Source organism: Achromobacter sp. 46006 (assembly GCF_059761975.1).
Map to the genome: position 1 here is coordinate 56,683 of NZ_JCBANN010000009.1, position 54,773 is coordinate 111,455.

The following is a 54,773-nucleotide window of genomic DNA, read 5'->3' on the forward strand; positions in this document are numbered from 1 at the left end:
TTCTTGACCTTGTCCGGCAGCGGCGTGCTGCGATCCAGGTACAGCGCCAGCCAGGGGCTGGGGTCGGCGGGATCATGCCCCTGGGCAAGGAATTCCGGTTCCTTGTTCATGCGGCGTCGTCCTCCATCACGTGATGAAACTGCATCAGGTACAGCGCGGCCGTGCGGCGCGCGGTGTCGACGATGCGCTGCTCGGCGCGGCCATCCTCGTCGCAGTCCAGCGCCAGTTCCACCGCCGTCAACCAGCGCGCCAGGTGGTTCTCGTCGTTGTGGCCATGGTATTCCAGGAAGCGGAAGGCGTCCGGCGGCAGCTTCAGGCTGGCCTTGAGCAGCGGCAGCAGGGCCGGCACGATGCGCTGGCCGGTGCCCTCGATAATGTAGATGGCGCCCAGGAGGCCGATCGGGTCGCGCGTGGCGGCCAGGCTGTGCAGATAGGCGTTGAGCGCTTCGCCGCCGGGGTTGCGGCGCAGCGCGTCGATGTTGTCGATAGCGCCGCCGGCCGTGCGGTAATCCTGGAACAGGATCTGGAAATCGTTCTGCTCTTCGCCGGCATGCATGTCGATCAGCGCGGCCAGCGGTTGGTACTGCTCGGTCAGCGAGGCCGCGCCTTCGCGCATCCACTTGCTGCCCTCGCGCACCTGCGGAATCCAGTTCTCCATCCAGTTCAGGTAGTCGGCGGTCTCGAAGCGGCGGTTGCGCAGGCGCCGCACCACCGGCGTGCGCCAGACGCGCGAGCGATAGTCGTGCCAGATCGCCGCCAGTTCGGTCAGCAACTGGCCCAGGCCCTGCGGCGCCATGTCCGGATCGTGCGGCGGCGCGATGGCGTCGGCATCGGCGCTATGGGCGTCCCCGCGCCCGGCCGCGGCCGGCGTGGCGCCCGCGGTCACCGACGGCGCGGCGTCATGCGCGGCCTCGGCCTCCAGCAGCATGTAGGCCGCCATGAAGCGGCCCGACTCGGGGATGTAGCAGAAGATCTGTTCGCCCGGCTTGATCTCGCGCGTTTCCAGGAACTCGGCCAGCATGATCAGGATCGACGCCGCGCCGGTGTTGCCGCGCCAGGCCAGGTTGCTGAACCAGCGCTCTCGCGGGATCACCAGGCCGGCCTTCTCCATCAGGTCCTCGACCACCGGAATGAATTTCTCGGACGAGTAATGGCACAGGAAATGGTCGACCTGGTCCGGATCCAGCCAACCGTCGCGCACCAGCTTGGCGTACTCATGGATACCGATGTCGAACAGGTGCGGCAGCAGGCGGATGTCCTGGCGCAGCGACAGCGCGCCATCGGCCTCGGCCTCGTTCCACGACGGGTAGTCCAGGTGGCCCTTCTGGCGGTCGGCCGACAGGCCCAGTTGCATGCACACCGGATAGTCGCCCGAGAACGAGCGCTGGTGCACCCACTTCAGGCGCAGCCGCACGCCCTGGGACGCGCCCGGCAGCGGCCGGCCGCCGCGTCCCAGCAGCAGCGCGCCGGCGCCATCGGACAGCATCCAGCGCAGGAAATGCGCGTCGAAGTCGGCGTCGTAGCCGCGCGCGGCAAAGCGCGAACGCTTGAACAGGCGTGACGGCAGCTCGGCCGCCACCGCCAGCGCGCTGGCATGGCCGCCCATCTCGACGCCCTGCGCCGCCACCTGGATCGCCGACACGCCCGCCGCGCAGATGCCGTGCACCGACAGCGTCTCCATCGGATGCGCGGCCAGCTCGCCCTGGATCATGTTGGCAAAGCCCGGCATCAGCGCATCGCCGCCGGACGAGCCGCTGGTCAACAGCGACACATCCGCCAGGTCGCCGTCGTTGCGCCGCAGACAGTCGCGGATGGCGTTGGCGGCCAGTTGCGCGTTGGTGAAGACGGTGCCGCCCTCGGCATCGATCGCGTAGTAGCGCTGCTTGATGCCGTTCTCGGCCAGGATGCGGCTCTTGATACGGCTGGACATGCGGTTCAGCGGGGCGATGTAGCTGTCCATGGCCTCGTTGGACACGGGTTCGCCCGGCATGAAATAGCCGGCGCTTTCCAGGTAGACACGATTGAACGCGATAGGCATGGCGGGTCTCCAGTGGCAGGTATGGGGTGGCGGCGCTAGCGCACGTGCTCGGGCGCCATGCACGAGCGGCTGCGAAAGCGCGGCAGGAAGGTGCCCAGCACGAACACGCGGAACATGTAGGGCGTCAGGCCGCCCTCGTTCAGCGCGGGCGTCACGCGGGCCCGGTAATGGTCGCGATGCAAGCGGGTCAACTCGGCCCAGTGCGCGCGCGGATTCTCGTGGTGCGCGGTGTGCAGGCCGATGTTGAACAGCAGCGGATTGACCAGTCCTTCGAAGTTGCGGGCGTAGTTCAGGCCGGCGACGGCGCGCGGTCCGCCGTCGGCGTGCGCGTGCTGCAGGTAGTTGGTGGCCAGCAGCCAGTGCAGGCCGTGCAGTTGCGGAATGATGACGAACACCAGCGCCTTGACCGGATTGATGGCCAGCAGACCGCCCCACAGCCCCAGCCAGGCGCCGTACTGGCACATGCAGTAGCGCCACGCGCCCGGCCAGTGCCGGCGCAGCCGTCCCAGCCAGGCGAAAAACAGCGGATACAGCACCCACACGGCCTGCAGCGGATGGATCAGGTAGCCCCAAAGATGATTGGTGTCGCCGCCGAAGCGATAGGTGCGCGCCGCATCGCGCACGCCATGCCTGTAGCGATGATGGTTGGCCACGTGCGCCGGGTAGAACACGAAGGTCGGATGCCCCTGCAGCAGCGTGACCCAGAAATCGGTGGCGCGATTGGCCCAGCGGCCATGCCACATGCGGATGTGCGTGTGGTTGTGGTGGATCACGCCGATGCCCAGCGTCAGGAACAGCATCAGCGCGTACAGCGGCCACCAGAAGCCGTGCAGCCACTGCCACGCCGCCAGGACAGGCAACGCGGCCAGGTAGGCCAGGCTCTGCCAATCGCGCCGGTTGCGCAGCGCGGGCAGCCGGCGCGTCTTGCTAAGCCCGTCCGCCAAGCGATTCTCGCTGCCGGAAAGCTTCCAGCTGGGGCGCGGCCGCCTCGGCCTTCAGCCGGGTGCGGAACAGGCGGTCCATGAACGTGAACTGGAAACCAAAATTGCCGTTGTAGCAGGCGTGGTGCAGGTGATGCCGGCGGCTGGCGGCGAACCAGTGCGCATACGACACGTTGGGAAAGAAGTCGTAGTTGGCGTGGCCGATGCAGTTGAAGAACAGGCTGAACAGCGGCACCGACGCCAGCGACCAGAAGCTGAAATCATGCAGCACCATCGGCAGCATGATTACGTTGCCCAGCATCAGCGCCTCGATCGGATGGAAGCTGTAGGTCGAGAACGGCGTGGTCACCACCGAGCGGTGGTGCGGCAAGTGGAAGCGGCGCAGCAGCTTGGTGTGCAGCAGCCGGTGGTTGATCCAGAAATGCACGTCGTTCCAGGCCACCAGCGCCAGGATCTCCAGCGTGATCTGTTGCCAGCCAGCATCCGGATCCAGGTGGGCCCAGCCCAATTGCAGCAGGCCCCAGGGAAAGATCATGCCGGTGCCGAACAGCAGGATCGACACGCCCGACTGGGTGAATTCACGGCGCAACTGGCCCGGCGCCAGCGGCCGTGGATCGAGCGGCCGGCCGATGCCCAGCGCCGGCAGGATGTGGTGGGTCAGCAGCCAGGTGACCACGCCGAAGAGCAGGTAGATGCCACCGAAGAACAGCAGGCCCGCCAGCATGACCTGCCAGGCGGACAACGCGACAAAAGCTTGGGCCATGAACGTTTTGTTTCACCCCGGAGAATGGCCGCATCATAAGCAATCCGTCAGCCGCGCGGGGAGACATTTATTACCAAATGAATCCGGGCGCCACAAAGCTGCGGACCACGCGGGCAATTTCCCGCTATTGGCAGGGAAACTGCCGGTTCAGACCCGCTACCGCCGCGTCCATGCGCTGCGCCAGGGCCGCGCTGGCCGCCGGCATGGGCTCGCGCAGCTCGTCGCTCAGCAGCCCCTGGCGTCCCAGTTGCGCCTTCACCGGCCCCGGGTTGGGTTCGGCGAATGCCAGTTGGATCACCGGTGCCAGCGCCTGGAACAGCTTGCGCGCCAGGTCGAGCTGCTGCGCCCGCACCGCCTGGTACATGGCCACGAACAGATCGGGGCGAATGTGCGCGGCCGCCGCGATCAGGCCGCTGCCCCCCAGGCACAGCAGCGACAGCGATTGCAGGTCTTCGCCCGCCAGCACGTTCATGTTGCCGTCGGCGATCAGCGCCAGGGTCTTGTCGAGCGAACCGCCGCAGTCCTTGATCGCGGCGATGTTCGGATGCGCGGCCAGCGATAAGAGGGTCGAGGTTTCCAGCGTCGTCCCTGTACGGTACGGAATGTCGTACAGCACCAGGGGAAAGCGCGAGGCATCGGCCAGGCTGCGGAAGTAAGCGGCGGCGCCGTCCTGGCCAGGGCGAACGTAATAGGGTGCCGGCGCCAGGATGCCGGCCAACGGACGGGTGCCGAACGCGGCAAGGCGCTGCAGCACGTGACCTTGGTGGTTGCCCGCCAGGCCCATCACCACCGGCAGGGCGCCCGCCTCATTCAGCACGGCGTCCAGCACCGCCAGTTGCTCGGCGTCATCGAGCGCCGCGGCTTCGCCGGTGCTGCCGCACACGACCAGCCCGTCGACACCCGCCGCCGCGAAATGGCGCACGAGGCGGCGCAAGGCCCCGCCATCGACGGCGCCGCCGGAAAACGGCGTCACCAGGGGGATCCAGACGCCTTGGAACGGGGATTGATGAGTTTGCATGAACACTCCTTCGGTGTAAGCGGACCGCGGTTGGACCGTACAGAAGTGCTCGGGATACTGGGGGTGCGCGCGAAGGCGCCATGGCGCCGCCGTGAGGCCGCTGTTCCGTCGCCCATCTGACGGAACAGCATGCTCCGGTCAGATGAGCGGCTGTTTTTTGGATTTCAGGCCGGCGCGAACCGTCGCCACGCCAAGGGCGCGGAACAGGAAAGCGGACGAGATGGCCTGAGCAATCATGAATGGAATAAAGGGTTGAAACCGGCCGCAAACGACCGACGCGCAAATCTACCGGGCCGCCGCCGCCCTGTCAACGCAGGCTGGCCAGGAAGACCGCGCACAGCGCTTCCATGCCCTGGCGATCGTCTTCGTCGAAACGGTCCGGCACCGGGCTGTCCACGTCCCACACGCCGATCAACTCGCCCTGGTGCACCAGCGGCACCACGATCTCGGAACGCGAAGCCGCGTCGCAGGCGATGTGGCCCGGGAACGCATGCACGTCCGGCACCAACTGCGTCTGGCGCTGGCTGGCGGCCGCGCCGCACACGCCGCGATTGAGCGGAATGCGCACGCAGGCCGGCTTGCCCTGGAACGGTCCCAGTACCAGTTCCGTGCCGTCGAAGAAATAAAACCCGGCCCAATTGAGGTCGGGCAGCGCCTGATAGGCCAGCGCGCTCAGGTTGGCGGCATTGGCGATGCGGTCGTGCTCGCCATCCAACAGGGCGCGGGCCTGCTTGGCCAGTTCGGCGTACAGCGCGGCCTTGGAGTCGGCGGTGATCGGGGCGGCTTCAAACATATATCTAAATGTAACTGTACAGGCGATTATCGATGCAAGTGATTTTAGGGGCGGGCCACGATAAAGGGGCCGCCTTGCTACGCTGTGGGACAATAGTTTACGCAGTAACGTCTTTACCGCCCCCGTTGCATCCCCCCGTCACCCCCCTTCTTGATTAAGAAGCAAGCCATGGACAAGCCTCTCGAACCGACGTTCGCCTTTTCCGAACGCGCCCAGCAACTCACCAGCTCCGCCATCCGCGAGATCCTCAAGGTCACCGAGCGCCCCGAAGTCATTTCGTTCGCAGGCGGCCTGCCGGCGCCCGGCGGCTTCCCGGTGGAAGTAGTGCGTGCGGCATTCGACAAGGTACTGTCCACCAACGGCCGCGCGGCCCTGCAATATGGCCCTACCGAAGGCTACGCGCCGCTGCGCCAATGGGTCGCCGACGACCTGAACCGCGCTGGCGCCAACATCGCCGCCGACCAGGTCCTGATCGTGTCCGGCTCGCAGCAGGCGCTGGACCTGCTGGGCAAGGTGCTGATCGACAAGGACAGCAAGGTGCTGGTCGAAGACCCCAGCTACCTCGGCGCGCTGCAATCGTTCAGCCTGTACCAGCCCAAGTTCGTGCCGGTGCCCACCGACGACGGCGGCCTGATCCCCGAGTCCATCACCCCCGAACTGGCCGCCGGCGCCCGCTTCCTGTACGCGCTGCCCAATTTCCAGAATCCCACCGGCCGCACCCTCAGCCTGGAACGCCGCATCGCGCTGGTCAAGCGCGCCGCCGAGCTGGGCCTGACCATCATCGAGGACGATCCCTACGGTGAGCTGCGCTACGCCGGCGAACCACAACCGGGCCTGATCGCGCTGGCCGCCGAATACGGCGCCAACGTCGTGCGCCTGGGCACGTTCTCCAAGGTGCTGGCCCCCGGCCTGCGCCTGGGATACATCGCCGCCGCCCGCCCGCTGATCAACAAGCTGGTGCAGGCCAAGCAGGCCACCGACCTGCACACGCCCACGCTGACGCAGATGGCCGTGTACGAGATCGTCAAGGACGGCTTCCTCGAAGAGCATCTGCCCAAAGTGCGCGAAATCTATCGCGCCCAGGGCAGCTGCATGCTGGAAGCCATCACCCGCGAATTCCCGTCCACCGTCAGCTGGACCAAGCCCGAAGGCGGCATGTTCATCTGGCTCACGCTGCCCGAGCACATCGACAGCACCAAGCTGCTGGAAAAGGCCATCGCCCAGAACGTCGCGTTCGTGCCGGGCGCGCCGTTCTACTGCGGCGCCGGTCGCGCCAACACGCTGCGCCTGAGCTTCGCCACCGTGCCGGAAGACAAGATCCGCACCGGCATCGCCATCCTGGGCAAGCTGCTCAAGGAATACACGGCCTGAAAACCGGGTCCTGACCACGCTTGACGGTCCCACGGCCGGGCGCGATGCCCGGCCGTTGTTTTATGCTGTCGGCTTTCCTCCCTTTTCTTTCGCCGTGACAGTGAGCGCTCCGCAATCCTCTCCCGTCGACCTCAGCGACATTGTTTTCACCGACTGGGTCGAACGTTGGCTGCCCAAATCCTGGCGGCCCTACGCCCGGCTGTGCCGGCTCGACCGCCCCATCGGCACCTGGCTGACACTGCTGCCCTGTATCGCCGCGCTGGTCCAGGCTGCCGGCGGCCTGCCCGACCTGCAACGCCTGGTGGTGTTCTCGCTGGGCGCGCTGCTGATGCGCGGCATCGGCTGCACCGTCAACGACATGTGCGATCGCAACTTCGACAAACACGTCGAACGCACCCGCTTCCGTCCGCTGACCAGCGGGCAGCTCAGCATGCGTAATGCGGTCTGGTTTTTGATCGGCCAATTAGTGGTTTGCGGGTCCCTTTTGTTCTTCCTGAATGGCATGAGTCGCTGGCTCGCCGTGGCCGTCCTGCCGTTCGTTTTCATCTATCCGCTGTGCAAGCGCGTCACCTACTGGCCGCAGGTGGTGCTGGGCATCTGCTTCAATTGGGGCATGCTGATGGCCTGGTCGGATACGCAGAACCATGTGCCCCTGGCGGCCATCGCGATGTGGTTCGGCGCGGTGCTGTGGCAGGTGGGTTACGACAGCATCTATGCCTACGTCGATGTGCGCGATGACCGCAGCCTGGGCCTGCATTCCACGGCCATGCGCTTCGGCGACCAGGGCAAATTATGGATCGGCGGCTTCTATCTCGGCACCGTGATTTTGTGGGCCTGGGGCGGCTTTGCCATCGGTATGTCATGGGCTTATTACGTCGGCATGGCGGCGATCGCCGTGCACCTGGCGTGGCAGTTGAAAGTGTTCGACATCCAGCGTCCGGATCGCAATTTCATGCTGTTCCGAGCCAACCTTTGGCTGGGTGCGATCCTGGTCGCGGCGGCGCTTGCCGGCACCCTGATCGGCTGATCCGGCGCATTGCGGACGCGCCATGCTTGAGGGATGATGCCCGCTCCGAGACGTGTTTTACGGAGACCCGCATGTCCGCTTTGACCAAAACCCTGCTGGCCGCCACCGTGGCCAGCGCGTTGTCCGGCCTGCTGCCGGCATACGCCAACGACCACGCCGAATGCTCGGTGCAACGCGGTTGCGCCGCCAAGATCTGCCACCTCGAACGTGAGCTCATCTACGCGCGCGCTCACAACAACTCGCATCGCGTGGCGGGCTTGCAAAGAGCGCTGGCCGAGACCAGGGCGCATTGCACCGATAGTCGCCTGGAGGCCGAGCGCGAAGCCCATGTGCGCGACAAGCAGAACAAGGTGTTCAAACGCGAAGACGAACTCAAAGCAGCCCGAGCCAAGGGCAAGCAAGAAAAGATCGACAAGGCCCAGCGCAAGCTGGACGAAGCCCGCGCCGAATATAACGCCGCGCTGGCCGATCTGAATCGCTGACCCCCTACCGCCATTCGCGCCCCCCGGGGCCCAGCCCCGTGGGCGGCGCGTCCCGCCAGTCCCTCCCCCCTCCTCCGAGCCCCCGGATCATCGACTGAGCCGCGCGATGCGCGCCAACCACTACCTATTGCGTCATCAAATGGAAATATCGCCACCTATGGTGCCATTTGGTAAAGATCGAACCTATTAGTGGCGATTTTGGAAAGATGTTTTCAGAAAATAAGGGTTTATCCCAGGGTCATTTGAGCCCAGAATGCATCTCATCGGGACACAGCAAGCGATCCCCCGGCAATCAGGCCAGAGGTTCGGATCCCAAGCTCAAGACATATGGAGGTCTGCTATGAAAACCCTTGCTACCGCTTTGATGCTGTCCATGTCCGTTTTCGCCGCCGCTGGCGCCCAGGCCGCTGAAGCCAACCAAGGCCCGACGCGCGCCCAGGTCCAGGCCGAACTGCAACAGGCCAAGATTTCCGGCCAATACACCTTCGGCGAAGAAGGCTACCCCGCGGCCATCGCCTCGAAGTCGAGCCTGACTTCGCAGCAAGTGCAGGAACAACTGGCTCAAGCCAAGAACGCCGGTGAAGTCACCTTCGGCAACCTGGATTACCCGCCCGTTGCCCGCGCCGCCGAGACCACGTCGCTGAGCCGCAATCAGGTCAAGGCCGAACTGGCCCAGGCCAAGGCGGAAGGCCTGGTCACCTTCGGCAACATGGACTACCCCCCCATGGGTAGCTGATTGCGTGGCCTGGCGACAGGCCGGACAATCGCCCGCAAAGCCCTCCGGCCCGTCCGGAGGGTTTTCTTTTTGACGTTTCGACAATCAATTAAGTCATATCAACGATAGATATAGCCGTTACGACTATTTGGTATCTACAAATCGACAGCGCCCACGCATAGGATGAGGCCAACCCATCCCCCTCTATGCAGGAGCCGCAACATGTCCACCTCAACCAAGCCCGTCCTTCTCCTGGGCGCCGGAAAAATCGGTTTCGCCATCGCCCTGATGCTCGAACGCAGCGGCGACTATTCGGTTCTGGTTGCCGATCAGGATGCCGAACGGTTGCGCGCAGTCGCCGAATTGGGTTGCGATACCCGCCAGATTTCAGACGATGCGGCATTGGCCCGCTGCATCGAGGGCCGCTACGCGGTCGTCAATGCCCTGCCGTTCCATCGCGCCATCGCGGTCGCGCAGTTGTGCGCCCGCGCTGGCGTGCACTATTTTGATCTGACCGAAGACGTCGCCAGCACCCACGCGATCCAGGCGCTGGCCGACGATGCAGGTGCCGTGCTGATGCCGCAATGCGGCCTGGCCCCAGGCTTTATCGGCATCGTCGGCAATGCGCTGGCGCGGCGCTTCGATACGCTGCTGGACCTGCGCATGCGGGTGGGCGCGCTGCCGCGCTACCCATCCAACAGCCTGCGCTACAACCTGACCTGGAGCACGGAAGGGCTGATCAACGAATACTGCAATCCGTGCGAAGCCATCGTCGATGGCCAGTTGACCAGCGTGCCGGCGCTCGAGGGCTACGAAACCTTCGCACTGGATGGCGTCGAATACGAAGCCTTCAACACATCGGGCGGCCTGGGCACGCTGCCCGCCACCCTGCTGGGCCGCGCGCGCAATGTCGACTACAAGTCGGTGCGCTATCCAGGCCACTGCAACCTGATGAAGCTGCTGCTCAACGATCTGCGGCTGCGCGATCGCCGCGACCTGCTCAAGGACATTTTCGAGACCGCCATTCCCACTACCGAGCAGGACGTGATCGTCATCCAGGCCCAGGCCTCAGGCCACCGCCACGGCCGCCTGGAAGAAGAGTCGTATCCCATCCGCGTATTCGGCGCCGAGGTGGATGGCCACCGGCTCAGCGCCATCCAGTTGTCCACCGCTGCCGGCATCTGCGCAGCGCTGGATCTGGTCGCGCAGGGAATACTGCCGCAACGCGGCTTCCTCGGTCAGGAACAAATCGCCCTGGAAGCCCTGCTGGGCAACCGCTTCGGCCGCGTCTACGCCGGCAAGCCGCTCGCGCTGGCCAACGCCATGAGCGAAGACCGCTAAAACGGGGCAGCACGCTAGGTCCAGCCCTCCAGGCGCAGCGTCGCCCTCACCAGGCGCTGCTCTTCCTGCTCGATCTCGGCCAGGTTCTGCCGCACGCTGTCGACGTGGTCGGCCGCGGCGCGGCGGGCCTGCTCAGGCTGGCGGCCGATCACGGCATTGAACAGCCGCGCATGCTGCTTGTCGATCTGCCGCTTCTCGGGTTCGCGGTGGTACAGATTATTGACACAGGCGAACACCGAACCGAGCATCAGATCGTTGAGCGATTGCAGCGTGTGCACCAGCACCGGGTTGTGCGAGGCCTCGCAGATGGCAAGGTGAAAGGCATGATCCAGGTGCGCGTGGGTGGCGGTGTCGGCGGCCTGCGCATTTACCATGTCGTCGTAGCGGCGGCGGATCATGATGAAATCGGCCTCGGTGCCGCGCAGGGCCGCCAGCCGCGCCGAATCCGCTTCCAGCAACGAGCGCACTTCCAACAGGTCGTACAGCGTGCGAGGCTGCGAATTGAACAGGTGCATCAACGGTCCCGCGTCCACCTGCGAGATGCGCGCCACGAACGAACCCTTGCCCTGCGCGGTATGAATGATTGCGCGCGCGCGCAACAGTTTCAGGCCCTCGCGCAGCGCGGTACGCGACACGCCCAGCTTCTCGGTCAAGCGCCGTTCGGACGGCAGCGCCTGGCCGGCCTTCAGGACGCCGTCCAGGATCAGACGCTCGATGCGCTCTGCCACCTCGTCCGCCACCTGGCGGGGTTTCGCTTCAGTTTCCGCGTGCATGCATTCTCCGGAACAGTGGTATGACCAAGCGCGCGCCACATACCGACCGCCGCCAACCACTCTCGTAAGTTGCTGATATAAAAACATAAAAAAACGATGTTTGCCCAGCAAGCTGCGAACAAACTGGTATGACCAGCGGGTTTTGATATGGACTTTGCGGCGCACGCGAACGATGATGTATGGACAGATTCGCCCGGCGCGCGCGCCGCCCAGACCTCCAATCGTCAGAGACCCGCATGACTCAACGCATTCAGCACCACGGCCTGCAAGTGGCGGCCAATCTCAGCCAGTTCATCGAACAAGAGGCGCTGCCCGGCTGCGGCCTGGACGCCGACGCGTTCTGGAAGGGGTTCGCGGCCCTGGTGCACGACCTGGCGCCCAAGAACCGAGCGCTGCTGGCCGAGCGTGATCGACTGCAGGCCGAACTCGATGCCTGGCACCGCGCCCATCCCGGCCCCATTGCCGATCCCGCCGCCTACCGCCAGTTCCTGGAAGGCATTGGCTACCTGCTGCCGCAGCCGGCCAGCGTGCGCGCCACCACCGACAACGTCGACACCGAGATCTCGCAACAGGCCGGCCCGCAGTTGGTGGTGCCGGTTTCGAATTCCCGCTACGCCCTGAACGCCGCCAACGCACGCTGGGGCAGCCTGTACGACGCGCTCTACGGCACCGACGCGATTCCCGCCACGCCAGGCGACAGTGGCAGCGGCTACAACCCCGAGCGCGGCCGCGCGGTCATCGCCCGCGCCCGTGCCTTCCTGGACAGCGCCGCGCCACTGGCCCAGGGCTCGCACACCGACGCGCGCGCTTACTCGGTCGAGAACGGCCAGCTCAAGGTGGCCCTGGCCAACGGAGCGACCACGCTCAAGGCGCCGGCCCGGTTCGAGGGCTACCAAGGCGATGCCGCGGCGCCCAGCGCCATCCTGCTCAAGAACAACGGCCTGCATTTCGAGATCCAGATTGACCGCGCCCACGCCATCGGCGCGACCGACGCCGCCGGCGTCAAGGATGTACTGGTCGAAGCCGCGCTGACCACCATCATGGATTGCGAGGACTCCGTCGCCGCCGTCGATGCCGAGGACAAAGTCCATATCTACCGTAACTGGCTCGGCCTCATGAAGGGCGATCTCACCGAAGCGGTCACCAAGGGCGGCAAGACCTTCACCCGCAAGCTCAATCCCGACCGCCAGTACACCCGTCCTGACGGCACGGCCCTGACGCTGCACGGGCGTTCGCTGATGTTCGTGCGCAACGTCGGCCACCTGATGACCAATCCGGCCGTGCTCGATCGCGACGGCCAGGAGATCCCCGAGGGCATTCTCGATGCCGTCGTCACGAGCCTGGCCGCGCTGCAGGACCGCGAACGCAAGCTCAACTCGCGCACCGGGTCGGTCTACATCGTCAAACCCAAGATGCACGGCCCGGCGGAGGCCGCGTTCGCCAGCGAGCTGTTCGATCGCGTCGAAGATCTGCTGGGCCTGCCGCGCAATACCCTGAAAATGGGCATCATGGACGAAGAGCGCCGTACCAGCATCAACCTCAAGGCCTGCATCCAGGCCGCGGCGGCGCGGGTGGCATTCATCAACACGGGCTTTCTCGACCGCACCGGCGACGAAATGCATTCCAGCATGGAAGCCGGCCCCATGCTGCGCAAGGGCGATATGAAGTCCACTGCCTGGATCACCGCCTACGAGCGCAACAACGTGCTGGTCGGCCTGGATGCCGGGCTGCGCGGCCGCGCCCAGATCGGCAAGGGCATGTGGGCCATGCCCGACCTGATGGCTGCCATGCTGGAGCAAAAAATCGCGCACCCCAAGGCCGGCGCCAATACCGCCTGGGTGCCCTCGCCCACCGCTGCCACCCTGCATGCGCTGCACTACCATCAAGTGGATGTGCAGGCGGTCCAGCAGGAACTCGAACGCACCAAGCTCGACAGCGTGCGCGATGAACTGCTGGCCGGCCTGCTGACGGTGCCGGTGGGTGATCGCTCGAAGTGGTCCGCCGCCGACATCCAACAGGAACTGGACAACAATGTGCAGGGTATCCTGGGCTACGTGGTGCGCTGGATCGACCAGGGCGTGGGCTGCTCCAAGGTGCCTGACATCCACAACGTCGGCCTCATGGAAGACCGCGCCACGCTGCGGATCTCCAGCCAGCACATCGCCAACTGGCTGCGGCACGGCGTCACCAACCGCGAACAGGTCATGGAAACGTTCCAGCGCATGGCCAAGGTGGTCGATGGCCAGAATGCCGGCGATCCCCATTACCTGCCGATGGCCGGCAACTTCGACCGCTCGCTGGCGTTCAAGGCCGCCTGCGCGCTGGTGTTCGAAGGACTGACCCAGCCGAACGGCTACACCGAACCCCTGCTGCACAAGTTCCGCCTGGAATTCAAGGCCGCACGCGCCTGATTGCACGGCGGCCACCAGGGCGCGGCGCACCTTGGACCGGGCAGCCCCAGGGGCTGCCCGGTTTTCTTTTGGCGGCGGCGCCGCCGGAACACGCTCATTCCCTGAGATTCAATGCTATTTTCGCACGGTCGTGCTAAATTTTCGGTATGACTGCCAAGACCGAAAAAAGCGAACTGACTTTCGCGGCCATTGTCGACGCGGCCCTGGACATGGCCGCCGCCCAGGGGCTCGAGAGCCTGTCGCTCGGCCAGGTGGCCAAACGCCTGGACATCAGCAAAAGCGGGGTATTCTCGCGGGTCGGGTCGCGCGAAGCCTTGCAGCAGGCCGTGCTGGACGAGTACGAACGCCGCTTCACCGCCGCCGTCTTCACGCCTGCCATGGCACAGCCGCGCGGCCTGCCGCGATTGAATGCCCTGGTAAACCTCTGGATCGAGCGTGCCTGCAACGTCGAGCTGCTGACCGGCTGCATCTACATCGCGGGCGCCTTTGAATTCGACGATGTCGAATCCCCTTTGCGCGAAATCCTGGAGAACAACCTGCGCCGCTGGCGCGGCGTGATGGTGCGGACCGTGCGGCAAGCGCTGGAAGAGGGCCACCTGCGTTCGGACACCGATCCGGAGCAACTGGTATTCGAGGTGTACAGCCTCATGATCGGGCTGATGCACGATGCCCGCTTCCTGCGCGATCCCAAGGCCCGGGAACGGGTGCGCGCCGCCTATGAGCGTTTGATTTCCACGTATCGCAGTTTCAAATACATCGAGTAGTCATTTTGCCGGCGCGAGCTGGCATTGTTGCAAATCAATTTCGCACGATCGTGCTATTTTGAATCCGGAGCGGATCATGGCTTTCTACTATGTCGGCGCAGCAGTCATCGTGGCGGGGTTGGCCCGCATGTGGTTCCTGTGGCGCGCCCTGCTGCGCCAATTGCCCAGCCTGTCGCGGCATCTGGTGCTGTTCTGAGCCATGCCGCCAACCTGATCGCGGCCACCGACGGATCAGGCCCTGACCCTCGCGCGCGGTGTCTATCCCGGTCTATATTCCGTATTCACTCCCCGCCTGTGCCGCCATGTCGCGTTCCGCCCATCTCCTGATCATCGATCCGCAGAATGATTTCTGCGACCTTCCCGCCAGCCACCTGCCAGTCGATCCCTTGACCGGCGAGACGGTCGCGCCCGCGCTGCCGGTTCCCGGCGCGCATGCGGACATGCAGCGGCTGGCACGCTTCATCGACGCCACTGCGCCCGCGCTGTCAGCCATCACGGTCACGCTGGATTCGCATCACCGGCTGGACATCGCGCACCCAACCTTCTGGCGCACCGGCGACGGTCGGCCGGTAGCTCCCTTCACGCCCATTACCGCCAGCCAGGTGCGTTCAGGCGCCTTCCAGCCACGCCATGTCGACGACCTGCCGCGCACACTGGCCTACCTGGATGAACTGGAAGCCCGCGGCCGCTACACGCTGATGGTTTGGCCGGTGCATTGCGAGATCGGTACCTGGGGTCACAACATCCACGCCGACGTGCGCGCGGCTTATGCCCGTTGGGAAGACGAACGCCAATTCATCGTGCGCAAGGTGCCCAAAGGCGCCAACCCCTGGACAGAACACTACAGCGCACTCATGGCCGAAGTGCCAGACGCCGATGATCCGCGCAGCCAGCTCAATCGCAGATTGCTCGAATCGCTGGACCGCGCCGATCTCATCATCGTGGCTGGCGAAGCCGGCAGTCATTGCGTCAAGGCCACGGTCGAGCACATCGCCGAATACCTGCCCAGCGGCAATCTGTCGCGCGTCGTGCTATTGAACGATTGCATCAGTCCGGTCACGGGATTCGCGGATGCGCAGGCCGCCTTTCTGCAACGCATGCGCGATCTGGGCGTGCAGGCGCGCGGCAGCGCCGACATGGCGCGCGCGCTGGCGGCATGATCGAGGTGGTTCCTTAATGCCCGCGATGAGCGGCGCCGCCAACACAACGGGCCGCAAGGTCGCGCGTTGCGGCCGTGGCGACAAGAGGCAAAAGCGATGTCAGGCGGCGGGCTGGTCCCGGCACTCGACATACAGGGCGCTGATCGCTTCGCACAGGGCGGGCGGCGCCTGGAACAGCCGCGATACCAGCAGGCACCCTTGCACCGTGGCGAAGACCGCTCGCCCCGCCGCCTCGGCGCTGCCCGAGAATTTCAAGGTGCCCTCCTGGACGCCTTGCGCCAGGACGCGCGCCAGCCAGGCTTCGTGCGCCCGAAAGAATCCCTGCAGCGCGCCGCGGACACGGTCCGGCAGGCTCATCATTTCGGCGGCCAGCATGCCACCCAGGCACAGCTCGCCGTCACCACAGGCTTTCGACTCCATCATCGAAAGATAGGCTTCGAGCTGGGCACGGGCCGGCTGGGCCGTGTCGATGCCACGCACGGATGCCAAGGCACGGGCGCTGTAGGCTTCGACGGCTTCGTAGAGCAGGTCGTCTTTGCAGGGAAAATAATAGTGGATGCTGGACGTCTTCACGCCCACGTGCTCAGCCAGATCCCGATAGCTGAAGCCGTTGCAGCCGCGCGTGCGGATCAGCTTCTCGGCATGAGTCAGCAACTGGTCGCGGGTGGTGTTGGGGGTCGGAGTGTCCATGGCTGAATATTACCTACTAATAGGTCGGTACGTCATCGGCGGTAATCCCTAGGGCCCTTCGCGACGTGCCGGTACAACCGCGAACCCCGGCCGGGAAAGTTCCCGCCCCCCGGGGTTCGCCGTGGCCGACATCGGACTCAGCCTTGCACGGGCGGGTAGTCCAGTTCGCCACTGTCGGTTAGGCCCTGGGCGCGAGCGGCGGCCAGTTCCTGCTTCACTTGCGCGCGGCTCTTGTCGCCAACGCTGGCAAAGGTTGTCGCGGCATAACCTTCTTCATCGCTGACCAGCTCACCGTTGGCGCGGGCGGCGGCCAGCTCTTGTTGCACCTGGGCGCGGGTCACCGTGCTGTGGGTATCGAGCGCGGGCGGGTAGTCCAGCTCGCCGGCATGCGCGGCGCCGAGGAACGAGGCGGTGAGGATCAGGGCGGATACGAGGGTCTTCATGAGGCTTCTCCAGTAAGGATTGGTACGTAAGGTGAAATTGAGCTATCTACTTATAGATAGATTAAAGAGGAAACATTCAACCCTGGGCAGGCGGGTAGTCCAGTTCGCCGCTATCGGTCAGGCCCAAGGCCCGGGCGGCGGCCAGCTCCTGCTTGACTTGCGCGCGGCTCTTGTCGCCAGCGCTGACGAAGGAGGCTGCGGCATAGCCTTCTTCGGTACTCACCAATTCGCCATTGGCGCGGGCTGCGGCCAGCTCTTGCTGCACTTGGGCGCGGGTCACCGTGCTATGGGTATCGAGCGCGGGCGGGTAGTCCAGCTCGCCGGCTTGGGCGACGCCGATGACGGAAGCAGACAGGATCAGGGCGGATACGAGGGTCTTCATGGTTGATCTCCAGATAACAATGACTTGGAAGGTTTCGATTAAACTATCTACTTATAGATAGACACCGAGATAAATAAAAACGGGAACTACTGTATTTCTGGTCTGGGGCGACGCTGCGATATTGCCTGAGTGCTGCGTCGATGGATGAATCTTACCTACTACTAGATAGATAGAGCAAGTGGTTATTGTGAAACCAAGTGTTTCAACCACACTCGTTGCCCCCGCCGGGCGATTTTTTCAGCGTCTCGCCGCCAACAGCAACATCATGGGCCGGTCCAGTTCCTCCTCCAGCGCCGGTTGTGCCGCCAGCTGGGCGGGGCCGGGCGACCATTCGTCCATGTGCGCCAGGACAAAGCCGGCGCCGATTAGCAGATTCACGTAGTCCGCCACCGTGCGATGCTGCTTGATCACTCCGTTGGCCAGCCAATCGGTACGGCGCTCGCCACGCAAGGCGTAGTGATTCAGAGGCCAGATCCGCCGCCCATCGCCGTCCGACATGAATCCCGGCCGCGCCGGTGCTGTGTAGATGGGATGCTCACACGAAAACACGAAACGGCCACCGGGTCTGAGCGCCTGATGCACGGTGGCGAACACCGCGGGCAAGCGCTCAAGATAATGCAGCGTCAGCGAACTGTAGGCCAGATCGGCGCTTTGCGGCGGCAACTGCAAGCGTTCCAGGTCCGCGCGTTCATACCGAATGGCGGCATTGACGGTCGTGGCGTGTGCCCGCGCCAGCATGTTTTCGGACACATCCAGTCCCAGGACGCTGGCCGCACCCTGCTCGGCGGCCCAGCGGCAGAACCAGCCGAAACCGCAGCCCAGATCCACCACGTCACACCCCTTCACATCCGCCACCAGGGTCCGTAGCGCGGGCCATTCTGGTGCACCCTCCAGGCCATGTACCGAACGGGCCAGACGGCTGTAGCCCTCGAAAAAATCGGGCGTGTCGTAGATGTTCTGGGTCATGGTTGCTCCTGGGACGGTCACGGCATGAACATGGGCTCATCCTAGCGCGAAGCGGCCCCAGCCCCGCCCCCTTGTTGAAAAGCTGTGGAAAAGCCCCCGGATAACGGTGAACAAGCTGTGTAGATGCTGTGTACAGCCTGTGGATGGATAACCCGCGGCCCGGGCGTGGAGCGAGTCTGCATGCGGGTTTGCCGCCGGTGCGGATCGGGCGGAATGAGACTGGGCGATGAAATGCGGCTGGCAGGCCTGGGGATGGCTGAATCCATGTCGGCGCAGGCCTTGTGCACAAGCTGTGGAAAAGATGCAAAAACCAGTGGGCAAGCTGTTGAAATGCTGTGCACAGGCTGTGGACAGCAGTACCCCAGGGAGGGGGTGCGATGCCGGGCTGCGATGCAAGGCATCCCCGCCAAAAGTCACAACGCCCGGCAAGCGCAAGGCTGGCCGGGCGTTGATCGGTACCACCGCGGGCAATATCAGAACGGGATATCGTCGTCCATGTCGGCCAGGTTGGCGCCACCGCCGGCGGGCGCCGCCTGAGGTGCCGGGCGCTGCTGGGGCGCGGGCCGCTGGGCCGGGGCGCGCTGCTGCGGCTGGCGCGCGGGCGCGTCGTCGTAGCCGCCGCCACCGCCGTAGCTGCCGCCACCGCCGCCGCCGTCTTCGCGGCCGCCCAGCATCTGCATCTGGTCGGCCACGATTTCGGTGCTGTAGCGGTCAGCGCCAGTGTCCTTGTCCTGCCACTTGCGAGTCTTCAGGCGGCCCTCGATGTAGACCGAGCGGCCCTTCTTCAGATATTCGCCAGCGATCTCGGCCAGGCGGTTGTACATGACCACGCGATGCCATTCGGTTTCTTCACGGCGTTCGCCCGATGCCTTGTCCTTCCAGGTGGAGGTAGTGGCGATGGACATGTTGCAGATTGCGGCCCCGTCGGGGCTGTAGCGGACTTCCGGGTCGCGACCCAGGTTGCCCACGAGAATGACTTTGTTAACCGATGCCATGCCGTTGTCCCTCTGTTGTTGACCTGTGCCACGCGTTGCCGCGATCGCGCCGGCAACAACATAAAAGCGATGTTGAAGACCGGCTTCATGAAACTCGCCGGTCACCGCAACGATGACCGGCGACGCCGGTGAAGCCCTAATTTGCCTTCTATTATCGACGAAAAGCGCTCGCCACGCCAAACCCGATTGGTGACAAAGCCATCCACCACAGGAAACGATTTCACCGCTGTTGGGCACCGTTGGCGGCGCGATCCGCGACTTTCGCCGACGGGGCGTATCACGCCAATGGCTTGAGCGCCCAACTCACGACCAGCCAGACCGCGGCCAGCACGGCCGCGCCGATGAATACGGCGCTGGCGCCCGAATGCGAGGCCACCCAGCCGCCCAGCGCGCCGCCTGTGAACAGGCCAGCGGCCTGGGCCGTGTTGTAGAACCCCAGTGCCAGGCCCTTATAGGCCTGCGGCGCCACGCGCGACACCAGCGACGGCTGGAGCGCTTCGAGTACGTTGAAAGCCACGAAGAAACCGGTCAGGGCCGCCGCCAGGGTGAAGAAGCCATGGCTGGCGGCCGGCAGCAACGCGCATACCAGCGCCAACCCAGCCACGGCCGCGCGCAACGCGCCCCGATGCGCACGCCGCTTTTCCGCCACGAACACCACCGGCACCATCAGCACGAACGACACCAGGATCACCGGCAGATAGACTTTCCATAGCTCGCGCGCGTCCAGGCCGCCGACCTTGGCCAACAGCGCCGGCACCACCACGAACAGTGACACCTGGATCAGGTGCAACACGAACACACCGAAATTCAACCGCAGCAGGTCACCCTGGGTAAGCACCTCGCGTGGCCGGGCGGCCTGCATGCTGCGCGCCCGTGTGCGTGGCACCACCGGCACCACCCAGCCGGCCACCGCCAGGCAGACCACGCCCAGACAGGCAATGGTCCAGAACAGGCCCGGCAACCCCCACCAACCCACCAGCACGGGCGACAACACCAGCGCCGCCGCAAACGACAGGCCGATCGAACCGCCCACCATGGCCATGGCCCGGGTACGCACCTCGTCGCGGGTGGCGTCGGCCAGCCAGGCCGTCACGGCGGCGGATATGGCGCCCGCGCCCTGGATGGCGCGGCCGATGGTGATCCAGTACACGTCGGTGGCCTGCGCACAGACCACACTGCCCGCCACGAACAACAGCAGGCCGAACAACACCACGGGACGACGCCCCCAACGATCGGAAGCCAGCCCGAAGGGAATCTGCATGACCGCCTGGGTCAGGCCATAAATGCCCAGCGCCAGACCGACCCGGGCCGGGTCGTCGCCCCCGGGCAGGCCGCGGGCGGCAACCGCGAACACCGGCAATAACAGGAACAGCCCCAGCATCCGCGCGGCGAACAAACCGGCCAGCGCCACGCTGGCGCGGCGCTCGGATGAGGTCAATTTCAGTTTCGTGTCTGCCGGCATGCGGAAATTTCGAGAATGACTGGGACCGGTCCGCGCAATTGTCATGCGCTTGCGGTCTGATCTATGGCCTGGGGACTCGGCGCGCTATAGTACCAAGTTGGCCTTTGCAACTGCTTAAAAGAGCCCGATAGACGTGACCATACGCATTCGGGGTGCCCGCACCCACAATCTCAAGAACGTCTCGCTGGACCTGCCGCGCCACAAGCTGGTGGTGGTGACCGGCCTGTCCGGCTCGGGCAAGTCCTCGCTGGCGTTCGATACGCTTTACGCGGAGGGACAGCGGCGTTACGTCGAGAGCCTGTCCGCCTATGCTCGCCAGTTCCTGCAACTGATGGACAAGCCCGACGTCGACCTGATCGAGGGTCTGTCGCCGGCCATTTCTATCGAACAGAAGGCGGCCGGCCACAACCCCCGCTCCACCGTCGGCACCATCACCGAAATCCACGATTACCTGCGCCTGCTGTACGCGCGGGTCGGCACGCCCTATTGCCCGGAGCACGGCCTGCCGTTGCAGGCGCAGAGCGTCAGCCAGATGGTGGACGCGGTGCTGTCCTGGCCGGCCGACACCCGCCTGGCGGTGCTGGCCCCGATTGCGCGCGGCAAGAAGGGCAGCTTCGAGGACGAATGCGCCAGCCTGCAGGCGCAGGGCTACGTGCGCCTGCGCGTGGACGGCCAGATAGCGGAAATCGACGGCATGGCGCCGCTGAAGAAAACCGAGAAGCACGACATCGACGTGGTCATCGACCGCCTGCGCATCAAGCCCGAAAGCAAGCAGCGCCTGGCCGAGAGCTTCGAAACCGCGCTGCAGTTGGCCGACGGCCGCGCCCTGGCTCTGGACATGGATGGCGGCCGCGAACAGGTATTCTCCAGCCGCTACGCCTGCCCGGTCTGCAGCCACAGCCTGCCGGAACTGGAACCGCGCCTGTTCAGCTTCAACAACCCCATGGGCGCCTGCCCCAGTTGCGACGGCATCGGCCAGGTGGGCTTCTTCGACCCCAAGCGCGTGGTCGCCTTCCCGGAGCTGAGCCTGGCAGCCGGCGCCATCCGTGGCTGGGACCGCCGCAACGCGTTCACCCATTCGCTGCTGACCAGCCTGGCGGCGCACTACGAATTCGATATCGAGGCGCCCTTCGAGGACTTGCCCGAGGCGCTGCGCGACAAGGTCCTGTACGGCTCGGGCGACGAGGAAATCTCGTTCCTGTACCTGAACGAAAAGGGCCGCAGCACGGTCAAGCGCCACACCTTCGAAGGCGTGATCCCGAACCTGGAGCGCCGTTGGCGCGAAACCGATTCGGCCACGGTGCGTGAAGAACTCGGCAAGTACCGCAACATCAAGACCTGCCCCGACTGCGGCGGCTCGCGCCTGCGGCCGGAAGCGCGCAACGTGCTGATCGGCCAGGACCCGCGCGGGGGCGAACGCCACGGCCAGGCCATCTATGAAGTCGAAGCGATGCCGCTTTCGACCTGCCTGGCGTGGTTCCGCGACCTGACTCTGACCGGATCCAAACAGGAGATCGCCCAGCGCATCGTGCGTGAGATCGAAGCGCGCCTGAGCTTTCTGAACAACGTCGGGTTGAACTACCTGTCGCTGGACCGCAGCGCCGACACCATCTCCGGCGGCGAGGCCCAGCGCATCCGCCTGGCCAGCCAGATCGGCTCGGGCCTGACCGGGGTGATGTACGTGCTGGACGAACCCTCCATCGGCCTGCACCAGCGCGACAACGACCGCCTCATCGGCACGCTGCAGCACCTGCGCGACCTGGGCAACAGCGTCATCGTGGTCGAGCACGACGAAGACATGATCCGCATGGCCGACTGGGTCGTGGACATGGGGCCGGGCGCGGGCGAGCACGGCGGCGAAGTGGTGGCGCAGGGCGATCCAGAGACCGTGCAGCGCGACCCGAACTCGCTCACCGGCCAGTACCTGAGCGGCCAGCGCGCCATCGCCATCCCGCAGCGCCGTCCCGTCACGGACGACCTGCCCTGGCTGACGCTCACGGGCGCCAGCGGCAACAACCTTAAGAACGTCGACCTGCGCCTGCCCGCCGGCCGCCTGATCTGCGTCACCGGCGTATCCGGATCGGGCAAATCGACCCTGGTCAACGACACCCTGGCGGTGGCGGTATCGCGCCAGCTGCACCATGCCCAGAGCGAACCCGCCCCCTACACCGCGATGCAGGGCCTGGAGAACTTCGACAAGATCATCAGCGTCGACCAGAGCCCGATCGGCCGCACGCCGCGCAGCAACCCGGCCACCTACACCGGCCTGTTCACCCCGATCCGCGAACTGTTCGCGGGCGTGCCCGAGGCCCGCACCCGCGGCTACGATCCCGGCCGCTTCAGCTTCAACGTCAAGGGCGGGCGCTGCGAAGCCTGCCAGGGCGACGGCGTGGTCAAGGTGGAAATGCACTTCCTGCCAGACATGTACGTGCCCTGCGACGTCTGCCACGGCAAGCGCTACAACCGCGAAACGCTGGAGATCCGCTACCGCGGCCGCAACATCAGCGAAGTGCTGGACCTGACGGTCGAGCAGGCGCTGGAGTATTTCGAATCAGTGCCGGCGATCGCGCGCAAGCTGCACACGCTGATCGACGTCGGCCTGTCGTACATCCGGCTGGGCCAGAGCGCCACCACGCTCTCGGGCGGCGAGGCGCAGCGCGTGAAGCTGTCGCAGGAACTGTCGCGCCGCAGCACCGGCCGCACGCTGTACATCCTGGACGAACCCACCACCGGCCTGCATTTCCGCGACATCGAACTGCTGCTGCAGGTGCTCAACCAACTGGTGGACAGCGGCAACACCGTGCTCATCATCGAGCACAACCTGGACGTCATCAAGACCGCCGACTGGCTCGTCGACATGGGCCCGGAAGGCGGCGACGGCGGCGGCCGGGTGGTGGCGCAAGGCACGCCGGAAGACGTGGCGGCGACGCCCGAAAGCCACACCGGACACTATCTCGGCAAACTGCTGCGCCGCACGCCCGGCGGCTGAACGGCGCGGCGCAATCAGGGCCTGTCACGAGAGGAATCGGCATGTACACCTTGATCATCGGCAACAAGAACTACTCATCGTGGTCGCTGCGGCCCTGGCTCGCGCTGCGCGCCACCGGCGTCGCCTTCATCGAACAGAAGCTTGGCCTGTTCACCGAGGCATTCGCCCGCCACCTGGAAACGCTCACGCCGGCCGGACTGGTGCCGGTGCTGCTGGATGGCGACCTGGCGGTCTGGGACTCGCTGGCGATCTGCGAATACGTGGCCGAACAACATCCCGAGGCCCGCCTGTGGCCGCAGGACGCTCGCGCCCGTGCCCGCGCCCGCTCGCTGACCGCGCAGATGCACAGCGGTTTCGGCGCGCTGCGCCAGGCGCTGCCGATGAACATCGAGGCGCACCTGCCCGGCATCGACATCCCCGAGGCCGCGCGCCAGGAGATTTCGCGCATGCACGCCATCTGGCAGGACACGCGCGCGGAATTCGGTCAGGGCGGCCCGTTCCTGTTCGGCGCCTTCTCGATCGCCGATGCGTTCTTCGCCCCCGTGGTGTCTCGCTTCGTCACCTACGGCATCGCCGCCGCCGGCCCGGTGCGCGACTACATGGACGCGGTGCTGGCGCTGCCGGCGATGCAGGAATGGATGCGCGACGCGCGCGCCGAAGCCACCTTCGTCGAAGCCGACGAACCCTACCGCAAGCATCGCTGATACCGGTGGGTCCGTGCGCCGCGGCATGACCACAGCGCACCCCGCCTAGCTCATGTCGAACAGGCGCCGGTGCTCGCGGATGGCATAGCGGTCGGTCATGCCGGCGATGTAGTCGGCGATGGCGCGGGCCTGGTCGTTGAAGGCCGCGCGCCGATAGTCCGGCGGCAGCAGCCGCGGATCGTCCAGGAACGCCGCAAACAATTCGCGCACGATGCGGCGCGCCTTGGTTGTCATACGCAGCACACGGTAGTGCCGGTAGAGGTTGTCGAACAGGAACTTCTTCAGTTCGTCGGCCTCGCACCGGATGCCCTCCGAAAACCCCGCCAACGGCGGCGCGCGGCGCACGTCGTCGGCGCAGGCCGGCGCTGCGTCGCGGATGCGCGCCAGAGAAGTCTGCGTCAGGTCGCCGATCAGGGTGTTGATCATGCGGCGGATGGTTTCGGCCACCGCGCGGCGCGGCGCCAGGCCGGGGTAGCGCGCCAGCACCTCGGCGTGATGGCGCTGGAAGATGGACACGCCCTGCAACTGTTCCAGCGTAATGAGTCCTGAACGCAGGCCGTCATCGATGTCGTGGTTGTTGTAGGCCACTTCGTCGGCCAGATTGGCAATCTGCGCCTCCAGCGACGGCTGGGTGCGCGCCAGAAAGCGCTCGCCCACCGCGCCCAGTTGCCGCGCGTGGGCCGCCGAGCAATGCTTCAGGATGCCCTCGCGAGTCTCGAAGCACAGGTTCAACCCGTTGAAATCGGCATAGCGCTCTTCCAGCTCGTCGACCACCCGCAGGCTCTGCAGGTTGTGCTCGAAGCCGCCGGCCTCGGGCGCCAGCTCGCGCATGCAGGCATTGAGCTCGTCCTGGCCTGCGTGGCCGAACGGCGTGTGGCCCAGATCATGCGCCAGCGAAATGGCCTCGGTCAGGTCTTCCGACAGCCCCAGGCTGCGTGCCAGGGTGCGCGCGATCTGCGCCACTTCCAGGCTGTGCGTCAGCCGGGTGCGGAAGAGGTCGCCTTCATGGTTCACGAAGACCTGGGTCTTGTATTCCAGCCGCCGGAATGCGCTGGAATGGATGATGCGGTCGCGGTCGCGCTGGAATTCCGTGCGGTTTTCCGGCGCGGGTTCGGCATACGACCGGCCACGCGATCGGGACGGGTCGGATGCATAGGAAGCCAGTTCTTTCATCTGCGACACCGTCTCTCCTGTGGTCGTTACTGAGTGGTTCGGGCCAGCACGGCGCGCACGGCATCGGCCGGCGCCGCCCGCATCATCGCTGCGCCGATGCGGGACATGAGCACGTAGCGGATCTCGCCGCCCTCGGTCTTCTTGTCGACCTGCATCAGGTCGAGCCAGCGTTCGGCCCCCAGGTCGGGCGCGACCACCGGACAGCCGATGGCCGCCACCAGATCGCGCACCCGGGCCACGTCGGCGCGCGGAAAATCCGCCACGTCGGCCGACAGTTCCGCCGCCTGCACCATGCCGCAGCCCACCGCCTCGCCATGCAGCCAGGCGCCGTAGCCCAGGCCGGCCTCGATGGCATGGCCAAAGGTATGGCCCAGGTTCAGGATGGCGCGCAAGCCGGACTCACGTTCGTCCTTGCCCACCACCTGCGCCTTCAGTTCGCACGAGCGGCGGATGGCGTAGGCGATGGCCTGCGGGTCCAGGCTGCGCAATTTCTGCGCATTCTGTTCGCACCAGGTCCAGAATTCCGGATCCAGGATCAGGCCGTACTTGATGACTTCGGCCAGGCCGGCCGACACTTCGCGCGCCGGCAGCGTGGCCAGCACCGCGGTATCGATCTCGACCGCCAGCGGCTGGTAGAACGCGCCGATCATGTTCTTGCCCAGCGGATGGTTCACGGCCGTCTTGCCGCCAACCGACGAATCGACCTGGGCCAGCAGGGTTGTGGGCACCTGCACGAAGCGCACGCCGCGCATGTACACCGCGGCGGCGAAGCCGGTCATGTCGCCGATCACGCCGCCGCCCAGCGCCACCAGCACGCAGCGGCGATCGAGGCGATGGGTCAACAGGGCATCGAAGATCAGGTTCAGCGACTGCCAGTCCTTGTACGACTCGCCGTCGGGCAACTCGATGCGCAGCATCCGCTTGCCGGTGCGCGCCAGGGCGGCTTCGGCGCGCTCGCCGTACAGCGCCGCCACGGTCGGGTTGGTCACCACCGCGATGGCGGTGGCGTCGGCGGGGATGCTCTCATCCAGGGCATCCAGGCGCCCCGGCGCGATGCGGATCGGGTACTGTCCGCCCGGGGTATCGACCTCAACAACGTTCATATGTGCTTCTCGAAGGCTTGTAATTGCGGCAGCAGCGCCTTGACCAGGGTGTGGATCGGCATCGAGCCGGTTTCCACCACCAGGTCGGCGACTTCCTTATAGAGGGGTTCGCGCAGCGTCATCAGGTCCCGCAGGGTGCCGCGCGGGTCGGCGGTGGCCAGCAGCGGCCGGTTGCGGTCGCGGCAGGTACGGCGGAACAATTCGTCCACGCTGGCCTTCAGGTAGACCACGATGCCCCGCTCGCGCAGGCGCGCCCGGTTCTCGGCGGCCAGGATGGCGCCGCCGCCCGTCGCGAGAATTATGTTGCGCCGTTGGGTACACTCTTCCAGGGCGGCGGATTCCCGGCGACGAAAACCGGCCTCGCCCTCGATTTCGAAGATTACCGGCACCCGTACGCCGCAACGCGCCTCGAGCTCATGGTCCAGATCGACAAACTCGCGCCCCAGGGCACGCGCCAGGCCACGGCCGATGGTCGTCTTGCCCGCCCCCATCATGCCCACCAGGAAGACGGGCAGGTCGTGCGGCAGCGACACGGCCTTGCCTGCGCATTCCGAGGCGCAAGGCAGGTTTTCGGGCGCCTCGCCGGTGGGCGCCAGGTCCGGGTCAGCTTCCGGACATGAGTGAGCGGAAAAGTTCATGACGGCATTATCACATCTGCCGCCAAGTTGCCCGCGCGCCACATTGAACTATCTTGTTACAGAAACCGGTCCCCCACGCTGAGGTAGGATCGGAGATACCCGTAAAATCGCCGCGATGAGCAAGCCGCAGAATTCCTCCAAAAAAGACAAGTCCGCCAATAACGGTTCCCCGATATTGCGTTTTTTCGTCAAGACCGGCATTTTGTTTGCCGGCCTGTTCCTGTGCGGCGTGCTGCTGGCCGGCATGGCGCTGGCACTGGCCTGGCCCAACCTGCCCGACCTGCACGCCATGACGGACTACCGCCCGCGGGTGCCGCTGCGCGTCTACACGGCCGACAAGGTGCTGATCGGCGAGTTCGGCGAAGAACGCCGCAATGTGCTGCGCTTCAATGAAATCCCGGACGTGATGAAGTCCGCGGTATTGGCGGCCGAAGACGACCGCTTCTACCAGCACGGCGGCATCGACTGGACCGGCGTGGTGCGCGCCGGCCTGACCAACCTGATCAACATGTCCAAGACACAGGGCGCCAGCACCATCACCATGCAGGTGGCGCGCAACTTCTACCTGTCGTCCGAAAAGACCTACTCGCGCAAGTTCTACGAGCTGCTGCTGACATTCAAGATCGAATCCGAGCTTTCCAAGGACCAGATCCTTGAGCTCTACATGAACCAGATCTATCTGGGCCACCGCGCCTACGGTTTCGCCGCCGCGTCGCGCACCTATTTTGGCAAGCCGCTGGCGGAGGTCACGCCGGCCGAGGCCGCCATGCTGGCCGGCATCCCCAAGGCGCCCTCGCGCTTCAATCCGATCTCCAACCGCCCCCGTGCCGAACTGCGCCAGCGCTATGTGCTGGGCCGCATGCTGTCGCTGGGCTACCTGACCGAGCCCGAGTACAAGCAGGCGATGGCGCAGCAGATCGTCATGAAGTCGGCCGAAGGCACGCCGGCCGGCGGCTACAGCATCCATGGTGAATATGTGGCCGAACTGGCGCGCCAGTTGCTGTTCAATGTGTACCAGGACAACGTCTACTCGCGCGGCATCAATATCTACACCACCGTGCATTCCAAAGATCAGGAAGCGGCCTACCGCGCGGTGCGCGAAGGCGTGCTGGAATACACCCGCCGCGCGCCCTACCCCGGCCCCGAGGAACAGCTCGACCTGCCGCCCGGCACCGAGAACAACCCGCAGGCCCTGGATGAGTTCCTGGACGGCGTGTTCGACAAATTCAGCGACAGCGGCGACCTGCTGACCGCGGTGGTACTGTCGGCCAGCCCCACCGAAGTGAAGCTGGCGCGCAGCTCGCGCGAGATCATCACCGTCACCGACAAAAAGGTGTTGAGCGTGGTGGCACGCGCGCTCAATGACAAGGCCAAGCCCGAGCAGCGCATCAAGCGCGGCTCGGTGGTCTACATCCACAAGTTTGGCGACAACTGGGAAATCATCAACATGCCGTCGGTGCAGGCGGCGTTCGTGGCGCTGTCGCCGCAGGACGGGGCGATCCGCGCCATGGTCGGCGGCTTCGACTTCTACCGCGGCAATTTCAACCGCGTGACGCAGGCCTGGCGCCAGCCCGGTTCGAACATCAAGCCGTTCATCTACGCCGCCTCGCTCGAGCGCGGCCTGACTCCGGCCACGCAGATCTCCGACCAGCCCTTCGAACTGACGGCCGCGCAGACCGGCTCCAAGGCCTGGAATCCGAAGAACTACGGCAACCAGTACGAACCCATGCTGACGCTGCGCCAGGGCCTGTACAAGTCCAAGAACATGGTCTCGATCCGCATCCTGCAAGCCATCGGCCCGCAGTACGCGCAGGACTACCTGACCCGCTTCGGTTTCGACAAGGCGCGCCAGCCCGCGGTGCTGCCGCTGGCGCTGGGCGCCGGCTCGGTGACCCCACTGCAACTGGCCGGCGCGTTCTCGGTATTCGCCAATGGCGGCTACCGCGTCACTCCCTACCTGATCGACCGCGTCACCGACAGCAGCGGCAAGATCGTGATGCAGGCCAAACCCGTCGTGGCCGGCGACGCCGCGGCCCGCGCCATCGACCCGCGCACCGCCTGGATCATGGACGACGTGCTGCGCGGCGTGGCCACCTACGGCACCGCGGCCCGCGCCCGGGTGCTGCTCAAGCGCAACGACATCGCCGGCAAGACCGGCACCACCAATGAATCGGTGGACGCCTGGTTCTCGGGCTACACCCCTTCGCTGGTGGCTACCGCCTGGCTGGGCTTCGACCAGCCCAAGTCGCTGGGCTCGCGCGAAACCGGCGGCGGCGTGGCCATGCCGATCTGGGTCGACTACATGCAGGACGTGCTAAAGGGCGTGCCGGAAGAAAAGCCGCGCCCCCGCCCCGACGGCATCATCGTCGAGAACGGCGAGTACTACTTCTCGGAATTCCCGCCCGGCCAGGCCGTTGCGCGCCTGGGCCTGCCACAAGCCGACACGCTGGGCGAGTTCCTGAATGGCCTGAACAGCGACAGCGGCGAAGACAACCGCATCAAGGTGGCGCCAGGCGTGGGCACGCAAAGCGCCCAGCCCTGGTCGCAGAAGATCCCGTTCTGAACGGAATGAAGAAGGCCGGCGAATTGAACCGACCCCCAGAAGTTGGATGTCAGAAGCCAAAGCCCGAAGGCCTGATGACCTTCTCGTCGGAGCCTACAGGCGCACCGTGACGGGCACGCCGGCCGCGGCCGAACAGATCTGCGAGAGCGCGTCGGGCAGATTCGGGCCGCCTCGGGTATCGGTCCAGTGCTGGCCGTCGTAGCGGTAGTGGAAACCGCCACTGCGCGCGGCCACCCACAGTTCCTGCATGGCGGCCTGGCTGTTCACCACCACGTGGGTATTGTCTTCGAACACCATGGTCAGCACATTGCCGCTGCGGCTGGTTTCGACGTCGACGTCGAGCGAAGCCGCCCAGTCATCGGCCTGGCTTTCGATGCTGTCCAGCACCTGGTCGATCAACGCAAGAAATTCGGATTCGGTCATAATCGAGCCTGCAAGAATTACGGAGTTCCCAGTGTTCCAATTGGCATTCAGCCGCATGTCCCTACGCATTGTAGCCACGCTCGCGCTGGCAGGCATGGTTGCGGCCTGCGGCTACAAGGGTCCTTTGTACATGCCCACCCCTGATGGCAAGCCGCCCCCGCCGGGGCAGCGCCAGACCACGCCGCAGGTGCCGCAAATACCGTCCGCGCCCTCCCTGCCATGAGCGCCGAGTTCCCGGTTCCGCCCGAACTGGCCGGGCATCCGTTCTTCCAGTACCGCAACAACGTGCTGTACGCCGAAGACGTGCCGCTGGGCCATCTGGCCGGGAAACTGGGAACGCCGCTCTACGTCTATTCCCGCGCGGCGCTGCGCGCCGCCTGGAACACCTACCACAGCGCCATCGGCCAGCGTCCCGTGCAGGTCTGCTATGGCATGAAGGCCAACTCCAACCTGGCGATCCTGAAGGAATTCGCCCGTCTCGGCGCCGGCTTCGACATTGTCTCGGGCGGCGAACTCAAGCGCGCCCTCGCCGTTGGCGCCGATCCCTCCGGCATCGTCTTCTCGGGGGTCGGCAAGCAGGCCTGGGAGATGCGCGCGGCGCTGGACGCCGGCGTCATGTGCTTCAACGCCGAATCCGAAGCCGAGCTACAGCGCCTGTCGGACGTGGCCCAGGAAACCGGCCGGCGCGCCAGGGTGGCGCTACGGGTCAACCCGGACGTCGACGCGCAGACCCACCCGTACATTTCCACCGGTCTCAAGGAAAACAAGTTCGGCATCCCCATCGGGGCGGCGCTGGACGCCTATCGCAGTGCCCGCCTGCTGCCCGGCCTGGAAATCACCGGTCTGGACTGCCACATCGGGTCGCAATTGACCGACATCGGTCCCTATTTCGATGCGCTGGAGAAGCTGCTGGACCTGGTCGCCGACCTGGAAAGCATCGGCATCCGCCTGTCGCACCTGGATCTGGGCGGCGGCCTCGGCATCCGCTACAGCGATGAGACGCCGCCCTCGCCCAAGGCCCTGCTGGACGGCGTGTTCCAGCGCCTGCAGGCGCGCGGTCACGGCCACTTGCGCCTGGTGCTGGAACCCGGTCGCTCGCTGGTGGGCAACGCCGGCCTGCTGCTGACCACCGTCCAATACCTCAAGCACGGCGAGGCGCGCAATTTCGCCATCGTCGACGCCGCCATGAACGATCTGCTGCGGCCGGCGCTGTACGGCGCCTGGCACGGCTTGCTGCCGTTGCGGCCACGCGCTGGCGATGCGATCACCTACGACGTCGTCGGTCCGGTCTGCGAAAGTGCCGACTGGCTAGCGCGGCAGCGTGCGCTGGTCATCGAACAGGGCGACGTGCTGGCGCTGGAATCGGCTGGCGCCTATGGCATGACGATGTCCGGCAACTACAACACCCGCCCCCGCGCCGCCGAAGTCATGGTCGACGGCGACCGCTACCACGTGGTGCGCCAGCGCGAGACGCTGGACGACCTGCTGCGCGGCGAATCGACCCTGCCCTGAGTCCATCAGAAAAAGAAGCCGCCGCGCCTCGGCGTCGGCGGCTTCTTGCCGTTGCCAGCCCGATCAGAGCTGGCCGTAGGAATGCAGTCCCGACAGGAACATGTTCACGCCCAGGAAGGCGAAGCCGGTGATCAACAGGCCGGTCAGCGCCCAATAGGCCGCCATCGTGCCGCGCAGGCCCTTGATCAGGCGCATGTGCAGCCAGGCTGCGTAGTTCAGCCAGACGATCAGGGCCCAGGTTTCCTTGGGGTCCCACTGCCAATACGCGCCCCAGGCATCCGCCGCCCACAGCGCGCCCAGGATGGTCGCCACGGTGAAGAAGGCGAAGCCAATGGCGATGGCGCGGTACATGATGTCGTCCAGCACCTCCAGCGGCGGCAATGCGGCGGCGATGCGGCGCCGCCCCAGCAGGATGGCGCCGACGATCACGGCGCCGATGCCGAAATACAGCATCCAGGTGGCCGACAGGCCATCGGTGCGGAACACCATGGGCTCGGCGCACAACAGCACGCCCAGCACGAACAGCGGCGCCAGCTTGAGCCACGACGAAGTCTGCCCATGCTGCTTGACCAGGTAGGCAAAGCCGACCATCGCCGCCAGCGAGAAGGTGCCATAACCGATGAAGTTGGCCGGCACATGCAGCTTCATCCACCAGCTCTTGAGCGCCGGCACCAGCGGCTGGATCTGCCCGGCGTCGCGCGTGAACGAATACCACAGCAGGAACACCACCGCCGAAGTCACCACCAGCAGCACGAAACCGCCCAGCGCGCGGGTGGCGTACTTGCGCTCGTAGTACAGGTAGAACAAGGCCGTGATCAAAGCGAACAGCACGAACACTTCATAAAGGTTGCTGACCGGGATATGGCCCAGGTCCGGGCCCATCAGATGGCCCTCGCGCCAGCGCACCAGAAGCCCCGTCAGGCCGGCGAACACCGCGCCCCAGGTCAGGGCGGTGCCCAGCCATGCCGCGGTCGGACTGAAGAAACCGATCCAGTAGCACACCATGGCCAGGGCGAACAGCGCGCTCATCCACAGGATGGCGGACTGCGACGAGAGCAGGTATTTCAGGAAGAACACCTGCTCGGCCCGCGCCAGGTCATTGCCGTAGAGCATCAACGCCAGACCCGCCGCGATCGCACAGGCCACCATCAGACGGCGCAGCGGACGCCACAGCCATCCCATCCAGGCCAGCACTGGCACCGTGCCGCACAGGATGATCTTCTCGTAGTAGTCCATCGCGCCACTGAAGCGCGTCAGCGCGAAACCGGCGCCCGCCGCCAACAGCAGGAAGAACACGACGTCCGTCCAGTCGGGCCGGCCGCGCTGTGCGCGGTTGTCGCCGGTCTCGGACAGGCCGTCCTGCCAAAGGTTGTCAGGCGCGGGAGAATGCGTGGTGGTGGTCGTGGACATAGGAAACCTTAAGACCCTTTCTGGCGCAACAGCGCCTGCTTGAAGCGATCGAACTCCTGATTAAAGTCGAGTGTACGCTTCTGCGACGTCATCGCCGCCAGGATGGCGCTGCCGCCGTCCTGCGGCTTGATCCAGATCCAGACGCGGCGATCCCGAATGTAGAACATCGAGAACACGCCCAGCACCAGCAGCAGGCTGCCCAGGTAGACCGTGTTCTTGCCCGGTGTGCGGCTGACCTGGAACACGCTGGCCTGCACGTGCTTGAAGTCTGCCAGCGAAAAGAACACCGGCGCCGGATAGACGGTCAGGTCCGACAGCGCCGCCACCGACAGGCGCGACCACTGGGCGGCACGCTCGGCCTCGGGCCCATCGCTGGCCACCGGCGGCAGCCCGGCACGTTCACGCTCGATGGCGCGCAATTCATTCATGCTGGCGCCGATCAGCCGGATCACCACATCCGCCGCGCGCTCCAGGTCGCTCGCCGGCGTGTTGGCCTGCAAGAACGCCGCCACGGCCTGCAAGCCGCCGGAAGCATAGGTTTCCAGGGCGCGCTCGGCGGCCGTCTGCAAAGGCTGGCGATCCGTGCCGCTCGGGCTGTTGCGCTCGGCGAAACGGCGCGCCGCCTCCTGGCGCGCGGCCGGATCGGCCAGCGCCGCCCGCAGCCGCATGAATTCCGCCACCGAGCCCTCGTCATCGGCCGGAATCCGCAGATAGCGGAACGGTTCCGAGGCATTGTTGCGCACACCGGCCAGGAACACACTGGCTCCGTCCAATTGCACCGGCAACATGTAGTTCTGGAATTCGTGCGCCTGACCCGCATCGTCTATCAGCTTGTACTCGACGCTGGGCCCCACGTTGCGCAGATTTTCATTCTTCTTGCCCGCCGCGCTGCCGGCCACCGAGGCCACATGTTCAGCGAAGCTCTGGCCGCCCCCCTTGGGCGCGCCGCCAGTCAGATCCTCGACATTGATCGGACGCAGGGCCGTGATTTCCACGCCCATGCTGCGCGGACCTCGCGCAGTGTTAGCGCTTACTTCAGCAGTCTTGCCCACGGTGCCGTCCACATTGAACGTGGCGTTGTCGGTGCCCACCAGCGGGTAACCCTTGAGCACCACCGTGCTGCCGCCGTCATCGAAACTGGACTGGTAGACCGTCATGCCCTTGAAGCGCAACGGCTCGTTGACCTCGATGGTGGAATCGAAGCTCTTGCCCGTATCCGGATCCGTCACCTCCACTTCGCTGGCGAAGCGGCTGGGCATGCCCGTCGAGTAGTAGTCGATGACGAATTTCTTCAGTTTCAGGGTGAAGGGCATCGGCTGCACCAGGGCGCCGTCGCCCACCATCACCACCGCGGTGCTGGCCTGGCCGTTCTCCGGCACCAGCACGCTGGCGCGGAAGCTCGGATTGTCGACCGACAGGCGGCCGCTTTCCGGCACCTCGGAGATCAGCATGTTCTCGACGATCGGCTTCTTGCCGCCGAACATCACCTGCAGGCGCACCGGCAGCTCGCTATCGAGCAGGCCGCCAATGCAGATGATGACCATGGCGGCATGGGCGAACACATAGCCCAGTCGGTTGGCGCTGCCCTTCTTGGCAGCCAGCAGCACGCCGGTACTGTCCTGGCGCTCGCGCACCGCATAGCCCATGCGCTTGAGCAGGGCCGTCAGGCCCGCCGCGGTCCGCGGCACGTCAGTGGGCGCCTCGGTCTCGACGCGGTGCGGAAAGGCCCGCAGGCTGCCGCCGCGCACGTGTTCGCGGAACGAACGCGCATCTCGCAGCATCTTGGGCGCGTTGCGGATCAGGCAGACCGAGGTCGAGACGACCAGGAACGCCATGATCAGCAGGAACCACCAGCTGTTGTAGACGTGCCAGATCGAGAACTTGTCAAACACCTCGTACCAGAACGGGCCGAACTGGTCGATGTAGTTGTTGGACGACCGGTTCTGCTGCAACACCGTCCCCACCAGGCTCGCCACGCAGATGAACATCAACAGGCTGACGGCGAAACGCATCGAACCCAGCAATTCAAACAGATCGCGGGGCAGGCTGCGCAGGGACGGGCGGGAGTGTGTCTGAGTCGAATTCATGAAAAAAGGGGGGCCGCGCGATCGGCTACCCCCCTCGTAGACAGCGCAGGACGGAAACAGGTTCCGCCATGCTCAGGTTGCGTGAACGCGGACCAGCCGCGCGCGTGGCCGGCGTACGGCTACCGCAGGCCAGCCGCGTAGTCCGCCACGGCCTTGATGTCGGCATCCGACATCCGGTCGGCCACGGCGCGCATCACGTCGTTGGCGCGATCGCCGCTGCGGAACAGCTTGAGCTGCTCTTCGATATACAAGGGGAACTGGCCCGACAGGCGCGGATACTGGCCTGGAATGCCCGCGCCGTTGGCAGAATGGCATGCCGCACAGGCGGGAACATTGCGTTCGGGCAAACCGCCGCGCCAGATCTTTTGACCCAGGTCAACCAGCTTCTCGTGGCCGGCGGTGGCCGGATCCTTCAGCGGCTGCTGCGCCAGGTACAGCGCGATATTCTGCATGTCGGCCGGCGTCAGGTTCTGCGCCATGGCGGTCATGGGGGTGGGATTGCCGCCGGGGCCATTGCGCACCGGCAGCTTGGCACCCTGCTTGACCTGGAAGTCGGTCAACTGCTTGACCAGGTATTCGTGGGGTTGCGCGGCCAGGTTGGGGTTCACCGGGATGGTGCTGTTGCCCGCCGCGCCATGACAGGACGCACAGGCGATGATGCCGCGCGAGGCGTCGCCCTGGTCAAACAACTGGCCACCCTTGGCGGCATCTGGCTTGGCCGCGCCCGCGGCGCCGTCAGCGGCGAAGCTCGTAGTAGAAAAGGCGGAGGCGCCGAGCAACAGCCCGCTCGCAACCAACATCCGGGACAGCACACGCTTCATGAAGACCTCGACGATCACATCGATCAAGGCGCAAAAAGGCGCCCACGCCTGCCCGCACATCTGGAAAACCGTATCGAACCTCATTTGCCCGCTTGCCTGCTCGCCAAGGACTACCGGACGCCTGGGGCCGGATGGCCCTGCAAGTACCGAAATGCCCTCAACGGTAAGCAAACGAGACGGCTCCGCGCACGGGGACCACTGTTGCAAACGCCGGATTATACAATAGGGCTCGAAACCAACCGTAGCCAAAGCCATCCGTGTCCCTCCTACATCGCGCCTCTTTCCTCACGTCGGCCGCTCGCCTCGACCAGTTGCCGCCTCCTGACGCGCCCGAGGTTTGCTTCGTCGGCCGCTCCAACGCCGGCAAGTCCACGGCCATCAACGTGCTGTGCAACCAGCGTCGCCTCGCCTTCTCCAGCAAGACGCCGGGCCGCACGCGGCTGATCAACATGTTCGGCCTGCCGGACCCGCTGAACCCGGAAGGCCACATCGGCTATCTCGTCGACCTGCCCGGCTACGGCTATGCCTCCGTGGCCCGCGATGAAAAGGAAAAGTGGGCCGACATCCTGGGCGGCTATTTGCGCGACCGCGAATCGCTGGCCGGCATCGTGCTGCTCATCGACATCCGCCGCGGCGTTACCGAACTGGACCGCCGCCTGGCCAATTTCATCGCCCCCACCGGCCGGCCGGTGCTGGCGCTGCTCACCAAAGCCGACAAGCTGCCCTACGGCCAGCGCGTGCGCACCGTGTTCTCGGTGCGCAAAGACCTGGCGGACATCGGCGCCCTGCACACCATCCCCTTCTCGGCGCCTGAGCGCATTGGCCTGGAAGAGGCTGGCGCGCACATAGAAAACTGGATTTCTCCCAAGGTCGTACCATGAACCCGCAGATCATCACCCCCGACTTCCCGGTTTCCCGCCCGCGCCGCCTGCGCCGCGACGACTACACCCGCCGCCTGGTGCGCGAGAACGCCCTCACCGTCAACGACCTGATCTACCCGGTCTTCGTGGCCGAGGGCAGTGGCCTGAAGCAGGCCGTGCCGTCGCTGCCGGGCGTGGTGCGCTATTCGCTGGACACACTGCTGCCGGTGGCCGAGGAATGCGTGGCGCTGGGCATGCCGGTGCTGTCGCTGTTTCCCGCCATCGACCCGGCGCTCAAGACCCCCGACGGCATCGAGGCCACCAACCCCGACGGCCTGATCCCGCGCGTGGTGCGCGAGCTGAAAAAGAACTTTCCCGATCTCGGCGTGCTGTGCGACGTAGCGCTGGACCCGTACACCAGCCACGGCCAGGACGGCGTCATCGATGAAAACGGCTACGTCGTCAACGAGCCGACCGTCGAGATCCTCGTCAAGCAAGCCCTGACGCAGGCCGCGGCCGGTGTCGACATGGTCGCCCCCAGCGACATGATGGACGGCCGTATCGGCGCCGTGCGCCGCGCGCTGGAGGCCAACGGCTACATCCATACCCAGATCATGGCCTACTCGGCCAAATACGCCAGCGCCTTCTACGGCCCGTTCCGCGACGCCGTCGGGTCTGCCACCAACCTGGGCAAGTCCAACAAGATGGCCTACCAGATGGACCCGGGCAACCTGGACGAAGCGCTGCGCGAAGTCGCGGCCGACCTGCACGAAGGCGCCGACATGGTCATGGTCAAGCCCGGCATGCCGTACCTGGACGTGCTGCGCCGCGTCAAGGACACCTTCCGCGTGCCGACCTTTGCCTACCAGGTGAGTGGTGAATACGCGATGATCAAGGCGGCCTCGGCCAATGGCTGGCTGGATCACGACAAGGTCATGATGGAAGCGCTACTGGCGTTCAAGCGCGCCGGCGCCGACGGCATCCTGACGTACTTCGCGATCGAAGCGGCGCGGCTGCTCAAGCAGCAACGCTGATTGCGATGGGGCGGCCTTCACGGCCCCGCCCCGCTTGCCCTGCGTGCGCCTGGGCATGAGACGCGCACAGCAACGGCGGACCCTTGCGGTCCGCCGTGTTCTTCAACGCGCCGCTGACGCGCCACGGCGCAGGCCGAGCCAGGTGCCGCTGAGAATGCAGGCCAGCCCCGCCACGTGCACCAGCGTCACATGCTCGTCCAGGAACAGCGCGGCGAACAGCAGGCCGAAGATCGGCAGCCAGTTCACGAACAGCGCCGCGCGGCTGATGCCCAGCCTGGCGATGCCCGCGTTCCACAGGATGTTGCTGACACCGGAGGCGATCACCGCCGAGAACAGCAGCACCAGCCACGGCCACCATGTCATGTTCCAGTTGTCCGCATCGTAGGACGACGGCGTCATGGCCGCATGCGCCACCAGCATCAGGCCGCCGGCCAGGTACATGTACCAGAGCATCGCCAGCGGATCGAGCGTGCGCGAGATGCGCTGGATCACCAGCCCGCCGAACACGAACACCGCCACCGCGAGGAACACAATCGCATCGCCCCAGCCGGTCAGCCCCAACTGCGCGCCGCTGCCCACCACCACCATCGCCACGCCGGCCAGGCCCAGCAAGGCGCCGGCGATGCGCAGCCACGTCAGCCGTTCGCGATAGAACAGGGCCGCCAGCAGCGCCGACAGCAAGGGACTGGTGGCCATCAGCAGCGTTCCGTTGGCGGCCGACGAGAACTGCAAGCCATACACCAGCGCGGTCTGGTGCGCGTACACCACCAGGAAACCCGCCAGCGCCACCCAGCCCAACTCGACCCGCCCCAACATGGGAATACGGCCGCGCCGCGCTTTGACGATGAGGGTGACGGCGACGAACGCAACGGCGATCCGCAAGGCCGCCAGGGCGCGGATATCCATGTGCTGCGTCAGGTACTTGATGGAGACGATGTTCAGGCCCCAGGTGGCCATGACGAACATCAGTTGCAGATAGATCAGACCGGTGCGGTCCTGGCTTGCATCGACTGTCGAAGACGTCACGGGCGCCGGCCTGAGGGAGTGGAGGCGCCACCCACGCGGCGCGAGCCCTCATGGTAGCGGGCGGCCGCCGCTCAGCGCAATAGCACGCGGTCCAGCGACTCGGTGAAACGCTTGGCGTCCTGGAAGCCCACCACGCGCGCGTCCGGCAATTCCTTGCCGCCGGGTTCGAAGAACATGATGCCCGGCGGGCCGAACAGGCGGAAACGCTTGAGCAGCGCGCGATCGTCGGCATTGTTGGCGGTCACGTCGGCCTGCACCAGCAGCATGCCGCCCATGCGTTGCGCCACGCCCGGATCGGTGAAAGTGAAGCGCTCCATCTCGCGGCACGACACGCACCAGTCGGCGTAGAAGTCCAACATTACCGGCTGCGTGCTCGCGGCCAGCAGCGCGTCCAGCTCGGCGTTGTTGCGCACGCGCTTGAACTGCACCTCGCCAGCATGCGCGGCCGCGCCCGAGGCCGCCGGGCCGCCCGAGGCAAAATGCGACAGCGGCTGCAACACGTCGCGGCCGCCGCTGGCCGCGCCGATCAGCCACGCGGCGGCGGCCAGGGCCAGCAACAGGCCGATGCCCTTGCCGAACATGCGCGCCGAGCCGGCGCCGGCCGGCAGCGCGTCGAACGCGCGCAGCATCACCGCGCCGACGATCGCCAGGAAGGCCCAGCCGGTCATCTGCACCCAGGTCGGCACCACCGGGATCAGCATCCACCAGGCGGTCGCCAGCAGCAGCATGCCGAACAGACGCTTGACGCCATCCATCCACGGCCCGGCCTTGGGCAGCAGCGCGCCCGACGAGGCGCCGACGATCAGCAGCGGCACGCCCATGCCCCACGCCATCGCGAACAGGGCCGAGCCCCCCAACACCACGTCGCCAGTCTGCGAGATGTACAACAATGCGCCGGCCAGCGGCGCGGCCACGCAAGGCCCGACGATCAGCGCCGACAGCGCGCCCATCAGCAAGGCGCCGGTATAGCGGCCTCCGGGAATGCGCGACGACCGCTCGGCCAGCCGCGCCTGGATGCCGGACGGCATCTGGAAGGTGAAGGCATCGAACATCGCCAGCGCCAGCACCGCCAGCACGATCGCGAACAGCGTCAGGATCCACGGCGTCTGCAGCCATGCGGCCAGGCCCGCGCCGCTCAAGCCTGCCGCCACGCCCAGCGCGGTGTAGACCACCGACATGCCCAGCACGTAGGTCGCCGCCAGCGCCAGGCCACGGCCGCGCGAGGGACGTTCCTGGCTGGCGCCGCCCAGCACGATCGACGACAGGATGGGAATCATGGGCAGCACGCAGGGCGTGAACGCCAGCAGCAGGCCCAGCACCAGGAACACGCCGGCCGTCTTGATCCAGCCCAATCCACCCAGGGCATCGGCCAAGCCGGTATCGCCAGCGTTCACCAGCGCGCTCAGGCCGCCGCCCGAAGCTGCCGGCGCGGCCGAGGCGCCACCACTGCCCGCCAGGGCGTAACCGCCCGCCACCGGCGTCAGCTTCACGCTGCTATCCATCGGCGGATAGCACAGGCCGGCATCGGCGCAGCCCTGGCCAGTCAGCGTCAACGTGAATGGCTGGTCCCCGGGCGTCACTGGCACGCGGATCGCCACGTCCTGGTGGTAGACCTCCATGTCCTTCTCGAAGGTCGGGTCGTACTTGACGTCACCCTTGGGATAGACGGGTTCGCCCAGCGTGGCCGCGCCCAGCGGGCTGATGCTGATGCCGAAGCGCTCGCGGTACATGTAGTAGCCAGGCGCCACGCGAAAGCGCAGTTCGACGGTATCGGGCGCGGCCATCGACGCGCTGAAGACGAAGGCCTTCTCGGGGTCGAGGAACTCGGCCTCGGCACGCGCCGGCGCATGCCAGGCCAGCCACAACATAGTCATGGCCAGCAACGCCAGCAATCTGGGGAAAAAGACACGCATCGGGATGTGGAGCCGGACCGCGGGTTGCAACATCAGTCTCTCTTGTTCTGCACGACGGCCGTCTGCTGACGGACCCAATCCAGGTAGGGCGCAGCGCCGCCGATGACCGGCAGCACGATGATTTCGGGCACGTCGTAGGGATGCATCTGCGCCAGGGCCTGGACCACGGCCGGGTGGCGCGCGTAGGTGGTCTTGATGTGGATGGGGATTTCCTCGGCCCCTTCCACCTCGCCTTGCCACTGGTAGATGGACAGGCCCGGCGCCCCAAGGTTCACGCAGGCAGCCAGGCCATCCTCGACCAGCACGTGGGCGATACGCTTGGCCAGCAACAGGTCCGGCGCATTGCTGATGACCAGCACGACGTCGTCATCGCGCAACATGGAGCCTCCCGGGAATACCCGTATCGGATGTAACTCGGGGTATTTTATCGATATTGCCGCCCGCGTCCGCCCACTATCAGACCCGGAGCCGCCGCACATCCATTCACATCGAGGCAAACATGTCCGACAACTGCCTGTTCTGCCGCATCGCCCGCCACGAAATCCCGGCGCACATCCTGCACGAAGACGACCGCCTGATGGCGTTCCTGGACATCCAGCCGGTGCGCCCCGGGCACACGCTCATCATCCCCAAGCAGCACTATCCGTACTACGAGGACATGCCCGCCGACCTGGCCGGCCACATCGTCAACCTGGGGCAGAAGCTGGGCCGCCACATGAAGCGGCTGTATGGCGTGGACCGCGTCGGCTTCGCTTTCACCGGCATTCACGTGGCGCACACCCATGCGCACGTGATCCCCATGCACCATCCGCAGGACGTGACCTCGACCCAATACATCGAGCAGCAGGACCTGACCTTCCGCATGCCACCCCAGGCGCCCCAGGAGGCGCTGGCGGCCACCGCCGCGCAATTGCGGGGCGAACTGCACGCCTCGTAGCGATCGGCGCGCCTGCGCCGCCAGGGCGCCTCGCGCGCGTCGCGCAAAAAACAAGGGCGGGTCCGAAGACCCGCCCTTGTCGCTTATCTAGACACCGAAACTTATTCGGCGCTGTCCTCAGCGGCCTCATCGACTTCCGGACGGTCGACCAGCTCCATGAAAGCCATGGGAGCATTGTCGCCTTGACGGAAACCCATCTTCAGCACGCGGGTGTAGCCGCCGTTGCGGGCCGCGTAGCGCGGGCCGATTTCGGCGAACAGCTTCACCACGGCGTCGCGATCGCGCAGGCGGGCAAAAGCCAGGCGCTTGTTCGCGAGGGTGGGTTCTTTACCCAGCGTGATCAGGGGTTCGATGACGCGGCGCAGTTCTTTCGCCTTGGGCAGCGTGGTCTTGATGGCTTCGTGGGTGATCAACGAAACGGCCATGTTGCGAAACATGGCAAGACGGTGACTGCTGGTGCGGTTGAGCTTACGCAAGCCATTACCGTGACGCATGATAAGTATCCTTTGAATCTAATGACGGCGTTTCCGCCATCGGGTTATCCGGCTCTTCTATCAACCTGCGATCAGGCCGCGGTCCGGTGGAAAACGGTGCATTTTACGACGGTTTCGCAAACCGCCCGGCGGTGAAGCCGGGCGCCGCGGGAAACGCCCCTGCGAGAGGGGCGCCACCCTGCAAGACTTACGGACGCTCCAGGCCCAGCGGGGGCCAGTTTTCGAGCTTCATGCCCAGCGTCAGGCCGCGTGCGGCCAGCACTTCCTTGATCTCGTTGAGCGACTTGCGACCCAGGTTCGGGGTCTTGAGCAGTTCGTTCTCGGTACGCTGGATCAGGTCGCCGATGTAGTAGATGTTTTCGGCCTTCAGGCAGTTGGCCGAACGCACGGTCAGTTCCAGGTCGTCGACCGGACGCAGCAGCACCGGGTCGATCTGCGGCGTGCCGCGGACCGGGGCTTCGTACGAATCGCCGGCGCCTTCCAGGGCGGCGAAGACCGAGATCTGGTCCATCAGGATGCGAGCCGACTGGCGCACCGCTTCCTCGGGCGAGATGACGCCGTTGGTTTCGATGTCCAGCACCAGCTTGTCCAGGTCGGTGCGCTGTTCCACGCGGGCGCTTTCAACCGCGTAGCTGACGCGGCGGACCGGGCTGAACGAGGCGTCCAGGACGATGCGACCGATGGTGTGGGTGCGGTCTTCCGACAGCGCGCGCACGTTGCCCGGCACGTAGCCGCGGCCCTTTTCGACCTTGATCTGCATTTCCAGCTTGCCCGCGTCCGTCAGGTTGCAGATGGCGTGGCCGGGGTTGATGATCTCGACGTCGTGCGGCAGCTCGATGTCGCTGGCCAGCACGGTGCCGGCGCCGGTCTTGCGCAGAACCAGGGTGACTTCGTCACGGTTGTGCAGCTTGAAGACCACGCCCTTCAGGTTCAGCAGGATGTCGACGACATCTTCGCGAACGCCCGGGATGGTCGAGTATTCGTGCACCACGCCCGTCATCTGGACTTCGGTCGGCGCGTAGCCGGTCATCGAAGACAGCAGGATGCGGCGCAGGGCGTTGCCCAGCGTATGGCCGTAGCCGCGCTCGAACGGCTCCATCACGATCTTGGCATGGTGGGTGCCGACCGGTTCGACTTCAATGGAGCGCGGCTTCAGGAAACCTTGAGTGGACATGTACTGTGTTCCTTTTCAATACCCTCGGCTCGTTACACCGATAAGGCTGATGGACAGGTTGAAACGTGAAACGCGGGCAGCGCAAAAAAGCCGCCCGATACTTACCGCAAAGCCCGCCCCGCCAAAAGGCGGAAAGCGGGCTGCTGCGAGACTCGCAAACCGGTCGCGAAACCAGCAAGCCGGCCCCTTGCGAAGGAGGCGCCGGCAGGCGTGATTAACGCGAGTACAGTTCGACGACCATCGATTCGTTGATGTCGCGAGCGACGTCAGCGCGATCGGGGGCCGACTTGAACGTGCCGGTCAGCTTGGTCGTGTCGACTTCGACCCACTGGGGGATGCCGATGCTGGTGGCCAGGTCGAGCGATTCCTTGATACGGCCTTGCTTCTTGGCCTTTTCGCGGATCGAGATGACGTCGCCAGCCTTGACCAGCATCGAAGCGATGTCGGCGGTGTGGCCGTTCAGTTCGATGGCGCGGTGGCTCACCAGCTGGCGAGCTTCGGCGCGGGTCGAGCCGAAGCCCATGCGGTAGACGACGTTGTCCAGGCGCGATTCCAGCAGCTGGATCAGCGTTTCGCCGGTGTTGCCACGGCGACGCTCGGCTTCAGCGAAGTACTTGCGGAATTGCTTTTCCAGCACGCCGTACATGCGCTTGAGCTTTTGCTTTTCGCGCAGCTGCAGGCCGTAGTCGGAAGTGCGGGCACCCGAAGTGCGGCCGTGTTGGCCAGGCTTGGAATCCAGCTTGCACTTGGAATCCAGCGAGCGACGGGCGCTCTTCAGGAACAGGTCAGTACCCTCGCGGCGCGAGAGCTTGCATTTGGGTCCAATATAACGTGCCATGTGGATTCCCTTTAGATACGACGACGCTTCGGCGGACGGCAGCCGTTGTGCGGAACGGGCGTGATGTCGGCGATGGACGAGATCTTGATGCCCAGCGCGTTCAGGGCGCGGACCGACGATTCACGGCCGGGGCCGGGGCCCTTGATACGCACTTCCAGCGTCTTGATGCCGTATTCCAGCGCGACACGGCCGGCCGTTTCAGCGGCGACCTGCGCGGCGAACGGGGTCGACTTACGCGAACCCTTGAAGCCAGCACCGCCCGACGTGGCCCACGACAAAGCGTTGCCCTGACGGTCGGTGATGGTGATGATGGTGTTGTTGAACGAAGCGTGAACGTGCGCGATGCCGTCCGAGACGTTCTTCTTGACCTTTTTGCGCACGCGCGAAGCGCCGCTGGTGGAAGCTTTCGCCATAATCCAGTTCCTCGATTATTTCTTCAGGGACGCAGCAGCACGACGCGGGCCCTTGCGGGTGCGGGCGTTGGTGCGAGTGCGCTGGCCGCGCACGGGCAGGCCGCGCTTGTGGCGCATGCCGCGGTAGGTTCCCAGGTCGATCAAACGCTTGATCGAGAGCTGCACTTCACGACGCAGGTCACCTTCGACCGTGAACACACCAACGTGTTCGCGGACGCGTTCCAGTTCAGCGTCGCTCAGATCCTTGACCTTTTTGTCAAACGGGACGTTAGCCGCTTCGCAGATCTTGCGAGCGCGCGTACGACCGATGCCAAAAATGGCGGTCAGGCCGATCTCGGCGTGCTGATGCGGCGGAATGTTAATGCCAGCAATACGGGCCATGACTGTTCCTTGAATAAATCCGTTGCGTAGTCGCTAACCCGAGTTAGCCTTGACGCTGCTTGTGACGCGGGTCGGTGCAGATAACGCGCACCACGCCGTGACGTTTGATAACTTTGCAGTTGCGGCAGATCCGCTTAACCGATGCCATTACTTTCATGGTTGACTCCTAATTTTCCGTAATCCGGTTTCGCTCACTTGGAGCGGAAAACAATCCTGGCTCGCGTCAGATCATAGGGCGTGAGCTCCACTGTGACCTTGTCACCCGGCAGGATCCGGATGTAATGCATACGCATCTTGCCGGAAATATGGCCCAACACCACGTGGCCGTTTTCGAGCTTGACGCGAAATGTCGCGTTCGGGAGGTTCTCAAGAACCTCGCCTTGCATCTGAATGACGTCGTCCTTGGACATCTTTTGCTTACCGCATCGGCAAACCCGCGCCCTTGAAGTTGGCCTTCTTGAGCAACGAGTCGTACTGGTGAGACATCATGTAGGCCTGGACTTGCGCCATGAAATCCATCGTCACCACCACAATAATCAACAGAGACGTACCACCGAAGTAGAAGGGGACGTTCCACCGCATCACCAAGAATTCCGGCAACAGGCACACCAACGTGATGTAGATGGCACCTGCGAGCGTCAGACGCATCAGGATCTTGTCGATGTAGCGCGCCGTCTGTTCGCCCGGACGGATGCCCGGAACGAACGCACCACTCTTCTTCAGGTTGTCCGCCGTTTCGCGGCTGTTGAACACCAGAGCCGTGTAGAAAAAGCAGAAGAAAATAATCGCGACCGAATACAGCGTGATGTAGAGCGGTTGACGAGGCGACAGGGCCGCAGCCAGGTCGCTCAGCCAGCGCATGTTCTCGCTGCTGGAAAACCAGCTCGTGATCGTGGCCGGGAACAGGATGATCGACGACGCGAAGATCGGCGGAATCACCCCGGCCATGTTCAGCTTCAGCGGCAGGTGCGAGCTTTGACCACCATAGACCTTGTTGCCGACCTGACGCTTGGCGTAGTTCACCGTGATCTTGCGCTGTCCGCGTTCCACGAACACCACAAAAGCGGTAACCAGCACCACCAGGGCCACGATGAACAGTGCCGACAGCACGGACATCGAGTTGGTGCGGACCAGGTCCAACAGTGCAGCCAGCGCCGCGGGCAGACCCGCAACGATACCTGCGAAGATCAGGATGGAAATCCCGTTGCCGAGACCGCGTTCCGTGATCTGCTCACCCAGCCACATGACGAACATGGTGCCGGTGACCAGGGTCACGACGGTCGTGAAGCGAAACAGCATGCCCGGATCGATCACAAGTCCCTGCTGGGACTCAAGCGCAACCGAAATGCCCACAGCCTGCACCAGCGCCAGCACAACCGTGCCGTAGCGGGTGTATTGGGTAATCTTCCGACGACCGGCCTCGCCCTCTTTCTTGAGCGCTTCCAGCGACGGCACCACCACCGACATCAACTGCATGATGATGGATGCCGAAATGTACGGCATGATCCCCAGGGCAAAAATCGAGAAGCGCGAGAGCGCCCCGCCCGAGAACATGTTGAACAGGCCCAGGATCCCGCCCTGGTTCTGGCGGAACAGGTCCGCCAGCGCGTCCGGGTTGATACCCGGAACGGGGATGTGTGTACCCAAACGGTAAACCACCAGGGCGAGCACCAGGAACACGAGACGACGTTTGAGGTCGCCGTACCGCGTTCCGGTTTTACCCAATGCCTGCGCGTTAGCCACTCGTCACCTCGTGATCAAGCAAGCGAGCCGCCCGCGGCCTCGATGGCGGCGCGAGCGCCGGCCGTCGCGGTAATGCCCTTGAGCACGACCTTGCGCGAGAGTTCACCCGACTTGATGACCTTGGCGTAACGAACCGCCTGGCCAATCACGCCAGCCGCCTTCAGCACTTGCACGTCGATTTCGTCGACGGGCACGGCTTGCAGGTCCGACAGACGGACTTCGGCGTACAGGTGCTGACCCAGCGGGGTGAAACCGCGCTTGGGCAGGCGACGCTGCAGCGGCATTTGACCGCCTTCGAAGCCAACCTTATGGAAACCGCCCGAGCGCGACTTCTGACCCTTGTGACCACGGCCGGCGGTCTTGCCCAGACCCGAACCGATGCCACGGCCGACTCGGCGCTTGGCGTGCTTGCTGCCCTCGGCGGGCTTCAGCGTATTAAGTTGCATATCCGACATGGTGATTCCTTAGGCTTCCGAGACGGAAACGAGATAATCCACCTTACGGATCATCCCACGCACCTCGGGCGTATCGACCAGCACGCGGCTGCTGTTGATACGGCCCAAGCCCAGACCGCGAATCGTGTCACGGTGCGATTGCTTGGTACCGATCACGGAGCGCACGAGGGTCACTTTGATCTGCTTCTGAGCCATGATTTACCCCAGGATCTCTTCGACGGTCTTGCCGCGCTTGGCAGCAACATCCGCCGGGGTCAGGGAGGCGCGCAGGCCATTCAACGTGGCGCGAACCATGTTGTAGGGGTTGCTCGAGCCCAGGCTCTTGGCAACCACGTTACGCACACCCATCACTTCGAAAATAGCGCGCATCGGGCCGCCGGCGATGACGCCGGTACCTTCAGCAGCGGGCGAAATCAGCACGGTGGCGGCGCCATGCTTGCCGACCACGGTGTGGTGCAGCGTGCCGTTCTTCAGGGCAACCTTGAACATGCCGCGGCGGGCCTGTTCCATCGCCTTCTGAACCGACACCGGCACTTCACGCGCCTTGCCCTTGCCCATGCCGACGCGGCCATCGCCATCGCCAACCACGGTCAGCGCGGCAAAGCTCATGGTGCGACCACCCTTGACCACTTTGCTCACGCGGTTGACCGCGATCATCTTTTCGCGGAGGCCGTCATCGTTCTCTTTTTCCGCGGCGTTCTTGCCTTGTACTTTAGCCATTTGACAGATCCTCGCTTAGAACTTCAGGCCGGCTTCACGCGCGGCGTCGGCCAGCGCTTTCACGCGGCCATGGTAACGAAAGCCCGAGCGATCGAAAGCGACCAGTTCGATACCGGCAGCCTTGGCCTTTTCGGCCACGCGCTTGCCAACCAGCGAAGCGGCGGCCTTGTTGCCACCTTGGCCGGACTGGCCAGCCAGCTGGGCGCGCACTTCGGCTTCCACCGTCGAGGCGCTGACCAGAACGCGATCGCCTTCCGGCGAAATGATATTGGCGTAGATGTGCTGGTTCGAGCGGAAAACCGAGAGGCGATGAACGCGCAGCTCGTTGATCTTCCGGCGGGTAGGAACCGCACGACGCAAACGGGAAACTTTTTTGTCCATGATTCGTCCTTGCGTGCGCCGTTATTTCTTCTTGGTTTCTTTGATGACGACGCGTTCGTCCGAGTAACGCACACCCTTGCCCTTGTAGGGTTCGGGTTCGCGGTACGCGCGGATTTCAGCGGCCACCTGGCCGACGACTTGCTTGTTGGAGCCCTTGATGACGATTTCCGTCTGGGTGGGGCATTCGGCCTTGATACCGGCCGGCAACTTGTGCAAAACGTCGTGCGAGAAACCGAGCTGCAGCTTAACGGCGTCGCCTTGAATCGAGGCGCGGTAACCCACGCCAACCAGATTCAGCTTGCGCTCGAATCCCTTGCTCACACCGTTGACCATGTTGGCCACCAGCGCGCGCACGGTACCCGACATGGCGTTGGCGTGACGGGTTTCGTTGGCGGCGACAAACGTCAGCTTGCCGTTGTCCAACTGAACCGTGACGTCGCCAGTCAGGGCTTGGGTCAGGGAACCCAGCGGGCCCTTGACGGTGATCTGATCCTGCTTGATGTCGGCTTCGACACCCTTGGGCAGGTCGACCGGATACTTAGCGATACGTGACATTCGAATTTCTCCTTAGGCCACGTAGCACAGCACTTCGCCGCCGACGCCGTTGGCGCGAGCCTTACGGTCGGTCATGACGCCGCGCGAGGTCGACACGATAGCCACACCCAGGCCGTTCATGACCTGAGGAATGCTGGTACGGCCCTTGTAGATACGCAGACCGGGGCGCGAAACACGTTCGATGCGCTCGATGACCGGACGGCCAGCGTAGTACTTCAGGGTGATCTCGAGCTCAGGCTTGGCCTGGGTGCCCTTGATTTCGAAGCCGTCGATATAGCCTTCGTCCTTCAGCACAGCGGCAATGGCCGCCTTCAGCTTCGAGGAGGGCATGCTCACCGTAGCTTTGTCCACTTGCTGCGCATTGCGAATGCGGGTCAGCATATCGGCGATGGGATCGCTCATGCTCATATTCTTTCTCCTACCAGCTGGCCTTGGTGATGCCGGGGATTTCACCCTTCATCGCCATTTCACGCAGTTTGTGGCGCGTCAGGCCGAACTTGCGGAACACACCGCGCGGACGACCGGTGACCACGCAACGGTTACGTTGACGCGTCGGGTTGGCATTGCGCGGCAGCTGTTGCAGCTTGAGCCGAGCTTGGTAACGTTCTTCGTCGGTCTTCGACTGGTCGTCGATGATCGACTTCAACTCAGCGCGCTTGGCGGCGAACTTGTCAGCCAGCTTGGCGCGCTTGATGTCGCGATTGATGAGGGAAAGTTTAGCCACGTCATCAGCCCCTTAGTTACGGAACGGGAAGCTGAAGGCCGTCAACAGCGCCTTGGCTTCTTCGTCGGTCTTCGCGGTGGTGGTGATGCTGATGTTCAGCCCACGCAGCGCGTCGATCTTGTCGTACTCGATTTCGGGGAAAATGATCTGCTCTTTCACCCCGATGTTGTAGTTGCCACGGCCGTCGAAAGCACGACCCGAGATGCCGCGGAAGTCGCGCACGCGAGGCAGCGCAACCGCCACCAGGCGATCCAGGAATTCGTACATGCGTTGACCACGCAGCGTGACCATGCAACCGATCGGGTAGTTTTCGCGGATCTTGAAACCGGCGATAGCCTTCTTGGTCTTGGTCACGACCGGCTTTTGGCCAGCGATCTTGGTCAGGTCCGAGACGGCGTGCTCGATGACCTTCTTGTCGGCGACGGCTTCCGAGACACCCATGTTCAGGGTGATCTTGGTGATGCGCGGCACTTCCATGGCGCTCTTGTAGCCGAACTTGGCCTGCAGGTCGCCAGCGACCTTGCTCTTGTAGAAATCTTGCAAACGAGACATGTCTATCGCCCCTTACGCCTTGGCGCCGACAACGGCACCATTGGAACGGAACACGCGAACCTTGCGGCCGTCGACTTCTTGCACGCCCACGCGGTCGCCACGACCGGTGGCGGGGTTGAAGAGCGCCACATTCGAGATGTGGATCGGCATGGTCTTTTCGACGATGCCACCCGGGTTGTTGGCCATCGGGTTGGCTTTCACGTGCTTCTTGACGACGTTGACGCCTTCGACCAGAACATGGTCGGCATCGACGCGCGCCAGCACGGTACCGCGACGCTTCTTGTCGCGGCCGGTCAGGACGATGACTTCGTCGCCTTTACGAATGTTGTTCATCGTAGGGCTCCTTACAGCACTTCCGGGGCCAGCGACACGATCTTCATGAACTTCTCGGTACGCAGTTCACGCGTAACGGGTCCGAAGATGCGGGTGCCGATAGGCTCCAGCTTGGCGTTGAGCAACACGGCGGCATTGCCACCGAAACGAATCAGCGAACCGTCCTTACGGCGCACGCCCTTGGCGGTACGAACCACCACGGCATTGTAAATTTCGCCTTTCTTGACGCGTCCGCGCGGAGCCGCATCTTTGACGCTCACCTTGATGATGTCGCCGATACCGGCATAACGGCGCTTGGAGCCACCGAGCACCTTAATGCACATGACATGACGCGCACCAGTGTTATCGGCCACGTCCAGCGTGGTCTGCATTTGGATCATGATTTTTCCTGTTCCAACTTAACTGGAAATACGGTTTTCCCCAAAAAAGGGAACACTGCAATTCCTGCCAGTTTTGGTCCCGTCAGGTCAGCCGCCCTGCTTTGTTGTTGGCTGGTTCCGAGCTTTTCGCCTCAAAACCATCAACCGGTGGCAACGCAACGACCCTGGGTTGAAATCCTGCGGGTATTCCCCCAACACGCTGGCCCGGCTAGTTCCAGGCCAATCGACAATCTGGGAAAGCTGACCATTCTAGCCTGGTTATATTTTGAGCGCAAGTCCTTTCTCGCAGAGTGAGCAAATACGCCACAGCCCCTGTGGACAACTGCCTCCCGCCCGCCAGGGGGGGCGGTGTCAATCCGCCCCCGTTTTATTCCGGTAGTACTTGCGCTCCCAGGCATCGTGGTTGGCCTTGCCGCGGCGGATCTCGTCCGTGAACGGCGCGGCCATCAGCACCAAACGGTTGAGCCACCGGATCGGCGCGCGACAGGGACGCTCGAAATCGACGAACAGAACAGCGCGCAGGCCGGTGGTGTCGTTGTGCACCTGGTGAGGGTAGAGATCATCGAACACCACCGCCTCGCCTTCCTTCCAATGATAGCGCTGGCCGCCCACCTCGATCCAGCAACGGTCGGCCGGTTCCGGCACCACCAGCCCCAGGTGCAGGCGCAGCACCCCGTTGTAAGGCCCGGTGTGCAGGGGAATGCGCTTGCCCGGCTCCAGGATGGAGAAAAACGCGGTGCGCAGCCCGGGAATGTCACGCAGCGCCTGGGCGGTTGCCGGGCAACGGGCCAGATTGCGGTCCGAGCGCAGGCCGTAGCCCATGAAGACAAAAGTCTTCCACTGGTCGTCGGACGTGATCATTCCCACATCGGGGGACAGTTCGTGGAAGGACGGCAACTGTTCGCGCTCGGCCAGCAGGGCGGTCAGCTCGGCGCGGATGGCGGGCGTCTGGGCCTCCAGCCGCCGCAGCCAGGGGAACTGGCGGTTCTGGAAGATTGGATGATCCCCCACCAGCGAGGCCTGCGCGATGCGGTGGCGCAACCAATCGATGAAACGGAAGAAGATGCGGGAATAGGCACTGGGCTGGCTGGGCGGACGCGTATCGACGGGTTGCACAATGAGTATCTGTAGAGACAGCCAAAGATGCACCATTTTGTCCAGCCGGCCCCGTGCACGCAAGTGCCCGGCCATTGGCTCCTAGGCGGCGGCGGGGATTGGATCTCCCCGCCGCGCACAAGCTGGTTTAGACTGGCATGGGCGATTGCGATCGCTACCCACTTCTATTTCGCAAGGAAAGACAGGCATGTATGAACAGTTGGCGCTGTATATCGACGGCGAATTCATCGCCGGCGAGGGCAGGCGCACCCAGGACGTCATCAACCCGGCCACGCTGGAAGTGCTAGGCCAGTTGCCCCACGCCACCGAAGCGGATCTGGACCGTGCGCTGGCGGCCGCCCAGCGCGCGTTCGAATCCTGGAAGAAATCTTCTCCCATGGATCGTTCCGCCATCCTGCGCAAGGTCGCCACCCTGTCGCGCGAGCGCGCCAAGGAAATCGGCCGCAACATGACGCTGGACCAGGGCAAGCCCCTGGCCGAAGCCGTCGGCGAAGTCACCTCCTGCGCCGAACACGCCGACTGGCACGCCGAGGAATGCCGCCGCATCTACGGCCGCGTGATCCCGCCGCGCAATCCGGACGTGCGCCAGATCGTGGTGCGCGAACCGATCGGCGTCTGCGCCGCCTTCACGCCCTGGAACTTCCCGTACAACCAGGCCATCCGCAAGATCGCCGCCGCGCTCGGCGCCGGCTGCACGGTCGTGCTGAAGGGTCCGGAAGACTCGCCCAGCGCCGTCATGGCGATCGCCCGCATGTTCCACGACGCCGGCCTGCCCAAGGGCTGCCTGAACATCGTCTGGGGCGAGCCCGCCAAGATCTCCGACTACCTGATCCGTTCGCCGATCGTGCGCAAGGTCTCGTTCACCGGTTCCGTGCCGGTGGGCAAGCAGCTGGCCGCGCTGGCCGGCGCGCACATGAAGCGCGTCACCATGGAACTGGGCGGCCACTCGCCGGTGCTGGTGTTCGACGACGCCGACATTGACCGCGCCGCCACCATGCTGGCCAAGTTCAAGATCCGCAACGCCGGCCAGGTGTGTGTCTCGCCGACCCGCTTCTACGTCCAGAACGGCGCCTACGAGCAGTTCCTGGCGCGTTTCTCCGACGTGCTCAAGAACATCAAGGTCGGCGACGGCCTGGAAGCCGGCACCGACATGGGTCCGCTGGCGCACGAGCGCCGCGTGCCCGCCATGAGCGCCTTCATCGACGACGCCAAGAAGCACGGCGGCAAGGTGGTGGTCGGCGGAGGCCCGCTGGACCGCAAGGGCTTCTTCTTCGCCCCCACGGTCGTGACCGACCTGCCCGACAATTCCATGCTGATGACCGAGGAACCCTTCGGCCCGGTGGCGCCGGTGGTCCGCTTCACCGACACCGATGAAGTACTGGCGCGCGCCAACAGCCTGCCGTTCGGCCTGTCTTCCTACGTCTTCACCAACTCGCTGCAGACCGCCACCAAGGTCTCCAACGGCCTGGAAGCCGGCATGGTCAACATCAACCATTTCGGCAGCGCACTGGCCGAGACGCCGTTCGGAGGCATCAAGGACAGCGGCATCGGCAGCGAAGGCGGCCTGGAAACGTTCGACGGCTACCTGGTCACGAAGTACATCACGCACATCTGATTGCCAGTGCGTACGACAAGGCCCGCGCAAGCGGGCCTTTTTCATTGCCGGCCGGCGCGCCGCGGACCTAGCCGCGCGCGCGCCATTCGCGCGGCGACAGGCCAAAGCGGCGCTTGAACAGCCGGCTGAAATGTGAAGGATGGGCAAAGCCGGCCTGGTAGGCCAGCTCGGCGATGCTGCGGTGGCGCTGCGCGGGATTCAGCAGCAGTTCGCGGCAGCGCTCCAGGCGCTGGTCGAAAACGAAGCTCTCCACCGACAGATCGCCCGCCTGGAAAATGCGGTGCAGATAGGCCACCGACAAACCACAGCCCTGCGCCACGCGCTGCGGCGACAGCGCCGGATCGGCCAGGTGCTGGCGGATGTACGCCATGGCGCGCTGGCGATGCGCCATGGTCACGCTGCTGTCGGCTTCCGAGGCATGGCCTTGCCCCGGTTGCACCAGAAACAGCACGATCAGGTCAATCAGCCGCTCGCCCAGCTCGGCCGCCTCGGCGGGCGACCAGCCGTCCAGTCCCTTGAACAGGTGGTCCATATAGCTGGCCAGCATCGCCCCGCGCGGCGAACCATCGTCGACGCGCAGCTTGTAGAAGGGGCCGATGCGCGAATCGCGCTGCGACAAGGCGCTGCGTGGAAACGACACGCTCAGGCTGCGGTAGCCTTCGGCGCCAAGCGCCGTGGCCTGGTAGGGCAAGCTCTGGTTCATCAGATAGACGCAGCCAGGCTCGACCTGGAACGCGCGCCCTTGCTGCACCACCGCCAGCGGCCCCGCCAATGGCAGGCCGAAGGTGTAGAACTCCTGGTCCAGCCGCGAGGCATTGCCGGCGGTGCGCTCGATCTTCTGTCCCTGATAGTGCAGGTCGTTGAACTGCAGGCTGGCGCGCCGCACGTAGCGCACATGGCCGGCGAACTGGCCGGCCTGGCCATGGTGCACCTCGAACGGCCCGAAGGCATCCGACAGCGCCGCGCGCCATTGCTCGTACCGCTCGGCGCCAGCGATGGCCGAAGTGGCGAATTCCGTGTCGGGCATGGCGCGGTCTCCTGGTTCGCGGGGGTCGGCCGGGCGTTCATGACCCTGCGTCTACATATTCTTGATCCACCCTGCCGCGGGCGGTCCGGCGCATTGTGGCCACGCCTCGCGCAAGTCTATAGTCAGCGCCACAAGCATACAACC

60 protein-coding genes (1 of these 60 running past the window's edge) are annotated in these 54,773 nt (G+C 64.9%); 17 read left to right on the top strand and 43 right to left on the bottom strand.

The window, feature by feature from the left end:
• The 6 genes from AC6LKG_RS07460 to AC6LKG_RS07485 all read right to left on the bottom strand — a co-directional run.
• On the bottom strand, window positions 1-110 hold the start of the coding sequence (locus AC6LKG_RS07460) for a DUF6999 family protein (RefSeq protein WP_498163742.1). The gene continues 787 nt to the left of window position 1, outside the view; the window shows 110 of its 897 coding nt (coding positions 1-110); it begins with the start codon at window positions 108-110; its stop codon lies off the left edge, out of view.
• Window positions 107-2,038 carry an iron-containing redox enzyme family protein gene (locus AC6LKG_RS07465; protein WP_498163743.1) on the bottom strand — a complete coding sequence of 644 codons (1,932 nt, stop codon included), beginning with the start codon at window positions 2,036-2,038 and terminating at the stop codon, window positions 107-109. The genes AC6LKG_RS07460 and AC6LKG_RS07465 overlap by 4 nt, the downstream gene beginning before the upstream one ends.
• Window positions 2,039-2,073: 35 nt before the next feature.
• A complete protein-coding gene (locus AC6LKG_RS07470) occupies window positions 2,074-2,982 on the bottom strand; it encodes a fatty acid desaturase family protein (protein ID WP_498163744.1) in 909 nt (302 codons plus the stop codon).
• Entirely contained in the window at window positions 2,966-3,742 is a 777-nt protein-coding gene (locus AC6LKG_RS07475; protein ID WP_498163745.1) for a sterol desaturase family protein, read from the bottom strand. The genes AC6LKG_RS07470 and AC6LKG_RS07475 overlap by 17 nt, the downstream gene beginning before the upstream one ends.
• Before the next feature lie 124 nt (window positions 3,743-3,866).
• On the bottom strand, window positions 3,867-4,760 hold the full coding sequence (gene dapA, locus AC6LKG_RS07480; protein ID WP_498163746.1) for a 4-hydroxy-tetrahydrodipicolinate synthase: 894 nt from the start codon (window positions 4,758-4,760) through the stop codon (window positions 3,867-3,869).
• 307 nt (window positions 4,761-5,067) lie between these two features.
• Complete coding sequence (locus AC6LKG_RS07485) at window positions 5,068-5,553, bottom strand: GAF domain-containing protein (RefSeq protein ID WP_498163747.1); 486 nt, start codon at window positions 5,551-5,553, stop codon at window positions 5,068-5,070.
• 168 nt (window positions 5,554-5,721) lie between these two features.
• Between AC6LKG_RS07485 and AC6LKG_RS07490 the strand changes: the two genes are divergently transcribed.
• From AC6LKG_RS07490 to AC6LKG_RS07510, 5 genes are all read left to right on the top strand, one after another.
• Window positions 5,722-6,924: an aminotransferase-like domain-containing protein gene (locus tag AC6LKG_RS07490; RefSeq protein ID WP_498163748.1), complete on the top strand. Its 1,203-nt coding sequence runs from the start codon at window positions 5,722-5,724 to the stop codon at window positions 6,922-6,924.
• 100 nt (window positions 6,925-7,024) lie between these two features.
• A complete protein-coding gene (gene ubiA, locus AC6LKG_RS07495) occupies window positions 7,025-7,951 on the top strand; it encodes a 4-hydroxybenzoate octaprenyltransferase (protein WP_498163749.1) in 927 nt (308 codons plus the stop codon).
• 71 nt (window positions 7,952-8,022) lie between these two features.
• Window positions 8,023-8,433, top strand: a complete 411-nt coding sequence (locus AC6LKG_RS07500) for a DUF1090 domain-containing protein (RefSeq protein WP_498163750.1) — start codon at window positions 8,023-8,025, stop codon at window positions 8,431-8,433.
• A gap of 340 nt (window positions 8,434-8,773) precedes the next feature.
• On the top strand, window positions 8,774-9,169 hold the full coding sequence (locus AC6LKG_RS07505) for a DUF4148 domain-containing protein (RefSeq protein WP_498163751.1): 396 nt from the start codon (window positions 8,774-8,776) through the stop codon (window positions 9,167-9,169).
• 201 nt (window positions 9,170-9,370) lie between these two features.
• A complete protein-coding gene (locus AC6LKG_RS07510; protein ID WP_498163752.1) occupies window positions 9,371-10,489 on the top strand; it encodes a saccharopine dehydrogenase family protein in 1,119 nt (372 codons plus the stop codon).
• 14 nt (window positions 10,490-10,503) lie between these two features.
• Here the strand turns inward: AC6LKG_RS07510 and glcC are convergent, their stop codons facing one another.
• A complete protein-coding gene (gene glcC / locus AC6LKG_RS07515) occupies window positions 10,504-11,262 on the bottom strand; it encodes a transcriptional regulator GlcC (protein WP_498163753.1) in 759 nt (252 codons plus the stop codon).
• A gap of 236 nt (window positions 11,263-11,498) precedes the next feature.
• On the opposite strand from glcC, the gene AC6LKG_RS07520 reads away from it, so the two are divergent.
• The 3 genes from AC6LKG_RS07520 to AC6LKG_RS07530 all read left to right on the top strand — a co-directional run bounded on the left by AC6LKG_RS07520 (window position 11,499) and on the right by AC6LKG_RS07530 (window position 15,597).
• The gene (locus tag AC6LKG_RS07520; protein WP_498163754.1) at window positions 11,499-13,673 is read left to right on the top strand and encodes a malate synthase G; all 2,175 of its coding nucleotides are present in this window, start codon (window positions 11,499-11,501) and stop codon (window positions 13,671-13,673) included.
• A gap of 146 nt (window positions 13,674-13,819) precedes the next feature.
• Window positions 13,820-14,437, top strand: coding sequence for a TetR/AcrR family transcriptional regulator (locus AC6LKG_RS07525; RefSeq protein WP_498163755.1), 618 nt, complete (start codon window positions 13,820-13,822; stop codon window positions 14,435-14,437).
• Window positions 14,438-14,739: 302 nt separating this feature from the next.
• Window positions 14,740-15,597 carry a cysteine hydrolase family protein gene (locus tag AC6LKG_RS07530; protein WP_498163756.1) on the top strand — a complete coding sequence of 286 codons (858 nt, stop codon included), beginning with the start codon at window positions 14,740-14,742 and terminating at the stop codon, window positions 15,595-15,597.
• Between the two features lie 99 nt (window positions 15,598-15,696).
• Here the strand turns inward: AC6LKG_RS07530 and AC6LKG_RS07535 are convergent, their stop codons facing one another.
• The 6 genes from AC6LKG_RS07535 to AC6LKG_RS07560 form a co-directional block, all read right to left on the bottom strand.
• A complete protein-coding gene (locus tag AC6LKG_RS07535; protein ID WP_498163757.1) occupies window positions 15,697-16,287 on the bottom strand; it encodes a TetR/AcrR family transcriptional regulator in 591 nt (196 codons plus the stop codon).
• A gap of 137 nt (window positions 16,288-16,424) precedes the next feature.
• Window positions 16,425-16,730, bottom strand: a complete 306-nt coding sequence (locus tag AC6LKG_RS07540; RefSeq protein WP_498163758.1) for a DUF4148 domain-containing protein — start codon at window positions 16,728-16,730, stop codon at window positions 16,425-16,427.
• Window positions 16,731-16,806: 76 nt separating this feature from the next.
• On the bottom strand, window positions 16,807-17,112 hold the full coding sequence (locus AC6LKG_RS07545) for a DUF4148 domain-containing protein (RefSeq protein WP_498163759.1): 306 nt from the start codon (window positions 17,110-17,112) through the stop codon (window positions 16,807-16,809).
• A gap of 237 nt (window positions 17,113-17,349) precedes the next feature.
• Complete coding sequence (locus tag AC6LKG_RS07550; RefSeq protein WP_498163760.1) at window positions 17,350-18,078, bottom strand: class I SAM-dependent methyltransferase; 729 nt, start codon at window positions 18,076-18,078, stop codon at window positions 17,350-17,352.
• A gap of 473 nt (window positions 18,079-18,551) precedes the next feature.
• A complete protein-coding gene (gene ssb, locus AC6LKG_RS07555; RefSeq protein WP_026382027.1) occupies window positions 18,552-19,073 on the bottom strand; it encodes a single-stranded DNA-binding protein in 522 nt (173 codons plus the stop codon).
• Between the two features lie 277 nt (window positions 19,074-19,350).
• Complete coding sequence (locus AC6LKG_RS07560; protein ID WP_498163761.1) at window positions 19,351-20,535, bottom strand: MFS transporter; 1,185 nt, start codon at window positions 20,533-20,535, stop codon at window positions 19,351-19,353.
• A gap of 133 nt (window positions 20,536-20,668) precedes the next feature.
• On the opposite strand from AC6LKG_RS07560, the gene uvrA reads away from it, so the two are divergent.
• Both uvrA and AC6LKG_RS07570 read left to right on the top strand, forming a co-directional pair.
• Window positions 20,669-23,524: an excinuclease ABC subunit UvrA gene (gene uvrA / locus AC6LKG_RS07565; RefSeq protein WP_498163762.1), complete on the top strand. Its 2,856-nt coding sequence runs from the start codon at window positions 20,669-20,671 to the stop codon at window positions 23,522-23,524.
• Between the two features lie 41 nt (window positions 23,525-23,565).
• A complete protein-coding gene (locus AC6LKG_RS07570) occupies window positions 23,566-24,228 on the top strand; it encodes a glutathione S-transferase family protein (protein WP_498163763.1) in 663 nt (220 codons plus the stop codon).
• 45 nt (window positions 24,229-24,273) lie between these two features.
• Here AC6LKG_RS07570 and AC6LKG_RS07575 read toward each other — a convergent pair whose 3' ends face one another.
• From AC6LKG_RS07575 to AC6LKG_RS07585, 3 genes are read right to left on the bottom strand one after another with little or no spacing between them, the layout of a single operon-like run.
• Window positions 24,274-25,401 carry a deoxyguanosinetriphosphate triphosphohydrolase gene (locus AC6LKG_RS07575; RefSeq protein ID WP_498163790.1) on the bottom strand — a complete coding sequence of 376 codons (1,128 nt, stop codon included), beginning with the start codon at window positions 25,399-25,401 and terminating at the stop codon, window positions 24,274-24,276.
• A 26-nt stretch (window positions 25,402-25,427) separates the two neighbouring features.
• Window positions 25,428-26,504 (bottom strand): 3-dehydroquinate synthase, encoded by a 1,077-nt coding sequence (aroB, locus tag AC6LKG_RS07580; RefSeq protein WP_498163764.1) that lies wholly within the window; start codon window positions 26,502-26,504, stop codon window positions 25,428-25,430.
• Window positions 26,501-27,142 (bottom strand): shikimate kinase, encoded by a 642-nt coding sequence (locus tag AC6LKG_RS07585; RefSeq protein ID WP_498163765.1) that lies wholly within the window; start codon window positions 27,140-27,142, stop codon window positions 26,501-26,503. The genes aroB and AC6LKG_RS07585 overlap by 4 nt, the downstream gene beginning before the upstream one ends.
• A gap of 115 nt (window positions 27,143-27,257) precedes the next feature.
• Here AC6LKG_RS07585 and AC6LKG_RS07590 point away from each other — a divergent pair, with 115 nt between their 5' ends.
• Window positions 27,258-29,705 (top strand): penicillin-binding protein 1A, encoded by a 2,448-nt coding sequence (locus tag AC6LKG_RS07590; RefSeq protein ID WP_498163766.1) that lies wholly within the window; start codon window positions 27,258-27,260, stop codon window positions 29,703-29,705.
• A 93-nt stretch (window positions 29,706-29,798) separates the two neighbouring features.
• Here the strand turns inward: AC6LKG_RS07590 and cyaY are convergent, their stop codons facing one another.
• Complete coding sequence (gene cyaY, locus AC6LKG_RS07595) at window positions 29,799-30,128, bottom strand: iron donor protein CyaY (protein WP_498163767.1); 330 nt, start codon at window positions 30,126-30,128, stop codon at window positions 29,799-29,801.
• A 55-nt stretch (window positions 30,129-30,183) separates the two neighbouring features.
• Between cyaY and lptM the strand changes: the two genes are divergently transcribed.
• Together lptM and lysA are read left to right on the top strand one after the other, a co-directional pair.
• Window positions 30,184-30,351: an LPS translocon maturation chaperone LptM gene (gene lptM, locus AC6LKG_RS07600; protein ID WP_498163768.1), complete on the top strand. Its 168-nt coding sequence runs from the start codon at window positions 30,184-30,186 to the stop codon at window positions 30,349-30,351.
• Window positions 30,348-31,640 (top strand): diaminopimelate decarboxylase, encoded by a 1,293-nt coding sequence (lysA, locus tag AC6LKG_RS07605; protein ID WP_498163769.1) that lies wholly within the window; start codon window positions 30,348-30,350, stop codon window positions 31,638-31,640. The genes lptM and lysA overlap by 4 nt, the downstream gene beginning before the upstream one ends.
• Window positions 31,641-31,703: 63 nt before the next feature.
• Here lysA and ccsB read toward each other — a convergent pair whose 3' ends face one another.
• The 3 genes from ccsB to AC6LKG_RS07620 form a co-directional block, all read right to left on the bottom strand.
• Window positions 31,704-33,050 (bottom strand): c-type cytochrome biogenesis protein CcsB, encoded by a 1,347-nt coding sequence (gene ccsB / locus AC6LKG_RS07610; RefSeq protein WP_498163770.1) that lies wholly within the window; start codon window positions 33,048-33,050, stop codon window positions 31,704-31,706.
• 8 nt (window positions 33,051-33,058) lie between these two features.
• On the bottom strand, window positions 33,059-35,137 hold the full coding sequence (locus AC6LKG_RS07615) for a cytochrome c biogenesis protein ResB (protein WP_498163771.1): 2,079 nt from the start codon (window positions 35,135-35,137) through the stop codon (window positions 33,059-33,061).
• Between the two features lie 119 nt (window positions 35,138-35,256).
• Window positions 35,257-35,958, bottom strand: coding sequence for a c-type cytochrome (locus AC6LKG_RS07620; protein ID WP_498163791.1), 702 nt, complete (start codon window positions 35,956-35,958; stop codon window positions 35,257-35,259).
• A 257-nt stretch (window positions 35,959-36,215) separates the two neighbouring features.
• Here AC6LKG_RS07620 and yihA point away from each other — a divergent pair, with 257 nt between their 5' ends.
• Together yihA and hemB are read left to right on the top strand one after the other, a co-directional pair.
• Window positions 36,216-36,839 (top strand): ribosome biogenesis GTP-binding protein YihA/YsxC, encoded by a 624-nt coding sequence (gene yihA / locus AC6LKG_RS07625; RefSeq protein WP_049077223.1) that lies wholly within the window; start codon window positions 36,216-36,218, stop codon window positions 36,837-36,839.
• Window positions 36,836-37,852 (top strand): porphobilinogen synthase, encoded by a 1,017-nt coding sequence (gene hemB, locus AC6LKG_RS07630; RefSeq protein ID WP_498163772.1) that lies wholly within the window; start codon window positions 36,836-36,838, stop codon window positions 37,850-37,852. The genes yihA and hemB overlap by 4 nt, the downstream gene beginning before the upstream one ends.
• 102 nt (window positions 37,853-37,954) lie before the next feature.
• Here the strand turns inward: hemB and AC6LKG_RS07635 are convergent, their stop codons facing one another.
• The 3 genes from AC6LKG_RS07635 to cutA form a co-directional block, all read right to left on the bottom strand.
• Entirely contained in the window at window positions 37,955-38,818 is an 864-nt protein-coding gene (locus AC6LKG_RS07635) for a DMT family transporter (protein WP_498163792.1), read from the bottom strand.
• A gap of 131 nt (window positions 38,819-38,949) precedes the next feature.
• A complete protein-coding gene (dsbD, locus tag AC6LKG_RS07640) occupies window positions 38,950-40,791 on the bottom strand; it encodes a protein-disulfide reductase DsbD (protein ID WP_498163793.1) in 1,842 nt (613 codons plus the stop codon).
• Between the two features lie 32 nt (window positions 40,792-40,823).
• Window positions 40,824-41,171: a divalent-cation tolerance protein CutA gene (gene cutA, locus AC6LKG_RS07645; protein ID WP_006392025.1), complete on the bottom strand. Its 348-nt coding sequence runs from the start codon at window positions 41,169-41,171 to the stop codon at window positions 40,824-40,826.
• A 119-nt stretch (window positions 41,172-41,290) separates the two neighbouring features.
• Between cutA and AC6LKG_RS07650 the strand changes: the two genes are divergently transcribed.
• A complete protein-coding gene (locus tag AC6LKG_RS07650) occupies window positions 41,291-41,728 on the top strand; it encodes an HIT family protein (protein ID WP_498163773.1) in 438 nt (145 codons plus the stop codon).
• A gap of 101 nt (window positions 41,729-41,829) precedes the next feature.
• Here AC6LKG_RS07650 and rplQ read toward each other — a convergent pair whose 3' ends face one another.
• The 19 genes from rplQ to AC6LKG_RS07745 all read right to left on the bottom strand — a co-directional run bounded on the left by rplQ (window position 41,830) and on the right by AC6LKG_RS07745 (window position 51,987).
• A complete protein-coding gene (gene rplQ, locus AC6LKG_RS07655) occupies window positions 41,830-42,222 on the bottom strand; it encodes a 50S ribosomal protein L17 (RefSeq protein ID WP_006389635.1) in 393 nt (130 codons plus the stop codon).
• A gap of 187 nt (window positions 42,223-42,409) precedes the next feature.
• Window positions 42,410-43,396 carry a DNA-directed RNA polymerase subunit alpha gene (locus AC6LKG_RS07660; RefSeq protein ID WP_006216514.1) on the bottom strand — a complete coding sequence of 329 codons (987 nt, stop codon included), beginning with the start codon at window positions 43,394-43,396 and terminating at the stop codon, window positions 42,410-42,412.
• 214 nt (window positions 43,397-43,610) lie between these two features.
• On the bottom strand, window positions 43,611-44,234 hold the full coding sequence (gene rpsD, locus AC6LKG_RS07665; protein WP_006389633.1) for a 30S ribosomal protein S4: 624 nt from the start codon (window positions 44,232-44,234) through the stop codon (window positions 43,611-43,613).
• 11 nt (window positions 44,235-44,245) lie between these two features.
• Complete coding sequence (gene rpsK, locus AC6LKG_RS07670; protein ID WP_006216516.1) at window positions 44,246-44,647, bottom strand: 30S ribosomal protein S11; 402 nt, start codon at window positions 44,645-44,647, stop codon at window positions 44,246-44,248.
• A 15-nt stretch (window positions 44,648-44,662) separates the two neighbouring features.
• Complete coding sequence (gene rpsM / locus AC6LKG_RS07675; protein WP_006389632.1) at window positions 44,663-45,028, bottom strand: 30S ribosomal protein S13; 366 nt, start codon at window positions 45,026-45,028, stop codon at window positions 44,663-44,665.
• A 43-nt stretch (window positions 45,029-45,071) separates the two neighbouring features.
• Window positions 45,072-45,185 (bottom strand): 50S ribosomal protein L36, encoded by a 114-nt coding sequence (gene rpmJ, locus AC6LKG_RS07680; RefSeq protein ID WP_003806928.1) that lies wholly within the window; start codon window positions 45,183-45,185, stop codon window positions 45,072-45,074.
• Between the two features lie 34 nt (window positions 45,186-45,219).
• The gene (gene infA / locus AC6LKG_RS07685; RefSeq protein WP_003806927.1) at window positions 45,220-45,438 is read right to left on the bottom strand and encodes a translation initiation factor IF-1; all 219 of its coding nucleotides are present in this window, start codon (window positions 45,436-45,438) and stop codon (window positions 45,220-45,222) included.
• A 7-nt stretch (window positions 45,439-45,445) separates the two neighbouring features.
• On the bottom strand, window positions 45,446-46,771 hold the full coding sequence (gene secY, locus AC6LKG_RS07690) for a preprotein translocase subunit SecY (protein WP_498163774.1): 1,326 nt from the start codon (window positions 46,769-46,771) through the stop codon (window positions 45,446-45,448).
• A gap of 14 nt (window positions 46,772-46,785) precedes the next feature.
• Window positions 46,786-47,226, bottom strand: coding sequence for a 50S ribosomal protein L15 (gene rplO / locus AC6LKG_RS07695; protein ID WP_020925824.1), 441 nt, complete (start codon window positions 47,224-47,226; stop codon window positions 46,786-46,788).
• A gap of 9 nt (window positions 47,227-47,235) precedes the next feature.
• Complete coding sequence (gene rpmD / locus AC6LKG_RS07700; RefSeq protein ID WP_175133197.1) at window positions 47,236-47,421, bottom strand: 50S ribosomal protein L30; 186 nt, start codon at window positions 47,419-47,421, stop codon at window positions 47,236-47,238.
• Between the two features lie 3 nt (window positions 47,422-47,424).
• Window positions 47,425-47,946 (bottom strand): 30S ribosomal protein S5, encoded by a 522-nt coding sequence (gene rpsE / locus AC6LKG_RS07705; protein WP_006389628.1) that lies wholly within the window; start codon window positions 47,944-47,946, stop codon window positions 47,425-47,427.
• 15 nt (window positions 47,947-47,961) lie between these two features.
• On the bottom strand, window positions 47,962-48,327 hold the full coding sequence (gene rplR / locus AC6LKG_RS07710) for a 50S ribosomal protein L18 (protein ID WP_175133198.1): 366 nt from the start codon (window positions 48,325-48,327) through the stop codon (window positions 47,962-47,964).
• Window positions 48,328-48,348: 21 nt separating this feature from the next.
• Window positions 48,349-48,882 carry a 50S ribosomal protein L6 gene (rplF, locus tag AC6LKG_RS07715; RefSeq protein ID WP_049077235.1) on the bottom strand — a complete coding sequence of 178 codons (534 nt, stop codon included), beginning with the start codon at window positions 48,880-48,882 and terminating at the stop codon, window positions 48,349-48,351.
• A 12-nt stretch (window positions 48,883-48,894) separates the two neighbouring features.
• Window positions 48,895-49,290 carry a 30S ribosomal protein S8 gene (gene rpsH / locus AC6LKG_RS07720; protein WP_175133200.1) on the bottom strand — a complete coding sequence of 132 codons (396 nt, stop codon included), beginning with the start codon at window positions 49,288-49,290 and terminating at the stop codon, window positions 48,895-48,897.
• A gap of 10 nt (window positions 49,291-49,300) precedes the next feature.
• Complete coding sequence (gene rpsN, locus AC6LKG_RS07725; RefSeq protein WP_006227037.1) at window positions 49,301-49,606, bottom strand: 30S ribosomal protein S14; 306 nt, start codon at window positions 49,604-49,606, stop codon at window positions 49,301-49,303.
• Between the two features lie 12 nt (window positions 49,607-49,618).
• The gene (gene rplE, locus AC6LKG_RS07730; RefSeq protein ID WP_006389624.1) at window positions 49,619-50,158 is read right to left on the bottom strand and encodes a 50S ribosomal protein L5; all 540 of its coding nucleotides are present in this window, start codon (window positions 50,156-50,158) and stop codon (window positions 49,619-49,621) included.
• Between the two features lie 12 nt (window positions 50,159-50,170).
• Window positions 50,171-50,491, bottom strand: coding sequence for a 50S ribosomal protein L24 (gene rplX / locus AC6LKG_RS07735; protein WP_498163775.1), 321 nt, complete (start codon window positions 50,489-50,491; stop codon window positions 50,171-50,173).
• 11 nt (window positions 50,492-50,502) lie between these two features.
• The gene (gene rplN, locus AC6LKG_RS07740; protein ID WP_006216531.1) at window positions 50,503-50,871 is read right to left on the bottom strand and encodes a 50S ribosomal protein L14; all 369 of its coding nucleotides are present in this window, start codon (window positions 50,869-50,871) and stop codon (window positions 50,503-50,505) included.
• Between the two features lie 351 nt (window positions 50,872-51,222).
• Window positions 51,223-51,987 (bottom strand): aspartyl/asparaginyl beta-hydroxylase domain-containing protein, encoded by a 765-nt coding sequence (locus tag AC6LKG_RS07745; protein ID WP_498163776.1) that lies wholly within the window; start codon window positions 51,985-51,987, stop codon window positions 51,223-51,225.
• Window positions 51,988-52,174: 187 nt separating this feature from the next.
• On the opposite strand from AC6LKG_RS07745, the gene AC6LKG_RS07750 reads away from it, so the two are divergent.
• Window positions 52,175-53,602, top strand: coding sequence for an NAD-dependent succinate-semialdehyde dehydrogenase (locus AC6LKG_RS07750; protein ID WP_498163777.1), 1,428 nt, complete (start codon window positions 52,175-52,177; stop codon window positions 53,600-53,602).
• 67 nt (window positions 53,603-53,669) lie between these two features.
• Here the strand turns inward: AC6LKG_RS07750 and AC6LKG_RS07755 are convergent, their stop codons facing one another.
• Window positions 53,670-54,629 carry a helix-turn-helix domain-containing protein gene (locus AC6LKG_RS07755; protein ID WP_498163778.1) on the bottom strand — a complete coding sequence of 320 codons (960 nt, stop codon included), beginning with the start codon at window positions 54,627-54,629 and terminating at the stop codon, window positions 53,670-53,672.
• Between the last annotated feature and the right edge of the window lie 144 nt (window positions 54,630-54,773).

Excerpts from the sequence above, each read along its gene's own strand:
- AC6LKG_RS07465 (WP_498163743.1), bottom strand. The coding sequence starts at position 2,038 with ATGCCTATCGCGTTCAATCGTGTCTACCTGGAAAGCGCCGGCTATTTC.
- AC6LKG_RS07475 (WP_498163745.1), bottom strand. The coding sequence starts at position 3,742 with ATGGCCCAAGCTTTTGTCGCGTTGTCCGCCTGGCAGGTCATGCTGGCG.
- dapA (WP_498163746.1), bottom strand. The coding sequence starts at position 4,760 with ATGCAAACTCATCAATCCCCGTTCCAAGGCGTCTGGATCCCCCTGGTG.
- AC6LKG_RS07485 (WP_498163747.1), bottom strand. The coding sequence starts at position 5,553 with ATGTTTGAAGCCGCCCCGATCACCGCCGACTCCAAGGCCGCGCTGTAC.
- AC6LKG_RS07490 (WP_498163748.1), top strand. The coding sequence starts at position 5,722 with ATGGACAAGCCTCTCGAACCGACGTTCGCCTTTTCCGAACGCGCCCAG.
- AC6LKG_RS07500 (WP_498163750.1), top strand. The coding sequence starts at position 8,023 with ATGTCCGCTTTGACCAAAACCCTGCTGGCCGCCACCGTGGCCAGCGCG.
- AC6LKG_RS07505 (WP_498163751.1), top strand. The coding sequence starts at position 8,774 with ATGAAAACCCTTGCTACCGCTTTGATGCTGTCCATGTCCGTTTTCGCC.
- AC6LKG_RS07510 (WP_498163752.1), top strand. The coding sequence starts at position 9,371 with ATGTCCACCTCAACCAAGCCCGTCCTTCTCCTGGGCGCCGGAAAAATC.
- glcC (WP_498163753.1), bottom strand. The coding sequence starts at position 11,262 with ATGCACGCGGAAACTGAAGCGAAACCCCGCCAGGTGGCGGACGAGGTG.
- AC6LKG_RS07520 (WP_498163754.1), top strand. The coding sequence starts at position 11,499 with ATGACTCAACGCATTCAGCACCACGGCCTGCAAGTGGCGGCCAATCTC.
- AC6LKG_RS07525 (WP_498163755.1), top strand. The coding sequence starts at position 13,820 with ATGACTGCCAAGACCGAAAAAAGCGAACTGACTTTCGCGGCCATTGTC.
- AC6LKG_RS07530 (WP_498163756.1), top strand. The coding sequence starts at position 14,740 with ATGTCGCGTTCCGCCCATCTCCTGATCATCGATCCGCAGAATGATTTC.
- AC6LKG_RS07535 (WP_498163757.1), bottom strand. The coding sequence starts at position 16,287 with ATGGACACTCCGACCCCCAACACCACCCGCGACCAGTTGCTGACTCAT.
- AC6LKG_RS07540 (WP_498163758.1), bottom strand. The coding sequence starts at position 16,730 with ATGAAGACCCTCGTATCCGCCCTGATCCTCACCGCCTCGTTCCTCGGC.
- AC6LKG_RS07545 (WP_498163759.1), bottom strand. The coding sequence starts at position 17,112 with ATGAAGACCCTCGTATCCGCCCTGATCCTGTCTGCTTCCGTCATCGGC.
- AC6LKG_RS07550 (WP_498163760.1), bottom strand. The coding sequence starts at position 18,078 with ATGACCCAGAACATCTACGACACGCCCGATTTTTTCGAGGGCTACAGC.
- ssb (WP_026382027.1), bottom strand. The coding sequence starts at position 19,073 with ATGGCATCGGTTAACAAAGTCATTCTCGTGGGCAACCTGGGTCGCGAC.
- AC6LKG_RS07560 (WP_498163761.1), bottom strand. The coding sequence starts at position 20,535 with ATGCCGGCAGACACGAAACTGAAATTGACCTCATCCGAGCGCCGCGCC.
- AC6LKG_RS07570 (WP_498163763.1), top strand. The coding sequence starts at position 23,566 with ATGTACACCTTGATCATCGGCAACAAGAACTACTCATCGTGGTCGCTG.
- AC6LKG_RS07575 (WP_498163790.1), bottom strand. The coding sequence starts at position 25,401 with ATGAAAGAACTGGCTTCCTATGCATCCGACCCGTCCCGATCGCGTGGC.
- aroB (WP_498163764.1), bottom strand. The coding sequence starts at position 26,504 with ATGAACGTTGTTGAGGTCGATACCCCGGGCGGACAGTACCCGATCCGC.
- AC6LKG_RS07585 (WP_498163765.1), bottom strand. The coding sequence starts at position 27,142 with ATGAACTTTTCCGCTCACTCATGTCCGGAAGCTGACCCGGACCTGGCG.
- AC6LKG_RS07590 (WP_498163766.1), top strand. The coding sequence starts at position 27,258 with ATGAGCAAGCCGCAGAATTCCTCCAAAAAAGACAAGTCCGCCAATAAC.
- cyaY (WP_498163767.1), bottom strand. The coding sequence starts at position 30,128 with ATGACCGAATCCGAATTTCTTGCGTTGATCGACCAGGTGCTGGACAGC.
- lptM (WP_498163768.1), top strand. The coding sequence starts at position 30,184 with ATGTCCCTACGCATTGTAGCCACGCTCGCGCTGGCAGGCATGGTTGCG.
- lysA (WP_498163769.1), top strand. The coding sequence starts at position 30,348 with ATGAGCGCCGAGTTCCCGGTTCCGCCCGAACTGGCCGGGCATCCGTTC.
- ccsB (WP_498163770.1), bottom strand. The coding sequence starts at position 33,050 with ATGTCCACGACCACCACCACGCATTCTCCCGCGCCTGACAACCTTTGG.
- AC6LKG_RS07615 (WP_498163771.1), bottom strand. The coding sequence starts at position 35,137 with ATGAATTCGACTCAGACACACTCCCGCCCGTCCCTGCGCAGCCTGCCC.
- AC6LKG_RS07620 (WP_498163791.1), bottom strand. The coding sequence starts at position 35,958 with ATGAAGCGTGTGCTGTCCCGGATGTTGGTTGCGAGCGGGCTGTTGCTC.
- hemB (WP_498163772.1), top strand. The coding sequence starts at position 36,836 with ATGAACCCGCAGATCATCACCCCCGACTTCCCGGTTTCCCGCCCGCGC.
- AC6LKG_RS07635 (WP_498163792.1), bottom strand. The coding sequence starts at position 38,818 with ATGTTCGTCATGGCCACCTGGGGCCTGAACATCGTCTCCATCAAGTAC.
- dsbD (WP_498163793.1), bottom strand. The coding sequence starts at position 40,791 with ATGCGTGTCTTTTTCCCCAGATTGCTGGCGTTGCTGGCCATGACTATG.
- cutA (WP_006392025.1), bottom strand. The coding sequence starts at position 41,171 with ATGTTGCGCGATGACGACGTCGTGCTGGTCATCAGCAATGCGCCGGAC.
- AC6LKG_RS07650 (WP_498163773.1), top strand. The coding sequence starts at position 41,291 with ATGTCCGACAACTGCCTGTTCTGCCGCATCGCCCGCCACGAAATCCCG.
- rplQ (WP_006389635.1), bottom strand. The coding sequence starts at position 42,222 with ATGCGTCACGGTAATGGCTTGCGTAAGCTCAACCGCACCAGCAGTCAC.
- AC6LKG_RS07660 (WP_006216514.1), bottom strand. The coding sequence starts at position 43,396 with ATGTCCACTCAAGGTTTCCTGAAGCCGCGCTCCATTGAAGTCGAACCG.
- rpsD (WP_006389633.1), bottom strand. The coding sequence starts at position 44,234 with ATGGCACGTTATATTGGACCCAAATGCAAGCTCTCGCGCCGCGAGGGT.
- rpsK (WP_006216516.1), bottom strand. The coding sequence starts at position 44,647 with ATGGCGAAAGCTTCCACCAGCGGCGCTTCGCGCGTGCGCAAAAAGGTC.
- rpsM (WP_006389632.1), bottom strand. The coding sequence starts at position 45,028 with ATGGCCCGTATTGCTGGCATTAACATTCCGCCGCATCAGCACGCCGAG.
- rpmJ (WP_003806928.1), bottom strand. The coding sequence starts at position 45,185 with ATGAAAGTAATGGCATCGGTTAAGCGGATCTGCCGCAACTGCAAAGTT.
- infA (WP_003806927.1), bottom strand. The coding sequence starts at position 45,438 with ATGTCCAAGGACGACGTCATTCAGATGCAAGGCGAGGTTCTTGAGAAC.
- rplO (WP_020925824.1), bottom strand. The coding sequence starts at position 47,226 with ATGTCGGATATGCAACTTAATACGCTGAAGCCCGCCGAGGGCAGCAAG.
- rpmD (WP_175133197.1), bottom strand. The coding sequence starts at position 47,421 with ATGGCTCAGAAGCAGATCAAAGTGACCCTCGTGCGCTCCGTGATCGGT.
- rpsE (WP_006389628.1), bottom strand. The coding sequence starts at position 47,946 with ATGGCTAAAGTACAAGGCAAGAACGCCGCGGAAAAAGAGAACGATGAC.
- rplR (WP_175133198.1), bottom strand. The coding sequence starts at position 48,327 with ATGGACAAAAAAGTTTCCCGTTTGCGTCGTGCGGTTCCTACCCGCCGG.
- rplF (WP_049077235.1), bottom strand. The coding sequence starts at position 48,882 with ATGTCACGTATCGCTAAGTATCCGGTCGACCTGCCCAAGGGTGTCGAA.
- rpsH (WP_175133200.1), bottom strand. The coding sequence starts at position 49,290 with ATGAGCATGAGCGATCCCATCGCCGATATGCTGACCCGCATTCGCAAT.
- rplE (WP_006389624.1), bottom strand. The coding sequence starts at position 50,158 with ATGTCTCGTTTGCAAGATTTCTACAAGAGCAAGGTCGCTGGCGACCTG.
- rplX (WP_498163775.1), bottom strand. The coding sequence starts at position 50,491 with ATGAACAACATTCGTAAAGGCGACGAAGTCATCGTCCTGACCGGCCGC.
- rplN (WP_006216531.1), bottom strand. The coding sequence starts at position 50,871 with ATGATCCAAATGCAGACCACGCTGGACGTGGCCGATAACACTGGTGCG.
- AC6LKG_RS07750 (WP_498163777.1), top strand. The coding sequence starts at position 52,175 with ATGTATGAACAGTTGGCGCTGTATATCGACGGCGAATTCATCGCCGGC.
- AC6LKG_RS07755 (WP_498163778.1), bottom strand. The coding sequence starts at position 54,629 with ATGCCCGACACGGAATTCGCCACTTCGGCCATCGCTGGCGCCGAGCGG.